This window comes from Vreelandella stevensii S18214 (genome assembly GCF_000275725.1).
GTDB classification, from domain to species: Bacteria; Pseudomonadota; Gammaproteobacteria; order Pseudomonadales; family Halomonadaceae; genus Vreelandella; species Vreelandella stevensii.
On the sequence record NZ_AJTS01000038.1, the window covers coordinates 1 to 57,671 of the forward strand.

Annotated in this window: 52 protein-coding genes (1 of these 52 running past the window's edge); 20 read left to right on the forward strand and 32 right to left on the reverse strand. The window is 62.8% G+C overall.

The annotated features are described in order from the left end of the window. Window positions 1-188: 188 nt before the first annotated feature. From HSS18214_RS0109150 to lptF, 4 genes are all read right to left on the reverse strand, one after another. Window positions 189-395, reverse strand: a complete 207-nt coding sequence (locus HSS18214_RS0109150) for a (2Fe-2S)-binding protein (RefSeq protein ID WP_016914996.1) — start codon at window positions 393-395, stop codon at window positions 189-191. Window positions 396-572: 177 nt separating this feature from the next. Further along, complete coding sequence (locus HSS18214_RS0109155) at window positions 573-1,058, reverse strand: RDD family protein (RefSeq protein ID WP_016914997.1); 486 nt, start codon at window positions 1,056-1,058, stop codon at window positions 573-575. 25 nt (window positions 1,059-1,083) lie between these two features. After that, the gene (gene lptG / locus HSS18214_RS0109160; protein ID WP_016914998.1) at window positions 1,084-2,163 is read right to left on the reverse strand and encodes an LPS export ABC transporter permease LptG; all 1,080 of its coding nucleotides are present in this window, start codon (window positions 2,161-2,163) and stop codon (window positions 1,084-1,086) included. Further along, window positions 2,163-3,242, reverse strand: coding sequence for an LPS export ABC transporter permease LptF (lptF, locus tag HSS18214_RS0109165; RefSeq protein WP_026001840.1), 1,080 nt, complete (start codon window positions 3,240-3,242; stop codon window positions 2,163-2,165). Before lptF ends, lptG begins: the two co-directional genes overlap by 1 nt. A gap of 148 nt (window positions 3,243-3,390) precedes the next feature. Here lptF and HSS18214_RS0109170 point away from each other — a divergent pair, with 148 nt between their 5' ends. The 16 genes from HSS18214_RS0109170 (at window position 3,391) to HSS18214_RS0109245 (ending at window position 25,011) form a co-directional block, all read left to right on the forward strand. After that, window positions 3,391-4,911, forward strand: coding sequence for a leucyl aminopeptidase (locus tag HSS18214_RS0109170; protein ID WP_016915000.1), 1,521 nt, complete (start codon window positions 3,391-3,393; stop codon window positions 4,909-4,911). 151 nt (window positions 4,912-5,062) lie between these two features. Next, window positions 5,063-6,184, forward strand: coding sequence for a branched-chain amino acid aminotransferase (locus tag HSS18214_RS0109175; protein ID WP_016915001.1), 1,122 nt, complete (start codon window positions 5,063-5,065; stop codon window positions 6,182-6,184). A gap of 70 nt (window positions 6,185-6,254) precedes the next feature. Further along, window positions 6,255-6,686 carry a DNA polymerase III subunit chi gene (locus HSS18214_RS0109180; RefSeq protein WP_016915002.1) on the forward strand — a complete coding sequence of 144 codons (432 nt, stop codon included), beginning with the start codon at window positions 6,255-6,257 and terminating at the stop codon, window positions 6,684-6,686. 81 nt (window positions 6,687-6,767) lie between these two features. Continuing rightward, a complete protein-coding gene (locus HSS18214_RS0109185) occupies window positions 6,768-7,943 on the forward strand; it encodes an MFS transporter (RefSeq protein ID WP_016915003.1) in 1,176 nt (391 codons plus the stop codon). A 53-nt stretch (window positions 7,944-7,996) separates the two neighbouring features. Continuing rightward, window positions 7,997-8,788, forward strand: a complete 792-nt coding sequence (locus HSS18214_RS0109190) for a SapC family protein (protein ID WP_016915004.1) — start codon at window positions 7,997-7,999, stop codon at window positions 8,786-8,788. Window positions 8,789-8,819: 31 nt separating this feature from the next. Further along, complete coding sequence (locus HSS18214_RS0109195) at window positions 8,820-10,271, forward strand: TolC family protein (protein WP_016915005.1); 1,452 nt, start codon at window positions 8,820-8,822, stop codon at window positions 10,269-10,271. Next, window positions 10,258-12,396: a type I secretion system permease/ATPase gene (locus HSS18214_RS0109200; RefSeq protein ID WP_016915006.1), complete on the forward strand. Its 2,139-nt coding sequence runs from the start codon at window positions 10,258-10,260 to the stop codon at window positions 12,394-12,396. Before HSS18214_RS0109195 ends, HSS18214_RS0109200 begins: the two co-directional genes overlap by 14 nt. Next, window positions 12,393-13,709: an HlyD family type I secretion periplasmic adaptor subunit gene (locus HSS18214_RS0109205; RefSeq protein WP_016915007.1), complete on the forward strand. Its 1,317-nt coding sequence runs from the start codon at window positions 12,393-12,395 to the stop codon at window positions 13,707-13,709. The genes HSS18214_RS0109200 and HSS18214_RS0109205 overlap by 4 nt, the downstream gene beginning before the upstream one ends. A gap of 129 nt (window positions 13,710-13,838) precedes the next feature. Continuing rightward, window positions 13,839-16,733, forward strand: a complete 2,895-nt coding sequence (locus HSS18214_RS0109210; protein WP_016915008.1) for a valine--tRNA ligase — start codon at window positions 13,839-13,841, stop codon at window positions 16,731-16,733. A 128-nt stretch (window positions 16,734-16,861) separates the two neighbouring features. Then, a complete protein-coding gene (locus HSS18214_RS0109215) occupies window positions 16,862-17,914 on the forward strand; it encodes a phosphotransferase (RefSeq protein ID WP_016915009.1) in 1,053 nt (350 codons plus the stop codon). 24 nt (window positions 17,915-17,938) lie between these two features. Beyond that, on the forward strand, window positions 17,939-19,156 hold the full coding sequence (locus tag HSS18214_RS0109220; protein ID WP_016915010.1) for an ABC transporter substrate-binding protein: 1,218 nt from the start codon (window positions 17,939-17,941) through the stop codon (window positions 19,154-19,156). A gap of 16 nt (window positions 19,157-19,172) precedes the next feature. Then, window positions 19,173-20,861, forward strand: coding sequence for an ABC transporter permease (locus tag HSS18214_RS0109225; protein WP_016915011.1), 1,689 nt, complete (start codon window positions 19,173-19,175; stop codon window positions 20,859-20,861). Further along, window positions 20,861-21,496 (forward strand): ATP-binding cassette domain-containing protein, encoded by a 636-nt coding sequence (locus HSS18214_RS0109230; RefSeq protein WP_016915012.1) that lies wholly within the window; start codon window positions 20,861-20,863, stop codon window positions 21,494-21,496. Before HSS18214_RS0109225 ends, HSS18214_RS0109230 begins: the two co-directional genes overlap by 1 nt. Beyond that, the gene (locus HSS18214_RS0109235; protein WP_272942912.1) at window positions 21,483-22,202 is read left to right on the forward strand and encodes a TIGR04283 family arsenosugar biosynthesis glycosyltransferase; all 720 of its coding nucleotides are present in this window, start codon (window positions 21,483-21,485) and stop codon (window positions 22,200-22,202) included. The genes HSS18214_RS0109230 and HSS18214_RS0109235 overlap by 14 nt, the downstream gene beginning before the upstream one ends. Then, window positions 22,192-22,818, forward strand: a complete 627-nt coding sequence (locus tag HSS18214_RS0109240) for a TIGR04282 family arsenosugar biosynthesis glycosyltransferase (protein ID WP_016915014.1) — start codon at window positions 22,192-22,194, stop codon at window positions 22,816-22,818. Before HSS18214_RS0109235 ends, HSS18214_RS0109240 begins: the two co-directional genes overlap by 11 nt. A 54-nt stretch (window positions 22,819-22,872) precedes the next feature. After that, window positions 22,873-25,011 carry a dihydrolipoyl dehydrogenase family protein gene (locus HSS18214_RS0109245; protein ID WP_016915015.1) on the forward strand — a complete coding sequence of 713 codons (2,139 nt, stop codon included), beginning with the start codon at window positions 22,873-22,875 and terminating at the stop codon, window positions 25,009-25,011. Window positions 25,012-25,044: 33 nt separating this feature from the next. Here the strand turns inward: HSS18214_RS0109245 and HSS18214_RS0109250 are convergent, their stop codons facing one another. Beyond that, on the reverse strand, window positions 25,045-25,425 hold the full coding sequence (locus HSS18214_RS0109250; protein WP_016915016.1) for a hypothetical protein: 381 nt from the start codon (window positions 25,423-25,425) through the stop codon (window positions 25,045-25,047). A 150-nt stretch (window positions 25,426-25,575) separates the two neighbouring features. Here HSS18214_RS0109250 and HSS18214_RS0109255 point away from each other — a divergent pair, with 150 nt between their 5' ends. Continuing rightward, window positions 25,576-26,967: a GGDEF domain-containing protein gene (locus HSS18214_RS0109255; protein WP_016915017.1), complete on the forward strand. Its 1,392-nt coding sequence runs from the start codon at window positions 25,576-25,578 to the stop codon at window positions 26,965-26,967. 36 nt (window positions 26,968-27,003) lie between these two features. Beyond that, a complete protein-coding gene (locus HSS18214_RS0109260) occupies window positions 27,004-28,164 on the forward strand; it encodes an FAD-dependent oxidoreductase (RefSeq protein ID WP_016915018.1) in 1,161 nt (386 codons plus the stop codon). Window positions 28,165-28,181: 17 nt separating this feature from the next. Here the strand turns inward: HSS18214_RS0109260 and HSS18214_RS0109265 are convergent, their stop codons facing one another. The 3 genes from HSS18214_RS0109265 to HSS18214_RS0109275 are packed head-to-tail and all read right to left on the reverse strand — an operon-like array spanning window position 28,182 to window position 29,610. Beyond that, window positions 28,182-28,610 carry an META domain-containing protein gene (locus HSS18214_RS0109265; protein ID WP_040460968.1) on the reverse strand — a complete coding sequence of 143 codons (429 nt, stop codon included), beginning with the start codon at window positions 28,608-28,610 and terminating at the stop codon, window positions 28,182-28,184. 48 nt (window positions 28,611-28,658) lie between these two features. Then, complete coding sequence (gloA, locus tag HSS18214_RS0109270) at window positions 28,659-29,099, reverse strand: lactoylglutathione lyase (protein WP_016915020.1); 441 nt, start codon at window positions 29,097-29,099, stop codon at window positions 28,659-28,661. A 55-nt stretch (window positions 29,100-29,154) separates the two neighbouring features. Then, entirely contained in the window at window positions 29,155-29,610 is a 456-nt protein-coding gene (locus HSS18214_RS0109275) for a DUF411 domain-containing protein (protein WP_026001843.1), read from the reverse strand. A gap of 75 nt (window positions 29,611-29,685) precedes the next feature. On the opposite strand from HSS18214_RS0109275, the gene HSS18214_RS0109280 reads away from it, so the two are divergent. Beyond that, window positions 29,686-30,765: a metal-dependent hydrolase gene (locus HSS18214_RS0109280; RefSeq protein ID WP_016915022.1), complete on the forward strand. Its 1,080-nt coding sequence runs from the start codon at window positions 29,686-29,688 to the stop codon at window positions 30,763-30,765. A gap of 30 nt (window positions 30,766-30,795) precedes the next feature. On the opposite strand, the gene HSS18214_RS0109285 is transcribed toward HSS18214_RS0109280, so the two are convergent. The 8 genes from HSS18214_RS0109285 to rho all read right to left on the reverse strand — a co-directional run bounded on the left by HSS18214_RS0109285 (window position 30,796) and on the right by rho (window position 37,644). After that, window positions 30,796-31,524, reverse strand: coding sequence for an MliC family protein (locus tag HSS18214_RS0109285; protein WP_016915023.1), 729 nt, complete (start codon window positions 31,522-31,524; stop codon window positions 30,796-30,798). A 14-nt stretch (window positions 31,525-31,538) separates the two neighbouring features. Next, complete coding sequence (locus HSS18214_RS0109290; protein WP_016915024.1) at window positions 31,539-32,051, reverse strand: DUF3087 family protein; 513 nt, start codon at window positions 32,049-32,051, stop codon at window positions 31,539-31,541. 63 nt (window positions 32,052-32,114) lie between these two features. After that, the gene (locus tag HSS18214_RS0109295) at window positions 32,115-33,179 is read right to left on the reverse strand and encodes a 3-deoxy-7-phosphoheptulonate synthase (RefSeq protein ID WP_016915025.1); all 1,065 of its coding nucleotides are present in this window, start codon (window positions 33,177-33,179) and stop codon (window positions 32,115-32,117) included. A 339-nt stretch (window positions 33,180-33,518) separates the two neighbouring features. After that, window positions 33,519-33,671, reverse strand: coding sequence for a hypothetical protein (locus tag HSS18214_RS19060; protein WP_016915026.1), 153 nt, complete (start codon window positions 33,669-33,671; stop codon window positions 33,519-33,521). A gap of 142 nt (window positions 33,672-33,813) precedes the next feature. Continuing rightward, window positions 33,814-33,942 carry a hypothetical protein gene (locus HSS18214_RS19665; RefSeq protein WP_016915027.1) on the reverse strand — a complete coding sequence of 43 codons (129 nt, stop codon included), beginning with the start codon at window positions 33,940-33,942 and terminating at the stop codon, window positions 33,814-33,816. A gap of 66 nt (window positions 33,943-34,008) precedes the next feature. After that, on the reverse strand, window positions 34,009-34,788 hold the full coding sequence (locus tag HSS18214_RS0109310; protein ID WP_016915028.1) for an FAD-binding oxidoreductase: 780 nt from the start codon (window positions 34,786-34,788) through the stop codon (window positions 34,009-34,011). A 41-nt stretch (window positions 34,789-34,829) separates the two neighbouring features. Next, complete coding sequence (gene ubiD, locus HSS18214_RS0109315) at window positions 34,830-36,323, reverse strand: 4-hydroxy-3-polyprenylbenzoate decarboxylase (RefSeq protein WP_016915029.1); 1,494 nt, start codon at window positions 36,321-36,323, stop codon at window positions 34,830-34,832. Window positions 36,324-36,384: 61 nt separating this feature from the next. After that, window positions 36,385-37,644, reverse strand: a complete 1,260-nt coding sequence (gene rho, locus HSS18214_RS0109320) for a transcription termination factor Rho (RefSeq protein WP_016915030.1) — start codon at window positions 37,642-37,644, stop codon at window positions 36,385-36,387. Window positions 37,645-38,059: 415 nt separating this feature from the next. Here rho and ppx point away from each other — a divergent pair, with 415 nt between their 5' ends. Continuing rightward, entirely contained in the window at window positions 38,060-39,604 is a 1,545-nt protein-coding gene (ppx, locus tag HSS18214_RS0109325) for an exopolyphosphatase (protein WP_016915031.1), read from the forward strand. Here ppx and tilS read toward each other — a convergent pair. The 16 genes from tilS to pyrH all read right to left on the reverse strand — a co-directional run. Then, the gene (gene tilS / locus HSS18214_RS0109330; protein WP_016915032.1) at window positions 39,601-40,896 is read right to left on the reverse strand and encodes a tRNA lysidine(34) synthetase TilS; all 1,296 of its coding nucleotides are present in this window, start codon (window positions 40,894-40,896) and stop codon (window positions 39,601-39,603) included. The genes ppx and tilS overlap by 4 nt on opposite strands. Further along, window positions 40,877-41,833, reverse strand: coding sequence for an acetyl-CoA carboxylase carboxyl transferase subunit alpha (gene accA, locus HSS18214_RS0109335; protein WP_016915033.1), 957 nt, complete (start codon window positions 41,831-41,833; stop codon window positions 40,877-40,879). The genes tilS and accA overlap by 20 nt, the downstream gene beginning before the upstream one ends. A 95-nt stretch (window positions 41,834-41,928) precedes the next feature. Then, complete coding sequence (dnaE, locus tag HSS18214_RS0109340; RefSeq protein WP_016915034.1) at window positions 41,929-45,432, reverse strand: DNA polymerase III subunit alpha; 3,504 nt, start codon at window positions 45,430-45,432, stop codon at window positions 41,929-41,931. A 40-nt stretch (window positions 45,433-45,472) separates the two neighbouring features. Continuing rightward, complete coding sequence (rnhB, locus tag HSS18214_RS0109345) at window positions 45,473-46,090, reverse strand: ribonuclease HII (protein ID WP_016915035.1); 618 nt, start codon at window positions 46,088-46,090, stop codon at window positions 45,473-45,475. Further along, complete coding sequence (gene lpxB, locus HSS18214_RS0109350) at window positions 46,080-47,255, reverse strand: lipid-A-disaccharide synthase (RefSeq protein ID WP_040460953.1); 1,176 nt, start codon at window positions 47,253-47,255, stop codon at window positions 46,080-46,082. The genes rnhB and lpxB overlap by 11 nt, the downstream gene beginning before the upstream one ends. Before the next feature lie 27 nt (window positions 47,256-47,282). Further along, window positions 47,283-48,050: an acyl-ACP--UDP-N-acetylglucosamine O-acyltransferase gene (lpxA, locus tag HSS18214_RS0109355; RefSeq protein ID WP_016915037.1), complete on the reverse strand. Its 768-nt coding sequence runs from the start codon at window positions 48,048-48,050 to the stop codon at window positions 47,283-47,285. Continuing rightward, a complete protein-coding gene (gene fabZ, locus HSS18214_RS0109360; RefSeq protein ID WP_026001844.1) occupies window positions 48,047-48,490 on the reverse strand; it encodes a 3-hydroxyacyl-ACP dehydratase FabZ in 444 nt (147 codons plus the stop codon). Before fabZ ends, lpxA begins: the two co-directional genes overlap by 4 nt. A gap of 142 nt (window positions 48,491-48,632) precedes the next feature. After that, on the reverse strand, window positions 48,633-49,664 hold the full coding sequence (lpxD, locus tag HSS18214_RS0109365) for a UDP-3-O-(3-hydroxymyristoyl)glucosamine N-acyltransferase (RefSeq protein ID WP_026001845.1): 1,032 nt from the start codon (window positions 49,662-49,664) through the stop codon (window positions 48,633-48,635). Between the two features lie 55 nt (window positions 49,665-49,719). Further along, complete coding sequence (locus HSS18214_RS0109370) at window positions 49,720-50,220, reverse strand: OmpH/Skp family outer membrane protein (RefSeq protein ID WP_016915040.1); 501 nt, start codon at window positions 50,218-50,220, stop codon at window positions 49,720-49,722. Window positions 50,221-50,239: 19 nt separating this feature from the next. Further along, window positions 50,240-52,591, reverse strand: coding sequence for an outer membrane protein assembly factor BamA (bamA, locus tag HSS18214_RS0109375; protein ID WP_371827794.1), 2,352 nt, complete (start codon window positions 52,589-52,591; stop codon window positions 50,240-50,242). A gap of 98 nt (window positions 52,592-52,689) precedes the next feature. Continuing rightward, complete coding sequence (gene rseP, locus HSS18214_RS0109380; RefSeq protein WP_016915042.1) at window positions 52,690-54,048, reverse strand: RIP metalloprotease RseP; 1,359 nt, start codon at window positions 54,046-54,048, stop codon at window positions 52,690-52,692. A 26-nt stretch (window positions 54,049-54,074) separates the two neighbouring features. Next, entirely contained in the window at window positions 54,075-55,286 is a 1,212-nt protein-coding gene (ispC, locus tag HSS18214_RS0109385) for a 1-deoxy-D-xylulose-5-phosphate reductoisomerase (RefSeq protein ID WP_016915043.1), read from the reverse strand. After that, window positions 55,283-56,104, reverse strand: coding sequence for a phosphatidate cytidylyltransferase (locus HSS18214_RS0109390; protein WP_016915044.1), 822 nt, complete (start codon window positions 56,102-56,104; stop codon window positions 55,283-55,285). The genes ispC and HSS18214_RS0109390 overlap by 4 nt, the downstream gene beginning before the upstream one ends. Further along, window positions 56,097-56,882, reverse strand: a complete 786-nt coding sequence (gene uppS / locus HSS18214_RS0109395) for a polyprenyl diphosphate synthase (RefSeq protein WP_016915045.1) — start codon at window positions 56,880-56,882, stop codon at window positions 56,097-56,099. Before uppS ends, HSS18214_RS0109390 begins: the two co-directional genes overlap by 8 nt. Before the next feature lie 105 nt (window positions 56,883-56,987). Next, window positions 56,988-57,545 (reverse strand): ribosome recycling factor, encoded by a 558-nt coding sequence (gene frr, locus HSS18214_RS0109400; protein ID WP_016915046.1) that lies wholly within the window; start codon window positions 57,543-57,545, stop codon window positions 56,988-56,990. Window positions 57,546-57,549: 4 nt separating this feature from the next. Further along, window positions 57,550-57,671 carry the end of a UMP kinase gene (gene pyrH, locus HSS18214_RS0109405; RefSeq protein ID WP_016915047.1) on the reverse strand. Its footprint extends 646 nt past the window's final position, so 122 of the gene's 768 nt are visible here — the last part of the coding sequence; the start codon falls outside the window, past its right edge — the gene reads right to left on this strand; its stop codon occupies window positions 57,550-57,552.

Genomic DNA, 57,671 nt, shown 5'->3' on the forward strand with positions numbered 1-57,671 from the left:
CAATCGAGGCCGGGCTAGGGGCGCTCTCGCGCCCCTCGCTATCCATCCTCGCACTAGAAGTACGAGGTTTTTCGCGATGTTCGATAAAAAGGCTTACTCCCAACGTTGTCGGGAGTATAGACGGGAAAACAAAAATTTCAAATAAATCAATTATTTGCTAACGATAAGCCTAACAAGAGTGATTCGCGTCATACGGCGTAAGCGAGACTCATGTCGGCTTCGGCCCGCGCCACCTGAACCGCTTCACGGGTCAGCGACTTGGCATAGCAGGCGCATTTGCCGCACTGCGTGCCACAGCCGGTAGCTTCACGCACTTCTCGCCAGCTGCGCGCTCCGTCGCTCACTTGCTGACGAATCTGATGGTCGGTTACTCCTTTGCACACGCATACGTACATAGCGCCACCTCATACAAGACATGAGATGAATGTAAATGATTCGCATACATCTTTTCAAGTAGAAAACACTACTCTTTAGTAGCGATTCTTCTTGAGGCTCTGCTAATGGATAGCTAACCGATTGACGAAAAGCTATTTTTCATCCTTTTCGTCGCTCGAATTTTTTCATTATTTTTATCACTTCTTGGGCAACACCACGGTTTCCGTGCGCGATACGATGTCGGGCCAGCTTCTGCGCTGCCGGTCGAACAGCACCCACCAATAGCCCAGCCCCAGGGCGGCCAGCGACACCCAGGCCACCGCACAGCGAATCAGGCTCTGCTGCAAGGAGATGGCGTGCCCGTCCAGCGTTTGCACGCGAAGCCGCCAGGCCTGCATCCCCAGCGTCATGCCGCCACGTCGCCAGGCATAGACGAAAAACAGCGTCACGAAGAACACCAGTATCAGCCGTAAGCTCCAGATGTCCAGCGCCGTCGTGCCGATTTCATCCGCCGTCTGGCCCAGCACGAAACGAAAGAACGCCAGATGGGCAACGGTGGCCGCAATCCAGATGGCCAGCACCAGAAAACCGTCGTAAATCATGGCGCCCAGACGGCGTCCCAGCCCCGCAGGCCACACGCTGTCTAACTGGGTGAAGCGTCTTGTATGGGTCACTCTTTCCATCCTCTTTTCAATGCGTATACCCCGCTCAACCGTTGCGGCGCAGGAAGTAGATGCCCACCGCCGCACAGGCCAGGGTGGGCACTAGAACAGCCCAGACCGGCGAAAACCCGAACAGCGTGGAGGCCGGGGCCAGCAGGTCCTGTACGTACTTGAACAGCAGGCCGGTGACCACGCCATAGAAGACCCGCGTCCCTGCCGCCACGGTACGCAGCGGGCCAAACACGAAGGACGCCGCAATCAGTACCAGCGAGCCCATGGTGAGCGGCAGCAGCACCTTCTGCCAGAAGTAGAGCAGCGGCTGGTCGGCCTGAAGCCCCTGGCTCTTGAGGAATTGGGCATAGGCCCAGAGTTCGCTGGGTGCCTGGCTCTGGATATCGCGCAGCAAGCGTTCCAGCTGCGTCGGCGTCAGGTTCGTGTCCCAGGCAGTCGTTGGCTGGTAGTCCGATTCGGTCCGAGCATCGTATATCCGGGTCGTGGTGACCTCTTCCAGCACCCAGGCACCCTCTTCCCAGTGCGCGCGCTGCGCATGGGTCGCCTCCACCAGCCGCCGCTCGTCGAAGCGGTAACGGGTCAAATCCAGCACCACGTTGTCGGCACGGATGGCGCCAAAACGGTAGACGCTGTCACCTTCGAACTGCCAGCCGCTGCGACTGGTCAGCATCGCGCCTTCGCCCTGGCGCTGCTCCAGCCGCCAGGCTTCGGCGTACTGTTCGGTGCGCGGGGTCACGAACTCGGCCACCAGCAGCACGACGACGACGACCAGCAGCACCGGCTTCATGACGCCCCATACGATACGCACCAGCGAGCGGCCCGCCGCCCGCATTACGGTCAGCTCGTTACTGGAGGCCATACTCCCCAGGCCAATCAGCGCGCCAATCAGCACCGCTACCGGCGCATACTGATAGAACCGCCAGGGCAGGCGCATGATCAGGTATAACAGCACATCCAGAGCAGTGTAGTCGCCCTGGGTGTCGCTCAAGTCACCGATGTAGGCAATCGTGATATCCAGCCCCAGCAAGACACACTGCACGACGATAATGGCCGCCAGCACGTTGCGGGCAATATAGCGATCCAGTCGGTCAGCCCCCATCAACCCATTCAGCATTAGCGCATTCCTTTCCGTTGCGAGTGCCATAGCAGCAAACAGCCCAAGGCCAGGAACAGGCCATGCACCGGCCACACGCCGATAGCCGCAGGCAGCGAGCCGCCGCCAATGGCATCCACCGCTGCCAGCAACAGGCTAAGATACGCGACATACAGAAACACTGCAGGCAGCAGCTTGGCAAATCGCCCCTGGCGCGGGTTCACCCGAGAAAGCGGCTGTGCCAGCAGGGCCAGCACGAAGACCATCAGCGGCAGGCCTACCCGCCACTGAAACTGCGCCTGGGCGCGGGGGCTTGCGTCGTTCCACAGCTCAAGGGTACTGGCATACTCAAGAGAATCCAGCTCCTGACGGTCTCGGCTCAAACCCAGCCGCAGGGTATAGCGCTCGAAGGTCAGACGTTCGGCATTCAGAAGGCCTGGGGTGACGCCGTAGCGTTCACCGTTTTCCAGCACCAGGAAGCGACTGCCGGTCTCGACGCTGGTTTCCTGGTAGCCCGACCCGGCCCGGGTCACGTAGCTGTGCGGCTGTTCGGCCCCCTGCCGCGCCTGTTCGTGCACCAGCACTTCCTGCATCTGTCGGCCATCGCTGCTGAAATCGGTGATGTACGCGGTACGCCCGCCGCCAAAATCCTGAAAACGTCCGGGGGCCAGTACCGAGACGTCCAGGCGGCTGCGCTGCTCTTCCAGCGTGGTTGCGGTTTGCAAGGCCCCGGTAGGCGTCAGCCACAGGCTACACAGCCCCACCAGCACGGCCACCACGGAGGCGGGCAGCAGCGTCACCCGCAGCAGCCGGGTCGGGCTCATGCCACAGGCCACCATGACGGTGATTTCACTGTTCATGTAGAGCTGGCCATACGCCAGCAGAATGCCGAGGAAAAACGACAGCGGCAGAATCAGCTCCATAAACCCGGGCAAATGGAACACCATCAGGCTGCCCAGAATCGTCACGGGAAAATCGCCCTCGGCCGCATCCGAGAAATAGCGGATGAACCGGCTACCCATGATCACCAGCAGCAGAATGCCTGCCACCGCAGACATGGTCAGTAATACTTCACGAGTTAAGTACCGAAATAATATCAACGTACTCTCCGGCTAGCGGTACAGGTTGCCATGCAATGCGCCCGTGGCTTGGGTACACTATTCATCGAATTGGATACACTGATCACACTGGTCGTAAATGACGGGGCATTATCCCGAATCACTCGTTGCTTGTCTTGTTGGAGACGTCATGGAATTTTCCGTTCAGACCGCAAACCCAGCCAAAGCCGAAACGGCTTGTCTCGTTCTGCCTGTCTACAAGGATAGCGACTTACTCCCCGCTGTCGCCAAACTCGACGATGCCAGCGAGCGGCTGATCGGCCAACTGCTGAGCCGCGGTGACTTCGACGCCGCCCTGGGCAATGTGCAGATGATTCCCTTTGCACCAGGGCTGGGCGCCGAGCGCCTGCTGCTGGTTGGGCTGGGAGAGCGCGGCAAATGCCAGGAAGCCGCTTTCCTCAAGGCACTGGACGCGGCCATGACAGCGCTGGTCAAGCTCCCCATCGATGAAGCCAGCGCTACCTTCACCGACGTGCCGCTGGAAGGCCGCGATGCCAGCTGGAAAGCGCGCAAGACCCTCGAAGCTGCCGAGCGTGCCCTCTACCGCTTCGATCACTTCAAGTTCGCGCCCGCCAAACCACCTACCCTGGCCAAGCTTCACCTGATCGTGACGGACGCCGCCGAAGGCCTGCTGGCCAAACAAGGCGCCGCGTTGGGCTGCGCGATTGGGCAAGGCATCAACGTCACTCGCACCTTGGGCAACCTGCCCGGCAACGTCTGCACGCCCCGCTACCTGGCCGAACAGGCCGAAGCGCTGGGGCGCGATTCACAAGGTGCGCTGGCCGTCGACATCCTGGACGAGGAAGCGCTGGAAGCGCTGGGCGCTCACTCGCTACTTTCCGTGGGTCGCGGCAGCCGCGAACCCTCGCGCCTGATCGTGATGAAGTATCAAGGCGCCGAGGATGCCGACGAAGCGCCCCACGTGCTGATCGGCAAAGGCATTACCTTCGATACCGGCGGCATCTCGCTCAAGCCCGGCGAAGGCATGGACGAGATGAAATTCGACATGGGCGGCGCCGCCAGCGTGTTCGGCACCGTCAAGGCCGTGCTGGCCATCAGGCCCAAACTCAATGTGGTGTTCATCGTCGCTGCGGCCGAGAACATGCCCGACGGCGCTGCCACCAAGCCGGGCGATATCATCAAGACCCTGAAGGGCTTGAGCGTCGAAGTGCTCAACACCGATGCCGAGGGCCGTCTGGTGCTGTGCGATGCACTCACCTACGCCGAGCGCTTCACGCCGGCCAGCGTCGTGGATATCGCCACGCTGACCGGTGCCTGCATCGTTGCCTTGGGCCATCACGCCACCGGCCTGCTGGCCAATGACGACGACCTGGCCCTCGACCTGCTGGACGCCGGGGAAACCGCCTGGGACCGCGCCTGGCACCTGCCGCTGTGGGACGAGTACCAGGAGCAGCTGGACTCCAACTTTGCCGACCTGGCCAACATTGGTGGCCGCCCAGCAGGCACCATCACGGCGGCCTGCTTCCTGTCGCGCTTCGCCGACCACTTCCCCTGGGCGCACCTGGACATCGCCGGCACAGCCTGGCACTCCGGCAAGCAGAAAGGCGCCACGGGTCGCCCGGTGGGTCTGCTGACCCAGTACCTGCTGGACCGTGAAGCCGACGCCCAAGTGGAAAACAGCGGCGAGTGACGCCAAAACAGGCCAACAATGGTTGCCTTTCCGTAGCGCAACCGTTAAACCTGACAGCATAAGCGTGTGCCGGGGCTACCTCGGCACACGCGATACCCCATACAACGCTTTTACGCCCTTCGGGGCCTGGCTCTAGCGGAGAGAACACGCCGTGCCCACAGCTTCAGATGCTCAGTTCGACTCACGTTTTGAAACGCTGCCCTCCAACCAGCCGGTAGCCGATGCGATTCGTAACAATATTCTGCAAAACCCAGGATTCGGTAAGCACTTCACCGACCACATGGCCCACGTGCGCTGGACCATCGATGCCGACTGGCACGGCCATCAGGTGCGCCCCTACGGCCCGCTGACCCTGGACCCTGCCGCCTCTGTGCTGCACTACGGCCAGGAGATCTTCGAAGGCATCAAGGCGTACCGTCACGCCGATGGCTCGGTGTGGACCTTCCGTCCCGAGAAGAACGCCGAGCGTTTCCGCCGCAGTGCTCGCCGCCTGGCCCTGCCGGAACTCTCCGATGAAGACTTCCTCGGCTCGCTGAAAGCGCTGCTGGCCCAGGATCACGTCTGGGTACCCACCCCCGCCAACGACGCCGACGAGTGCAGCCTCTACCTGCGTCCGTTCATGATCGCTTCGGAAGCGTTTCTGGGCGTGCGTCCGGCCCACGAAGTCGATTACTACGTGATTGCGTCGCCCGCGGCGGCCTACTTCAAAGGCGGCATCGAGCCGGTCTCCATCTGGCTCTCTTCCCACTACAAGCGCGCGGCCCCCGGCGGCACCGGCTTTGCCAAGTGTGGCGGCAACTACGCGGCCTCCCTGGCAGCTCAAAAAGAAGCGGCTGCCAATGGCTGTAGCCAGGTGGCGTTTCTGGATGCGGCCGAGAACAAGTGGATCGAAGAGCTGGGCGGCATGAACCTGTTCTTCGTTTACAAGGATGGCCGCATCGTCACACCGCGCCTGACCGACACCATTCTCGAAGGCGTGACCCGCAACTCTATCCTGACCCTGGCCAAGGATGCGGGCCTGACGCCCGAAGAGCGCGCCATCAGCATCGACGAATGGCGCGAAGGCGCGGCCTCCGGCGAGATCACCGAAGTCTTTGCCTGTGGCACCGCCGCCGTGATCACGCCAGTGGGGGAACTGGTGACCGAAAACGAGCGTATCCGCCTGCAGGGTGACGGCAACAACGAAGTAGCCAAGCGCATCCGCAAGACGCTGCTCGACCTTCAGTATGGCCGCAGCGAAGACAAGTACGGCTGGCTGACCCGCCTGGTCTAATCACACCGGGCTTTGCCCCCCGGCCGCTGCTCGGCCGGGGGGAGCACCGCCAGACTTCTGGAGCCATCCGATGGCGCGTATCGATTTCTATATTCTTCCCGACACCACCCTCGACGCCCGCCTGCAGTTCGCCTGTAAACTGGCAGAGACCATCCATCGCAAAGGCTACCGCCTGCACCTGCACTGCGAAGACAAAGCGCTGGCCGAGCAGGCCGACGACGCCCTGTGGCGCTTTCGCGACGATGCCTACCTGCCCCATGCGCTGGAAGACAGCGAGCTGGCGGCCAGCGTGCCCATCACTCTGGGCTGGCAGCGGTTGCCGGTGCCCACGGAAGCGACCGCGCTACTTAATCTGCACCCTGAGATCCCCGAGGGTTTCGAGCACTACGCCCGAGTCGCGGAAATCATCAACCAGCACCAGCAGGTGCTGCTGGCCAAGCGCGCCTGCTGGCAGCGCTACAAGGCGCTGGGGCACGAGGTGGTGCCACACAAATTAGGCTGAGGGCCAAGCGCTCCGAGCAACTCACCCCCTGCCGTCCTCCAACCATCATTCAATAACAACAACTCCAAGGATAGGCCCCCCATGCCGTCAACTGTCCTGGCCCGCTGGCCGCTTGCCGTCATTGTCATTGCTCAGCTCTTTGGCACCTCGCTGTGGTTCAGCATCAACGGCGTTGGCCTAGCGCTGCAGGAAGCGGCGGGACTCAGCGAGCGCGACCTGGGGCTGCTGACCATGGCCGTTCAAGCGGGCTTCATTACCGGCACGCTGGCCATCGCCACCACGGGCCTGGCGGACCGCGTACGGGCCAGCCAGCTGTTTGCCGTCTCGGCCGTGCTGGGCGCCGTGCTCAATGCCGCCTTCATTGGCGTGGTGGAGAGCCTCTCGCTGGCAGCCATGGCACGTTTCATGGTGGGGCTTTGCCTGGCAGGCATCTACCCACTGGGCATGAAGCTGGTGGTCAGTTGGACACCCCGCCATGCAGGCTCGGCACTGGGGTGGCTGGTCGGCATGCTGACCCTCGGCATTGCCTCGCCGCACCTGCTGCGGGGCGTCACGCTGCATTTGCCCTGGCAGTGGCCGCTGCTGCTCTCCTCGGTGCTGGCGCTGCTGGCCGCCCTGCTGATTCTGCGGCTGGGCACTGGGCCCCACCTGCCTGCCAAGGCCTCGGCAGGCCGCCCCTGGGCAGGGCTTGCCGCCTTCAAACAGAAAGCTTTCCGCGCCGCGTCGCTGGGCTATTTTGGCCACTGCTGGGAACTCTACGCCCTGTGGGCGCTGGTCCCCTTGCTGGTGGCCAGAGAACTGGAACGGCTCAGCGCCGCCGCCAGCCTTCAGCCGTGGCTCAGCTTTGCCGTGATCGCGCTGGGCCTGCCCGGGTGTGTGCTGGCAGGCCGCTGGAGCCGTCGCATAGGCAGCGCAAAGGTGGCCTTCGTAGCGCTGGCGGTATCCGGCACCCTATGCCTTCTATACCCCCTGCTGGCGGGCCTTTCCCCAGGGTTCCTGCTGGTCCTGCTGGCGCTCTGGGGCATCAGCGTGATTGCCGACTCGGCGCAGTTTTCGGCCCTGGCGTCGGCCAGCGCGCCCCCCGAGCGGCTGGGTGCCGCCCTAGCCATGATGAATGCCATCGGCTTTGCGCTGACCATCCCATCCATCGCGCTGGTAACGTCGCTATGGGAAAGCCAGGGGCCCTGGGTGATCTGGTGGCTACTGCCCGGCCCCGTGATTGGCCTGTTGACCATGCGCAGGCTGATCTTGCGCTGACGCACCGAGCTGGATTTGGTAAGGTGCGCGCTTGACGATATAAGGTGTGCCCCATGACCCTTGCAGCCCACTGGGAACCGCTGGACCCAAAACGCCACGGCGCATTGATGTGGCGACGTTTTACCCGTTACCACTTTGCCCGCCACACCCTTATGACGCCCCTGGCCGATGCGGAGCTGCGGCATGCGGCTGCCTGTTTTCCAATGGCCTTCGTGAACGGTGATCAAGGGTGGCAAGCGGTGGCGCTGCTGAGCCTCGATGACACTCATAACCTGATGGTCGATGCCGACGGCCGCTGGCAAGCCGCTTACGTTCCTTCGGCCCTGCGCAGCCACCCCTTTGGCTTGCATCCCGACGCGCCGGGGCAACTCTGCATCGACACCCACTCCCCCTGTGTGGTCGAGGCCCTCGATGGCGAGCCGCTGTTTCAGCAACAGGGTGGCCTGGCACGCTTTCCGCAGCAAGTGCTGCGCTTTTTAACCCAGCGAGCGCAAGGCTGCCAGCGTGTTGCAAAGGCGCTTTCTGCCCTCGACCAGGCCAGGCTGCTCACCCCTTGGACGCCAAAGGCCTACCAGGGGAGCGTGACGCTGCATCAAGTGAACGAAAGCGCCTGGCAATCACTTACCGACACACAATTGGGGCTTTTCTGGCAATTGGGGGCCGTGCCTTTGGTGTACGCTCAGTTGCAATCGCAGCACCAGATGGGGCGATTGCTGGCCTATCGACAGCGCCGCACTCCCCCCGCGCCGGCCGCCTCGCCTGCCGACACGTCTTCCACCCTGGCACAGTGGCAGGAAGCGCTGAACGATGAAGAGCAATACCACTGGCAAGACCCTCGTAAGTGAGTGCTCGGCACCACCTGGATCAGGAAAGTGTATGAACGTAAATGTGATGGCGCTGCCTCGCCGAGTACGCCTGGGTTGTTGCCTGGGGGCCATGTTGTTGCTGACCTGCCCGCCGCTGGTGGCACAGCCTGTATCCGACGCTCAGGAGGAACCGCTTCCCCTGCCCGCCTCGTCACTGGAAGGCCCGGTGTTTACGCCCGAGTTGCGCCAGCAGCTGGACGCGTTCCGCTGGCAGGAAGGTCGCTCTGCTCAACGGCACCAGGGCCTCGATGACTTACGCTACCGCCTCCAGAGCGCGCTGGAACAGCAGCCGAGAATTCTTGCTCAGCGCTCCCGGGAGCGCGAGTCGGTGCTGCAGATCGATGAAGTACGCGCCGTACGTCGCCCGCAAGTCAACGCAGGCCTCGAGTATCGCAATGATCTCCAGCGCACCGAGGCGCTGCCCGACCGCGGCTCGCGGATGGACGCCGTGGTCACCCTCAGCCAACTGCTGCTGGACTTTGGCGCCAGCGGTGAGCGCTTGCGCGCCGCCGACCTCAGCGCGGAAGCGGCATTCTGGCAATCCCAGGTCAGCATCGAAGAGGAAGTCCTCTACGCCATCAATGCCTACCTGGATGTCGCGCGCTTGACCACGCAGCGCCAGTTGGCAGAGCACAATCTCCAGCAGCACCAGCGCATTTTCACGGATGTCAGCCTGCGGCGGGATGCGGGGGCAGGCTCGCGAGCGGACGTTTTGCGCGCACAGAGTCGCTTGAGCGATGCCGAGTCTCGACTGATCTCCCTGGAAGGCGAGCTGGCCCGTGCCATCAATGTCTATCAGGAAGCCTTCTTCACGACACCGGACACCTTGGCGCTGCCTGAAAGCGCCGCCATGCTGCGCGATGTCAACGCCGACCAGCTGCTGGACAGCGCCCTCAGCCGCAATGCCGCGTTACGCAGCCGCACCCTGGCCAGCGAAGCCAGCGGCGCCGAAGCGCAGGCCACCCGCAATGCGCGTCTACCCAGCGTCAGTGTCGCCGTCGAGGGTCGCCAGTTCGATGTCAACGACTTCAATGAGTCCGATAACGACGTGGCCCTGCTGTTCAATGTGGATTACACCCCCTACAGCGGCGGCGCCACTTCCGCACGCGTGGCCCAGGCCGTCGAGCGCCAGCAGCAAAGCCAGTACGAGCAGCAGGCGCTGCGCCGCGAGTTGGAGCGCGAAGTCCGCTCTGCGCTGACCGATACCGATACCCGGCGTGCCGAACTGGCAGCCCAGACCGCCACCCTGGCCGCCGAAGAGGAGGCCTTGCTGGCATACCGTGATCAATTTGCCGTCGGCCGCAGCAGCATCAACGACCTGCTGGATGCCCAACGAGACCTGTTCCAAGCCGCCGTCGAGCTGGTCAATCGCCGAGTACGCTGGGAACAGGCCAGCTTTCAACAGCTGGCGGTGACCGGCGAACTGCTGGACGCCCTGGAGATACATATTGAACGCCGCTGATTCGCGCTCCGACGCCCTTGAACAATGCCTGACGTTTGTCGCTTCACATCTGGAGCTGCCGGTGTCGGCAGCAGCCGTACGGGCGCATCGCGTTGGCAACGAGACCGCCATGACCCCCGATGGCTTCATCGACGCCGCAGAGCGCCATGGCATGGTGGCGGCGCTGGGCGAGCACGGCCTGGAAACGCTGGGTAACTCGCTGCTGCCAGCCGTTGCCCTGCTCCAGCATGGCCGCGCCGTGGTGATCATCGGGCGTATCGATCAGCAGCGGTTTGCGCTTTACGACCCGGCCCTGGGTGACCAGCCGGTGGAGACCACCCTGGCAGCGCTGCAGACCGAATATATCGGCCATGTGATCGCCGTGCGCGCCCGCTATCGTCCCGTCGCGCTCAATCAGGCCCCCGAGATACAGGGCGGCCACTGGTTCTGGAGCGCCCTCACGAACAACCGCTGGGTGTACACCCAAGTGGTGATCGCCGCCGCCTTGACCAACTTTCTCGGCCTGGCGACCTCGCTGTTCATCATGGTGGTGTACGACCGCGTGCTGCCCAATGAGGCCATCGAATCGCTTGTCGCGCTCACCATAGGGGTGAGTATTGCGCTGGTCTTCGACTTTGCCGTCAAGACCTTGCGCCAGCTGTTCATCGAGCGGGCAGGCCAGGAAGCGGACCTGCGCATGGGGCGACGTATCTTCGATCACGTCCTCAACCTGCAGATGAGCGCCAAGCGGGGCTCCACCGGCGGCTTTGCCAATACCCTGCGGGAGTTCGAAACGCTGCGCGATTTCTTCGCCTCTGCCTCCCTCGTGGCCGTGGTGGACCTGCCGTTCATACTGCTCTTCGTCGGCGTCATCTATTTGATTGGTGGCCCCTTGGCCATCGTGCCACTGGTGGCGGTCCCGCTGGTGCTGCTGATTGGCGTGGCCGTGCAGCCCTTCCTCAAGCGGCTGTCCGGGCAGGCCTTCGAAGAGAGCCGCTCCAAGCAGGGGGTATTGATCGAAGCCGTGGCGGGTCTTGAAACCATCAAGGCCAGCGGTGCGGCCCCGATGATTCGCCAGCGCTGGGAAGAGAGCGTTCAGCAGCAGTCGAAGGTGGGTCGTCAGGGTCGCGCCATTCAGCAGTTTGCGCTCAACGCCACGGCCCTGGCGCAGCAGGCCGCTCAGGTAAGCATCGTCGTCTATGGCGTGTTCCTGGTCGGGGATGGGGTGATTTCCATGGGTGCCATGATTGCCTGTGTCATTCTCACTGGCCGTGCCCTCGCGCCGCTGGCCCAACTGGCCCAGACCATGACGCGCATCAATCAGGCTCGCACCTCGTACCGAGCCCTCGACCAGCTCATGAGCATGCCATCCGAGCGCCCCGCCGGGCGCCACTATTTGAGCCGCCCCTCGCTTGACGGCAAGCTGTGCCTGCAGGATGTCAGCTTTCGCTACCCCGAGCAGACCACCGCCGCGCTGGTCAATATCAACCTGACCATCCATCCCGGCGAAAAGGTCGCCTTGCTGGGTCGTGTCGGTTCTGGAAAAAGCACCCTGGCGCGACTGCTGCTGGGGATTTATCCGCCTGAGCAGGGCGCCGTTCTGGTGGACGACACGGACCTGCGGCAAATCGACCCTGCGGATCTGCGCCACAACATCGGCAGTGTCCTGCAGGAAGCCTGGCTCTTTTCCGGCACGGTACGTCAGAACATCGCCATCGGTGCACACCACCCGACCGACGAACAGATCCTGAACGCTGCCAGGCTGGCGGGGGCCCACGACTTCATTGCCCGTCACCCGAAGGGCTATGACATGCCCATTGGCGAACGCGGCGAGGGATTATCCGGCGGCCAGCGGCAGCTGATCTGCCTGGCGCGCGCGCTGCTGGGCGCGCCGCCTATCCTGCTGATGGACGAGCCTACCAGCGCCATGGATATCCAGACCGAAAAAGAGGTCATCGCACGGCTCAAGGCCGCCAGCACGCATCAGACGCTGGTGGTGGTGACCCACCGGACAAGCTTGCTGGAGCTGGTCGACCGCGTGGTGATTCTCGACCAGGGCCGCATCATCGCCGACGGCCCCAAAGCCAGCGTGATGCGCCCGGTAGAAGCCTCCCCCACTCGTACGCGTGAAGGAACAGCCCCGTGAGCCAGTCGCACTCTCCGTTGGATTTCGAGCATTTCGTGCGTCACGGCCGCGCCAGGCGGTCCATGGGTAGCAGCCTGTTGCTGATGACCATCATCGGCTTTTTGGTGGTGGGCTTCATCTGGGCCTACCTCACGGAGGTCGACGAGGTCACGCGTGGCCAAGGCAAGGTCGTGCCCTCGCGCAGCCTGCAGGTCGTCGAAAGCCTGGAAGGCGGCGTCGTCACGGAAATCAACGTGCGCCGTGGCGATGTGGTGGCCCAAGGAGATACGCTCATGACCCTGAGCGGCGGCACGCTGGAAGGGGACTACGAAGAGAGCCTGCAGCGCCTGCGGTCACTGCAACTGCGCCTACAGCGGCTCGAAGCCGAAATCAATCAGGTGCCGCTGGCACTGGATGAGGCATTGAGCCAGGGCGCGCCCAGCGTCGCGGCCAGCGAAACGCGCCTGTTCCATGGTCGCCAGCTCGAGCTGGGGGCCGAGTTGCAGGTGCTGGAACAACAAGGCTATCAGCGCCGCCAGGAAAAAGCCGAGCTGGAAGCGGCGCTGAGCACGGCCCGAGCCGGTGTCCAGCTCGCCGAGCAGGAGCTGGCGATCATTCAGCCACTGGCCCAGCGCGGCATCGAGCCTGAGACCTCCCTGTTGCGGGTAAGACAAACCCTCAACGAGCTGCGCGGTGACGTGGCTCGCCAGCAGAGCGCCGTGGCCAGGGCCGAAGCCTCCATTGCCGAAATCGAGGACCGCAAGGTAGCGGCGCGCAACGCGTTCGAAGCCGATGCGCTGGCGCAACTGGCCGAAGCCACCTCGCAGGTCGCCGAGCTGGAAAAAACGCTGCCCGGCCGTGCCGACCAGGTGGCACGCACCACGATACGCTCGCCGGTGGCCGGTGTGGTCAATCAGGTGCACATCAGCACGGTTGGCGGCGTGGCCCGCCCCGGCGAGCCGCTCATCGAAGTCGTCCCAGCCGACGATGCGCTGTTGGTGGAGGCCCACATCAGGCCTTCCGATATCGCATTTCTATACCCCGGGCAGCCGGTCAAGGTAAAGCTCACTGCCTATGACTTCGCCCGCTACGGCGGTCTCGACGGCGAGCTGGTGACCATTGCTGCCGATGCCGTGCAAATGCCGGAAACGGGGGAGCTGATGTACCCGGTCGAAGTGCGCACCGAAGGCTATCTGTACGATGCCGACAACCAGCCGCTGTCGATCATTCCGGGCATGGTGGCCGAAATCGACATTCTCAGCGGCAAGCGCAGCGTGCTGGACTACCTGATGGAGCCCGTCGTCAAGGTCCGCGACCGTGCGCTGAGGGATTAAACCAGGGGAGGATACCGCCCTCCCCCTGACGCCCCCAGGCGAGTCGCGCTATACTTGTCGCCATTTTGCATCCTTGACCTATGAATTCGATACCTCGCCAAGCGGGGCGTCTCTGCTGTGAGTGACTCCATGGATAAGACCTACCAACCCGAACAGATCGAAACCCGCTGGTACGAGCGCTGGGAAGCCGACAATCGCTTCGCGCCATCGGGCCATGGCCAACCCTTCTCGATCATGATTCCGCCGCCCAACGTCACCGGCAGCCTGCACATGGGCCACGCGTTCCAGGACACCATCATGGATACCCTGACGCGCTGGAAACGAATGCAGGGCAACAACACTCTGTGGCAGGTAGGCACCGACCACGCGGGTATCGCCACGCAGATGCTGGTGGAGCGCAAGATCGCCGTAGAAGAAGGCAAGACCCGCCATGACCTTGGCCGGGATGCCTTCATCGACAAGGTGTGGGAGTGGAAGGAGGAGTCTGGCGGCCACATTACCCGCCAGCTGCGCCGCATGGGCGCCAGCGTTGACTGGAGCCGTGAGCGCTTCACCATGGACGATGGATTCTACAAGGCGGTTCAGGAAGTGTTCGTGCGCCTGCATGAAGAGGGCCTGATCTATCGCGGCAAGCGGCTGGTGAACTGGGACCCCACCCTGCACACCGCCATTTCCGACCTGGAAGTCGAAAACAAGGAGCAGCAGGGCAGCTTCTGGCACTTCCGCTACCCGCTGGCCGATGGCGTCAAAACCGACGACGGCAAGGATTACGTGGTGGTCGCCACTACTCGCCCGGAAACCCTGCTGGGCGACACCGGCGTGGCCGTGAACCCGGAAGACCCGCGCTATGCATCGCTGGTCGGCAAGTTCATCGAACTGCCGCTGGTGGGCCGCCGCATTCCCATCGTGGCCGACGAGCACGCCGACATGGAGAAGGGCTCTGGCTGCGTGAAGATCACCCCGGCCCACGACTTCAACGACTACGAAGTCGGCAAGCGCCAGAACCACCTACTGATCAACGTCTTCACCAAGGATGCCACCCTCCTGGAGCAGGCGGAAATCTTCGACCTGAAAGGTCAACCGCAGCCCGATGAAGACGCCAGCCTGCCGGCCAAGTACGCGGGCCTGGACCGTTTCGAGGCACGCAAGCAGATCGTTGCGGACATGGACGCGCTCGGCCTACTGGAGCAAGTGGAAAGCGTCAATAACACGCTGCCCTACGGCGACCGCTCCGGCGATGTCATCGAGCCGCTGCTCACCGACCAGTGGTTCGTGGCGGTGGAAAGCCTGGCCAAGCCCGCCATCGCGGCGGTAGAGAATGGCGACATCCAATTCGTGCCCAAAAACTACGAAAACATGTATTTCGCCTGGATGCGCGACCTGCAGGACTGGTGTATCTCCCGCCAGCTGTGGTGGGGCCACCGCATTCCTGCCTGGTACGACGCCGACGGCAATGTGTACGTGGCTCGAACTGAAGAGGAAGCCCGCGAGAAGCATGGCCTCGGCGCTGACGTCGTACTGACCCAGGACGAAGACGTGCTGGACACCTGGTTCAGCTCGGGCCTGTGGACTTTCGCCACCCTGGGCTGGCCGGAAAAAACCCCGGAGCTGGACACCTTCCACCCCTCCAGCGTGCTGGTCACCGGTTTCGACATCATCTTCTTCTGGGTCGCCCGGATGATCATGATGACGCTGAAATTCACCGGCGAAGTCCCCTTCAAGACCGTCTACGTTCATGGCCTGGTGCGCGACGGCCAAGGCCAGAAGATGTCCAAGTCCAAGGGCAACGTGCTCGACCCCATCGACCTGATCGACGGCATCACCCTGGAGGCGCTGCTGGAAAAACGCACCGGCAACATGATGCAGCCTCAGAAAGCCAAGGCGATTGCCAAAGCCACCAAAGAGGAATTTAAAGACGGCATCGAGCCCCACGGCACCGATGCGCTGCGCTTTACCTTCCTTTCACAGGCCACTACCGGGCGCGATATCAAGTTCGACATGAACCGCCTGGATGGCTACCGCAACTTCTGCAACAAGCTGTGGAACGCCTCGCGCTACGTGCTGATGAACGCCGAAGGCGAAGACTGCGGCAACCAGGGTGAGGAAGTGGAGCTCTCGCTGGCTGACCGCTGGATCATTTCCCAGCTGCAGAAAACCGAAGCGCAGGTCACCAAGGCGATGGACGAGTACCGCTTCGACCACGCCTCCCAGGCGCTTTACGAGTTCGTCTGGAACGAGTACTGCGATTGGTACCTCGAGCTTTCCAAGCCGGTGCTATGGGAAGATGACGTACAGGAAAGTACCAATGCCGCGGGAGACAGGACGTCGGAAGCGGCAGCGCTAGTGAAGCGTAAGCGTGGCACGCGCCGCACCCTGGTGCGGGTGCTCGAAACCATCCTGCGCCTGGCCCACCCGATGATGCCTTACATCTCGGAAGAGATCTGGCAGCGGGTCGCCCCTCTGGCGGGCACCTATGTGGGCGAGGGCGCGTCCATCATGCACCAGGCCTGGCCAGAAGCCGACGAGAGCAAGATTGACGAGCAGGCCACTCGGGATATCGAGTGGCTGAAGGGCGTGATCATCGCGGTGCGCAACATCCGCGCCGAAATGAACATTGCCCCCGGCAAGCCGCTGGACGTGCTGCTGACCAAGGGCCAGCCGGAAGACGCCGAACGCCTGGACCAGAACCGTCGTTTCCTGGCCAAGCTGGCCAAACTGGAAAGCGTCACGTGGCTGGCCAACCCGGATGAAGCGCCGCTCTCGGCTACCCAGCTCGTCGGTGATATGGAAGTGCTGGTGCCCATGGCCGACCTGATCGACAAGGACGCCGAGCTTGCCCGCCTTGCCAAGGAGATCGACAAGCAGGACAAGCTGATTGGCGGCATCGAGAAGAAGCTGGGCAACGATGGCTTCATTGCCAAGGCCCCCGTGGCGGTGGTGGAAAAGGAGCGGGCAAAGCTCGCCGAATTCCAGGCCACCCGGCAGCTGCTGGAAGAGCAGCAGGCCAAGATTGCGGCCATGTAAGGCGACAGCGACGCAGCGGCACCCTCCGGGGTGCCGTTTTTGTTACAGTATCTGGCAACCACTTGGCACCCTGGTGAGCCCCTCTCCCATCAGCGCCACCACGGCTTTCATTGCGCGGAACAATCACGATGTCCACTCTTTCAGCGGCACGCCTGCAGGCGCTGGCAGCCACCTTGCAGCGCGAGGGGATCGACTATCGGTCGCTCTCCCCCATGGCTGACACCGGCCTGGCCCACGACCATGTCTGGATTCACCGCCAGCGGGAAGACTGGGTCGCCAGGCTGCCCAAGCAGAGCCAGATGAACCTGCCACCGCAGGCCAACCTGGACTACCAGGCCGCCTGCTATGCGCGTGCTAGCCAGGGCGGACATACGCCGTGCTTACACCATGTGCTCCCCGCCACCCCAGAGCTACCGCGGGGGGCGCTGCTGGTCGATGCGATTCACGGGCGTTTGGCAGAACTGCCCGGAGATTTATCGTCCATCGCCGATGCCCTTGCCAGCCTGCACTGCCAACCCCTGCCATGCACGACCGCTCGGGCACCGCTACTGGCCCCTGCCGACCCCTGGCAGGCCATGGTAGCGGAAGTGCATCAACAGGCGAGCTGGTTGGCGAAAGCACAGCTACCCGCCGGGATTGGCCAGCGCATTCAGCAGGAGCTGGATTTACTGCCCCGCACGCTGCCCAATGCCTCACCGACCCTGATCAGTTTTGATACCCATCCCGGCAACTTCCTGGTCACGGATACCGGGCGCGCGATCCTGGTCGATCTGGAAAAATGCCGCTATGGCCTGCCGGGCATCGACCTGGCGCACACGTCGCTCTACACCTCGACGACCTGGGACCTGAATAGCCAAGCAGTACTCAGCCTGGACGAGGTGGTCGCTTTCTACCGCCGCTGGCAGACGCAGATGTCAACGCAGGGGCAAACCCTGCCGAATGTTGAGACGCTGATGGCCTGTCGACGCGCCACCTGGCTCTGGTCGCTCACCTGGTGTGCCAAGTGGCGCGCTCAGCATCTGCACCGCCAGGATGAACAGCGCCAGGGCGAAGACTGGTCGGCAGAGCTGACCAACGACGCCGTCATCACCCATGTACGTGACAGGGTAGAGCACTATTTGTCGCCCGCGATCATTGACCACGTGCATGGTGAGCTTCAATGTTTACAAACCGCGCTATAACCGACTGACGTTACGAGGCATTCGATGAAATCACGCTCTGCTTTAGCCACCGCCGTGGCGCTTGCTTTAGCGACCCTGACAACGCCGGTGGTCGCCCAGCCCGACCAACAGGAGTGGGAAAGCGTTCTGGCCGATGCCGAAGGCCAGACCGTATATTGGAACGCCTGGGGTGGCGATGACCGCACCAATCGCTACATCGACTGGGTCGCCGGGCAGATGCGTACCACCTACGGCGTGCGCGTCGAGCACGTCAAGCTCGATGACACCAGCAGCGCCGTGGCTCGGGTACTGGGGGAAAAGCAGGCGGGTAATCACGACGATGGCAGTATCGACCTGATCTGGATCAACGGTGAGAACTTTGCCGCCATGCGCGCCCAGGACCTGCTGTTCGGCCCTTTTGCCGACTCTCTGCCCCATTTCGCCCTCACCCACCCCGACGACAACCCCGAGGTAGTGACGGACTTCACGCTGCCCACCGAAGGCTATGAGTCCCCCTGGGGCAAGGCGCAAATCACCTTCTTCTACGACAGCGCCCACATCGACACGCCTCCCCAGAGCATCGAAGCTTTACTGGATTGGGCGCAGCAGAACCCCGGCCAGTTCAGCTATCCGCGCATCCCCGACTTCACCGGCAGTACCTTCCTGAAGCAGGCGCTGATCGAACTGACGGAACAAGACGAGGCGCTCTATCAGCCTGTCGAAGACGCGGATTTCGAGGCCATCACGGCTCCGCTGTGGGCCTACCTGGATGCGCTGCACCCCCACCTGTGGCGCAGCGGCCGCAGCTTCCCTGCATCCGGCCCCAATCTGCGCACGCTGATGAGCGATGGCGAGATCAGCCTGGCCTTCTCCTTCTACCCCACCGATGCCGCCGTGGCCGTGATGGAGTACGAGTTGCCGGACAGCGTGCGCAGCTATGTGCTGGAAGGGGGCACCCTGGGCAACGTTCACTTTGTGGCGATTCCCTATAACTCGCCCCACAAGGCGGGCGCCATGGCGTTGGCCAACTTCCTGCTCTCTCCGGAGGCGCAAGCGCAGAAGCAGTCGCTGAGCATGTGGGGCGACCGCAGCGTGCTGGCCATCGACCAGCTCAGCGACGCACAGCAGGCGCTGTTCGAGGAGGGCGACCACCATCCTTCGGCCCTGCCTGCCGACGCTCTCTCCAATACCCTCGCCGAGCCCCACCCCAGCTGGATGACCGCCCTGCAAGCCGCCTGGCTCGAGCGCTACGGCGTCAACTAAGCATGGCCCTTCGTTCATGATGCTGCGGCTGGCGCCCATTACCCTCGTGGCGCTGCTAGTCCTGCCGGTGACGGCAGGGCTGGCCATGGTGCTGCTGCCCGCCTTTGGCTACCTGCCGGTCATTGGTCGCGAGCAGCTGAGCCTCGCCCCCTGGCAACAGCTGCTGGCCCAGCCGGGGCTGGGCCGCTCGGTGCTGGTCAGCCTGTTCAGCGGCCTGGCCAGCACTGCCCTGGCGCTGCTGGTGGTGGTGCTGTTTCTGGCCGCCAGCCAGGGCACCTGGCTTGACCGCAGCCTGCGGCGATGGGTGTCGCCGCTGCTGTCGATTCCCCATGCGGCGGTGGCCTTTGGCTTTGCCTTCCTGATCGCCCCGTCCGGCCTGACGGCGCGGCTCTTTTCGCCCTGGCTGACCGGCTGGGAGAGCCCGCCTGACGCGCTGGTGGTCAATGACCCCTGGGGGGTGGCCTTGACCCTTGGCCTGGTGCTCAAGGAAGCGCCCTTCCTACTACTGATGAGCCTGGCAGCGCTGCCCCAGCTGCAGCCCGAAAAGCGGCTTCGGCTTGCCCGGTCGCTGGGCTATACCCCGGTAATCGGCTGGCTGAAGGTGGTGCTGCCCTCGCTCTACCCGCTGATTCGGCTGCCGGTCTACGCGGTGATCGCCTACGCTACCTCGGTAGTGGATATGGCGCTGATTCTGGGCCCGCGCCTGCCGCCGACCCTCAGCGTGTCGATTCTGGGCTGGCTCAACGACCCGGACATCACCCGCCGCCTGATGGCCTCTGCCGCGGCCGTGCTGCAACTGGGGGTCACGGTGCTGGCCCTGCTGCTTTGGTGGCTCATGGAGCAGGGTGTGCGCTGGTCAAGCCGGGGCTGGCTCGTCAACGGCAGCCGCCAGCGCGGCGCCACGGCAGTGAAGATTGCGGGCCGAGGCGGCCTGACCCTGGTAACCGTCGCCGCCCTGGCGGCCCTGGCGGGGCTGGCGCTGTTTTCGGTGGCCGGTTTCTGGCGCTTTCCTGAGCTGTTTCCGCAAGTGTTGACCCTGGACCACTGGCAGCGCAGCGCCCCTCAGCTCGCAGGTCCCCTGCGGACGACCCTGGCCATTGCGGTGGTCTCCACGGGGGTGGCGGCGCTATTGGTGGTGGCGGCGCTGGAGCATGAGCAGCGCCAGCAGATTCGTCCTTCCCGTGCCCTGTGGCTGCTGTACTTGCCGTTACTGGTGCCGCAGATTGCGTTTCTGTTTGGCTTGATCGTAGCGGCGGAAAGCCTCGGGATTCGCCCGCAGCTGGCATTGGTGATGGCGGGCCATTTGCTGTTCGTGCTGCCCTATCTTTACCTGTCGTTGGCGGAAGCCTATCGCCAGCTCGACCCGCGCTGGATTCACATGGCACAGTCGCTGGGCGTCACGCCCAACCTCGCGTTTTGGCGGGTGCGGTTGCCGCTGCTGCTCGCCCCGCTGCTGACGTCGCTGGCCGTCGGGTTGGCCGTGAGCATCAGCCAGTACCTGCCCACGCAGCTGCTGGGGGCGGGCAGGGTTTCCACCGTGACCACTGAGGCGGTCGCCCTCGCATCCGGCGGCAATCGCCGTTTGATTGGCGTCTGGGCGCTGGTGCAGGCCGTTCTGCCGCTGGCGGGTTTCATGCTGGCGCTGGCGATCCCCCGCTGGCTGGGAGCGCCCCGCAGCGTCTCATCCAACGAAGGAGCCCGGTAATGAACACAGCTCGACATGCCCTGACCCTGGAGCAGGTGCGCATTTTCCTGGCTGAGCGCGAACTGCTCCACATCGAAGCCACCATCGCCCCCGGCGACGTGCTGACCGTCATGGGGCCTTCCGGCTCGGGCAAATCGACCCTGCTGGCCTTGCTGGCCGGTTTTCTCGCCGCCCCCTTTCGTGCCGAAGGCCGTCTATGGCTGGGCGAGCGCGAGCTCTCCCCCCTGCCAGCAGAGCGGCGTGGCATCGGCCTGCTGTTTCAGGACCCGCTGCTGTTCCCCCACCTTAGCGTGGCGGGCAACCTGCGCTTTGGCCTGCCCAAGCGCAGCCCGCAACCCCAGGCACAGGTGGCCCATGCGCTGGCTCAGGTCGGGCTGGCCGGTTACGAAGCGCGTGACCCGACCACCCTTTCCGGCGGGCAGCAAGCCCGGGTCGCGCTGATGCGCTTGCTGCTCTCCCAGCCCCGGGCCGTATTGCTGGACGAGCCGTTTTCCAAACTGGACACGGCGCTGCGCCAGGAAATGCGTGCGCTGGTGTTCGGGCAGCTCCGCGACGCCGGGCTACCAACCCTGCTGGTCACCCACGACGAGGCCGACGCCTCGGCAGCGGGAGGCGACGTGCTTGTCCTCGACTGACCACGGCCCCGGGCTTCCCAGGGTGACGCTCATCATCCCGATGCTTAATGAAGCGGTGAGCATTCACGCCACGCTGATGCGCCTGCAACCGCTACGCTCGCAAGGCGTCGAAGTGCTGGTGGTGGATGGCGGCAGTCGCGACGCCAGCGTGGCACTCGCCACCCCGCTGGCCGACGCGGTGCTCGAAAGCCCGCCGGGCAGAGCGCGGCAGATGAACCTGGGCGCCCGGCAGGCGCGAGCGCCCCTGCTACTGTTCCTGCACGCCGATACCCACCTGCCCTGGGGCCATGAAACCCGGGCCATCGATGCGCTTTGCCAGGCGCTGCTGCACCGCCACTGGGGGCGCTTTGACATTCGTCTGGCAGGGCAAAGCCGCTGGCTGCCGCTCGTCGCCGCGCTGATGAACCGACGCTCTCGGCTCAGCGGCATCGCCACCGGCGACCAGGGGCTGTTCGTGCGTCGTGAGACGTTTTTTGCGCTGGGCGGCTTTCCCGACCAGCCGCTGATGGAAGATATCGAACTCAGCAAGCGCCTGAAGGCGTACTCACCGCCCGCCTGTCTGCCCCATAAAGTGGTAAGCTCGGGCAGGCGCTGGGACCAGCAGGGCGCCTGGACAACCATCTGCCTGATGTGGCGGCTGCGCTACCGCTACTGGCGTGGCGTCAGTGCCACGCAACTGGCCAAGGAGTACCGTGATGCCCGTTGACTCACTGTCTGCCCACTTGCATCTGTTGGCCAAGGCCCCACTGCCCGGCCATGCCAAGACCCGGCTAATCCCTGCTCTGGGCCCTCAGGGGGCCGCCGATGCTCATGCCACCATGGTGCGCCACTGTGTGGCCACGGCCTGCGAGGCCCTGGGGGCGAGCCAGGTCACGCTCTGGACCTCGCTGGAGCATAATCACCCGCTGTTTCTGGAGCTGCAGGCGCAGCATGGCATTGCCCTGGCGGCCCAGCAGCCTGGCGACGTGGGCATGCGCGTTCGCCGGGCACTGAATCACACGTCAGGCTACCCGGCCATGGTCATGGGCACCGACTGTCCCAGCATCAGCGTGGCCATGCTGCGACGCTGCCGAGCAGCCCTGGCCACCTTTGATGTGGTCATTTTGCCCGCCGAAGATGGCGGCTACGGGCTGATTGGCAGCCACCAGGACTACCCCGAGCTGTTCACGGCGATTCCCTGGGGCTCCGAGCAGGTGCTGAGCGTAACCCGCGAACGCCTTGCCGCGTTGGGCCTGGAGGCCGCCTACCCCGACACCATGTGGGACATCGACCGCCCCGAAGACTGGTTTCGCTGGCAACAACTTCATCAAGCGAGTGTGTAAGGCATTCTCGCGTATCGTCACTGACCATCACCTCTTCCTCTCCCGGAGCCTGCCATGAATCGTCAGCGCCTGCTGCTCATCACCCTGCTGCTGTTGGCCATACTGGGCTTTTACGTCAGTGGCGCCCACACCTTCTTTACCCTAGAGACCTTGCAGGCCTACCGCAGCCAGTTTCAGGCCGCGTTCCAGCAGTCTCCCTGGCAAGTGGCGGGTCTGTTCTTCGCGGTGTATGTGGTGATGACGGCGCTCTCCTTGCCCGGTGCGGCCTTGTTGACGCTACTGGGCGGGGCACTGTTTGGCCTGGGCTGGGGGCTGCTGATCATCTCCTTTGCCAGCACCCTGGGGGCCACCCTGGCGTTCCTGCTCTCGCGCTTCTTGTTTCGTGGGCCGATTGAAAAGCGCTTTCCCCGCCAGTTCGAGACGGTCAACCGGGGCGTGGAGAAGGACGGCGCGTTCTATCTGTTCACGCTGCGCCTGGTGCCGATCTTCCCGTTTTTCATGATCAATCTGGTCATGGGACTCACGCGGATCAAGCTCACCACGTTTTACTGGGTGAGCCAGCTGGGCATGCTGCCGGGCACGGCCGTCTACGTCAACGCGGGCGGCCAGCTGGGTGAGCTGGAGAGCCTGGGGGGGATCGTCTCGCCGGGGCTGCTGGCTTCGTTTGCACTGCTGGCGGTGTTTCCTTGGCTGGCCCGGCGTATTGCCGCCGCCGTGCAAACACGCAAGGTTTACCAGGACTTTACCCGGCCTGCACGCTTCGATTACGACATCGTGGTGATCGGCGGTGGCTCGGCGGGGCTGGTCACCAGCTACATCGCCAGCGCCGTCAACGCCAAGGTAGCCCTCGTTGAAAAGCACAAGATGGGCGGCGACTGCCTGAATACCGGCTGCGTGCCTTCCAAAGCGTTGATACGGGCGGCACGGGCGGCCCACGAGATTCGCACCGCCCATCGGTTTGGCGTCAGCGCCAGTGCCCCCGAGGTGGACTTTGCCAAAGTGATGGGCCATGTCCATCAAGCCATTGCCGACATCGAGCCCCACGACAGCGTCGAGCGCTATACCGGGCTGGGGGTCACGGTGTATCAGGACCACGCCCAGCTCGTCACGCCCTGGCAAGTTCGCGTGGGGAATACCACGCTCACCGCGCGCCATATCGTGCTGGCCACGGGGGCTCGCCCACGGGTGCCGCCGCTGCCCGGCATCGAGCACGCGCCACTGCTCACCTCGGAAAACCTGTGGTCGCTCACCGAGCTGCCCAAGCGCCTGGTGGTGCTGGGCGGCGGCGCCATTGGCTGCGAACTCAGCCAAAGCTTTGCTCGGCTGGGCAGTCAGGTCACCCTGGTTGAAGGTGCGCCCCAGCTGTTGGGCCGTGAAGATAGCGAGGTAGGCGAGCATGTGGCAGGCACGCTCTCCGGGGAAGGCGTGACGGTGATGACGGGCGCCACTGCGCTGGAAGTCAGCCAGGCAGACGGTGCACACCAGCTCGTCATCGAGCACCAGGGGGAACGCTTGACGCTGGCGTTCGATTATTTGCTGGTCAGCGCGGGGCGTCAGGCCAACGTGGAAGGCCTGGGGCTGGAAACACTGGGCATCAGTACGACCCAGGTCGGCACCCTGGCCCTCAATGAGCGGCTGCAAACCCGGGTGCCCAACATCTGGGCCTGCGGTGATCTGGCAGGCCCCTATCAGCTGACCCATGCGGCGGCGCATCAGGCCTGGCACGCCGCCGTCAACGCCCTGTTTGGCGAGCTGAAAAGCTTCGCCGTGGATTACCGTTTCATGCCCGCCGTTACCTACGTACAGCCGGAGGTGGCGCGGGTGGGGCTGAATGAAAAAGAGGCCACCGCCAAAGGCATTGCCTACGAAGTGACCCGCTACGCCATGCGCGACAGCGACCGCGCCATTGCCGAAGGTGCCACCGACGGCTTCATCAAGGTGCTGACCGTGCCCGGCAAGGACAAGATTCTGGGCGCCACCATCGTGGCGGAAAACGCTGGCGAGTGGCTGGGCGAATTCACCCTGGCCATGAAACACGGGTTGGGGCTGAACAAGCTGCTCGGCACCATTCACCCCTACCCCACCCTGGGCGAAGCGGCCAAGGCCACCGCAGGCGTATGGAAGAACGCGCACAAACCCGAGCGTGTGCTGGCCTGGTTGAACCGCTACTTTCACTGGCGCCGTGGCGAATGACCACCGCGGGCAGGGGCGCTTGGGTGCGATGGATCAGGGGGGTTGTGGGTCGTTTACGAAGTTTTCCATGATGTCGCGCACCAGTTTCCGCTGTGCCTGGGGTAACTGGCGATACAGGGCCAACAGCCTCAGTTCATCGGCATCGGGGGATACCTGCCAGGCGGCGGCAGGCTCCTTGACACCCACCACCTCAGCCGCGCCGTAACGCAAATAGTGCGGAGAGACGGACAACCACTGGGCCAGAACCAGCAGCTTTTCCTGGCTTGGAAACGAGTCTCCCCGCAACCAGCGCCTGACCGCCTGGAAGGTGATGGGTTTTCCCCAATAGCGCAGATTGAATTCACGCTCCAGAACGGAGGGTCGGGCTTCGTACCCTGCCGCTTGCATGGCGGCTATCAAACGCTCGGCAAACATGCTTTTTTCATTCATGCCGCCAATGTGAAGTGATTCTTCAATAAGAGTTGAATAACGGTTAACCTTCTGATTGAATCATTACTTCAATTCCGAATTAAACTAAACCGTGCACACGCAAGACGGCCGCTAGCGCGCCAGGAGTCTGCCAGGATGAGCCAGACGCCTTATCTTCCCGAACCGAGTTATCTGCACCGGGCGTTATCGACCCTTGGTTCGGCACCCGACCCGGATACGCTGCTGAAGGGGCTGGCCAGCACGCTGTACCATATCAACCGTCAGCAGCCCATCGCCCTGTACCGTCTTCACGACGCCAAAGCCCTGCACCTGACCTACTATCTTTCGCCTGCTGGCCAACAGGCAGCCCCCCATGCGCTGCGGCTCATCACCTCGCTCGCCTCTTTGTCCACGCTCGGGCTGGACTATCGCGACATCCAAGGCGAGTTCGGCATTTGGGGCTATGTGGCTTATCCAACGCCGGATACTCATGAGCAAACCCAGTGGCTGACGCTCTTCATCGACCTTGCCAGCCAGCGCCTGCGTCTTTTGAAGGCCGCCAATGCAACGGAGAGGCGTATACGCCTGAGGCGGCGAAGACGCTCGATTCTCAAAGACATGCAGCACACATGCAGTATCGAGCATCTCGTTCAACGTCACGGACAAAGCTGGTGTCGCATCTTTCAAGCGGTCGGCATAGCGCTCTATTATCAGGAAGAGCTGGCCTGCTTTGGCCAGTGCCCCCCTGAGCGCCAGCTTCTAGCGGCCATCACGTCCCTGGCAGCACCGCTGGACGACACGGAGGCCATCAAGCTTGATGGCGAGTGCGCGGGCGGGATTGCCGTCAGTGTTCATGTTGCTGACGCACAGCCAGCGTGGCTGATGCTGTTTCGTCGTCGTCACGCCGTGCCACTGCTGCCCGAACTGAGCTGCCCGCATACTCCTGTCGGCTACTGGCTCGCATCCGAGATCAACAGCCTTGCCGAGCTGGCCGATGACTTGACCTCGGTCATCACGGCCATCGAAATCGCCAATCTCAACCAGCAGCTCGTCGCCACGAATCAATGGCTGGAAACCCTGGCGCACAAGGACGCCCTTACCCAGTGCTGGAACCGTTACTATACCGAACTGGTGCTCGACAGTATCGACCCGACCCACACCACCATGGCGCTCATTCTGTTCGACATCGACGATTTCAAGCGCATCAATGACACTCATGGGCATGCGGTAGGCGATGATGTGTTGCGCGATCTGGTCGGCGTGGTAGAGAGAGTCTTGCGCCAAGGAGACCACCTTGGCCGCTGGGGCGGCGAAGAGTTCATGATTCTGGCCAGGGAGCTCGACCATGAGGGCACCTTGCAGTTTGCCAACCGCGTACGGCTAGCCGTCGCAAACGTCCGCTTCGCCGTGGCGGCGCCGGTCTCGATCAGTATGGGAGCCACGCTGCTACACGCCCATGAATCGCCTCGGCAATGGCTTGAACGCGCCGACCAGGGCCTCTATCTTGCCAAGCAGGCTGGCAAGAACCGGTGCGTTCTTTGCCCTTGACGCTGCCCTGCAGCCTTCGACACAAGAGTATCCCCGATGCCCCCACCCAAGCGGCTATTGCTGGTCGGCGCAGGCCACGCCCACGCCTTCGTGCTGGAAGCGTTTGCCCAGCGCCCGGACCCGACGATATCGCTCACGGTGGTCAGCGATAGTCCACTGGCCGCCTATTCCGGTGGCGTGCCTGCCTGGCTTGCGGGGGAGTGCACGCTGCGCGACACCCAGCTGGACATCGCCGCGCTCTGCCAGCGGGCGGGGGCTCGTCTCATCACCTCACCGGCCGTGGCCCTGTGCCCCACGAAACGCCAGGTCACTCTGCAGGACGGCCATGTGGTGGCCTTCGACGTGGCCTCGCTCAACGTGGGCGCAACTCTCCAGCCGCCTCAGCACGCCGAAAACGCTGAGCGCACGCAGCCCGCCCTGCTGGCCATGCGGCCACTCGGTTCTCTGCACCATCGCTGGCAGGCGCTGTTGGAGGATATCGACCAGTTGCCTCCCGGCACACGGCAGAACGTGGTGAGCGTGGGGGGCGGTGCGGCGGGCTGTGAAACCCTGATGAGCGTACTGGCACAGCTGCGCCAACGGCGTCCCGACGTGGCATGGAAAGGCGCCATCATCAGCGCGTCCCCCTCGCTGCTGCCTGGCGCTGGCTGGCTACCGCGCAGGCTGGTACTGCGCGCACTTCAACGGGCCGATATTGCCGTACACGCGGGATTACGGGGCAGTGCATTAGTGGCGGGCGGCGTGCATACGCAAGCAGGCCAGCGTATCGACGCCGACATCGTGCTCTGGGCCACCGGCGCCGTGGGCCAGCCTTGGCTCGAGAAAACCGCGCTGCCACGCAACGAACGGGGGTTCATCAGCGTGAACACGACCCTCGAAGTCACAGGCCACTCGGGGATATTTGCGGCGGGAGACTGTGCAGCTTTCGGCCAGCACACGCCGCCACTGCCCAAGGCCGGCGTGTACGCAGTGCGTATGGGGCCCGTGTTGGCCGACAACCTGCGAGCCGCCTGCTACGGCGCCCCGCTGGCCACCTGGGAGCCCCCCAGGCGAGTGCTGGCACTGATTGGCACAGGGGACGGTCGCGCCATTGCCAGTCGAGGCGCCATCGGTTTTTCAGGCCGCTGGGTATGGGAATGGAAAAAGCGGATCGATGCGCGCTTCGTTGCCCGCTTCAATCCGCCTTTCACACATTAAAACCGCCCCTACCGCTGCTAGCCGTTGGCTTTGCGCCAGCCGCCCAGCACCCGGCTATCCGGGCCGAAGAACACCAGCCGATCATGGTCGATCAGGTAGCGGTAGGCGGTATCCAGCATGTCCGTGACCCGCTTGGCACCTTCCATGTTCGGGCAGGCCATGCGGGTGGACGCCAACTCGCTGAACTCGATGCGCTGACTCTCTCCCAGGCTGACCGTACCGGTAAACTGGTTGCAGCCATCCGAACCACTCACCTTGCCGTCACGCCCAATGCGGAAAAATGGCGTACTGGGCATCGACAAACGCTCATCGGTCCCCACCAACAGCAGGTTCCAGCGCTGCTCGACGACCGGCCCCGACAGATCACCACGGGGGGGCGCATCCACTCGCTCCTGCTGCGGTGAGCTACCACAGGCCGCCACCAGTAGCGCCAGACTCAACCCCATCAACGTATTACGATAGTGTGCTTTCACCTTGCGTGTGCTCCTGCTCATTCACCAGCTGCCGCTGTTTTCCATGGATGCCCAAGGCTCTTGAGGCGCCAGGGCATCGCCTTTTTGCAATAACTCGATGGAGATGCCATCCGGCGACTTCACGAACGCCATATGGCCATCCCGAGGCGGACGATTGATGGTGACGCCATTGTCCTGGAGCTTCTGGCACAGGTCGTAGATGTTCTCGACACGGTAAGCCAGGTGACCGAAATTGCGCCCGCCGGTGTACTCCTCAGGGTCCCAGTTGTAGGTCAGTTCCAGCTCGGGCGCCGTCAGGCGCGCTGAGCGCTCTTCATCGTCCGGCGCAGCCAGGAATATCAGCGTAAAACGCCCTTTCTCGTTCTCTTTACGGCGTACTTCCTTGAGACCTAGCAGGTCGCAATAGAAGTGAAGCGAAGCGTCCAGGTCATGGACGCGAACCATGGTATGTAGAAATTGCATTGAGTCGTCTCTCTCTGGTCAAGTGCAGCGCCAGTAGGTCAGCGCTAACCCTTTGCTATGGTTGAAGATACTCGCTAAAGATAGCAGGCGGACGCGCATCGCGGGTGAATCCGAGCACCGCGTAGTCGTCTACCCTGCCGGTTTCCATGCCCGGTGAACCATGCGGCATACCGGGTACGGCCAGGCCAGCAATAGCCGGGCGCTCCTCCAGCAAGCGCTGAATGTCACCCGCTGGCACGTGGCCCTCGATGACATAGCCCTCTACCAGCGCCGTATGACAGGACGCCAGCTCAGGGGTAACGCCATGCTCTATCTTGATGGCGCGCACCCCATCATGGCGGTGGTGGTCGACCTCGAAGCCAGCCTCTTCCAGATGGCTGACCCAGTCGCTGCAACAGCCGCAGTGTGGGTCACTGTGTACCTCGATCACGGGAGCGGCCTGTGCAGACGACAACGATACGGCCAGCCCTGCTATCATCAACAGCGGCATTATTAGACGTTTTTTTGACATTTCATCACCATCACTAAAGATCTGTATAATACTAACACCATCACGCGATAGACGGGACGACCCCGGGAGGCATCAGTGGATTCGATTACACAGGCGGCATTGGGCGCCGCTGTGGGCGGCGCGATATTGGGGCGCCGCTGGGGCCGCAAGGCCATCGTGGTGGGCGCGCTTTTGGGCACACTGCCCGACCTGGACGTGGTGCTGGACTACGGCGATGCGGTGGCCAATGTCACCGAGCACCGTGGCTTCAGCCATTCGCTGTTCGTGCTGACGGGGCTGGGTACGCTGCTGGCCCTCCTGACCGCCTACCGCTGGCCCGCCACGCGGCAGCGCCCCGTTCACCTGCGCCACTGGTGGTGGTTCTACGTCCTCTGCCTGACCACCCACCCACTGCTGGACGCCCTGACCACCTACGGCACCCAGCTGTTCTGGCCGCTGGACGTGCCCCCGGCTGCGTGGCCGATCGTGTTCATCATCGACCCGCTTTATACGCTGCCGCTATTGCTGGCCCTGCTGATTGGCGCCTCGACCCACAAGGTGCAAAAAGCGTGTCGCGTGGGCCTGGCGGTGTCCAGCGCCTACCTGCTGCTGGCCGCGGGCGCCAAGTGGCACGTCGAGCAGCGCCTGGCCCCCACCCTGGCTGAGGCCAACCTGCAGCAGGCGCCAGTAATGGTGCAGCCCACCCCCTTCAATATTGCCCTATGGCGCGCCACAATCATTGACGACGATCACTACTACGAAAGCTTGATCAGCGTGTTCGACCGCCAGCGCACACCTACGCTTGAGCCATTGCGGCGTAACGTGGCACTGGAAAGCGCGGCCCTTGGCAACCCCAAAGGGGAGCGCCTGGCCTGGTTCACGGGGCCATTCCTGCGCTACGAGATCCGCCAGATCGATGGCGTCGATACACTAATCGCCACCGACATTCGTCTCGGGTTCCCCGGCTTTCACCCCTTCAACTTCACCCTGGCCACCCGGGAAGATGAGCGCTGGGTACCGCTGGAGGTCAGCGAGCAGGTCAGCACCCCACGCGGGCTGGAGCTGGAAACCCTGGCGCGCCTGGCGTCACGGGCAGGCGGCGATATTTCGGCACTCTGCGCCACTGACTTCGTCGACCCTCAATGGCGCACCGAGCCGTTTCTTTATCGCTGCTGACCCCTCATGAAGGGAAATTCAGAGTTGTGATCAGGGCGCAATGCCCTGGCCACACCCCTTGTACTGTTCGCCGCCGATACTGACCGTGACACGGGCAGGGTACGGCTGGCCTTTCATGTCGTCAAAACAGGCCCCTGACTCGATCCTCACCCGGAAAAACGACTCGGCATCGGCGTTTTCGATCACCACACGACCCGCGGCGTTATCCATGACGCTGACCATATAAGGTAGCGTGGTCGTTTCACTGCCGTACTGCGTGGTCCAGGTCATGACCGGTGCGTCATGGGCCAGCTCGATACTCCAGCCGGGCTCGTTGCCTCGTGCCAGGAACATGACGCCCGGATGTGCCGAACGGGTGGCCGCAGCGCGTGCCAACCCCTGCTGGCACTGCAACTGACCCCGCGGCGTCTCTACCTGGGCCTGCTCGCCACGGTTCCAGAAACTGATCTCGCCATCCTGATAACGCGCGCCACTGGCCACCACAGCCTGCGGCAAACGCCAGGCACCGTGCAGTGACCACAAGCGCAATTCGTCGCCATTCAAGGCGGTGACCAGATCCTGATGAGCCGGCTGGCAATGCCAGGCCTGGAACTGCTCCGCACTGCCGGGAAACAGCGCAGAAGGCAACAAGGGCGCTGTGCTATGCACCGTGGTGCGGGTGGGGGTTTCCGCCGCAGGTGGGGTGCTGGCACAGCCTGCCAGCAGGGCCACCGAGGCCATGGCCAACAGCGGACGAAAGGTAATGGGCTTGGCGATCATGAGGCAGGTTCCCGTTATGACGGTTTGAAGGCGCTGAGATCATGCGGATCGAAAGACGTTACCTCTGCGGGCAAGCCAAGCGCTTCGCGCCGGACCTTGACCTGCATTTTTTCGGCCAGCCGCTCGGCATCGTCATCGGTGGTGCGGCCGTTCAGCTCGGCCAGTTGCGACATGCCCTGGTGATAAAAGGTCAGGATATCCAGCGCCAGACGATTATCCTCTTCTACCCCACGACGCAGCGGCTGCAGATAGCTGCTGATGCGCGACAGGTGATGCTTGAGCTGCCAGACATAGCGCATCTCCACCATCCAGGGCCGCTCACGCAGGGCCGCAAACATGGCGCTGGTCGCCAGCAGACCCAGCAGCACCCCGAGGGCATTCAGCCAGAAGCTGCTGCCGAAAGTCGCGGTCAGCAGCATGGAGAACAGAAGGCCGAATACCACCAACTGCCCTGCCATGATGATGCTGATGATGCGCGCCTTGCGCCGATAGGTATCTGGATCGTGGTGCTCAAGGGTAAAGGCCATGGCCAACCTCGTTATCGAAAGGAACCTCTTATGATACGGGGCTGACCAGGTCAGTCAACGCGCTCAGGCCAGCTGTTCGGCGGCACTCTTCAGCAGCCGCTCGGTGGTCTCCCAACCCACGCAGGCATCGGTGACCGAGACGCCATAGCGCAGTTGGCCAAGGCTCAGCGGCTGCTTGCCTTCGACCAGATGGCTCTCCAGCATCAGCGCGACCAGGCGGGCCTCGCCTGCCTGGCGCTGTGCCAGCACCTCCCGCATGACCTCGCTTTGCCGACGATGATCCTTGCGAGCGTTGGCATGGCTGCAGTCCACCATCAGGCGCGGGTTCTGCCCCGCACGTTGCAGCGTGTCGATGGCCGCCTGCACGTGGTGGGCCTGGTAATTGGGCTCGCCGTGCCCGCCGCGCAACACCACATGGGTGTGCGGGTTACCGGCGGTTTCCTGCATGATGGGGCGGCCCTGGCGGTCCATGGCAAACCGCTGATGGGCGTGCGCCGCAGCCTGCATGGCGTCGATGGCCACCTGCACATCGCCACTGGTGGCGTTCTTGAAACCCACCGCGGCGGTCAGGTCACTGGCCAGCTCCCGGTGCAGCTGGGACTCCGTGGTCCGCGCGCCAATCGCCACCCAGCTCAGCAGGTCATCCAGGTAAGGCGCCAGCATGGGCTGCAGCAGCTCGGTCGCTACCGGCAAGCCGCGCGAGGCCACCGCATGCATCAACTCCCGCGACAGGGCAATTCCATGAGGCATGTCGCCGCTGCCATCCAGGTGCGGGTCGTAGGCCAGTCCCTTCCAGCCCACCGTGGTACGCGGCTTCTCCACGTAGACACGCATGACCGGCAGGATATGCTGGCCAATGTCGTCGCTGAGCGCCGCCAGGCGGTCGGCATACTCCAGTGCAGCGTCCGGGTCGTGAATGGAGCAAGGCCCGACCACCACCAGCAGGCGGTCATCCTGGCCATTCAAAATACGTTGTACCGCACGCTGCTGCTCGGCAATCTGTACGGCCAAGGGGGCATTGATGGCAATGCGCTGGCGCAGCTCAGCGGGCAACGGCAAGGGCGTGGAGGACAAGGAGACGTGGTCGTCTGCCAGGGGCGTGCATTGGGGGGCAATAGGGGCATTCATGGGTCAACTCTCCGAGATCGTGGGACACAGCGCTAAACATCGCAATCCTTCCTTGCCACCCAGGCAAGCACGATCGGAGGTGGCAGCTTGCACCGACCGCGCGTCACTAAATCGCCAGCCATAGCCATAGCCGATATAACGGAAGGCCTGGGGGCTAACGATTGCGCGGTTGCGGTAAGACATGGTGCAGCTCCTGTGTTGCATTGAATGAAAACCCGTGGCCCGTTCAGGCCAGCCTGGCTGACCGCAGCGTAAAACGAAAAAAGCCTCGGTGGGGTAACCCACCGAGGCTTTTTGCATGCGGCAGGTCACCTGTGCGGTGTGCCTGCCGACCCGACATCAGGCGTCGGCCAGCGGCACACCCTGGCTAAACCAATACGCTGCATAATAAACGGGCTGGAAAGACGCGACGCTCAGCGACGTATACGCCCACGCGCCCACCACCGTTTCCGGTTGGCGCTGGCGGCGGTCTGAACACGCAGCATGATGCATGGCGGCTTCCTCATAAAAGTCATAACGACGATACTGCTTAATCCTGCCTGCCAAAACGCCAAATGGCAACCCGCCATTCGAGGTTCTTCATGCAAGATTTTCCATTCAAGGGGCTGGCCTGTCCGTCAGGCCAGCGGCAGCCTCAGTTACTGAAGGCCTGAATCCAGCCGATGGTGGCGGGCAGCGCACTCATGCTGACCAGCACGACGATGCCCAGCACGATAGGCAACAGTCCGGATTCATCTTTGAAGTCTTCATCATGATGGGCCATATAGCCTCCTCGTCAAGGGTCTACAGGCGGCTCTTGCCGCTCTATTGCTTACGTCGGTAGATCATTCTAGTGAGGGCGTGGAGCGTAGGCAAACACATCCGAGAACATACGCTCACTGCTCGCGCCCAGCCGCTCCAGCACATCGACGCAGGCGTACACCATGCCCGGCGAACCAGAGAGGTAAATATCGCAGCCTTCCGGCGTGCCCAGCGTTTTTTCCAGCGCCTTCACCAACTGGCTCTCCAGCACCAGGTCGACCCGCCCCTGATGGTGGTGAATACGCTCGCCAGCAGCAAGAGATTCGGTCAGCGGAAACTCGGTCACCGCATGGAACGACAGCTGCTCGGCCTGTTGAGCCCACTGGCATGCCAGATCTTCGGCATACAGGTCGCGGTGCTCGCGGTTCGCCCACCACAGCGATATCGGCCGCTGTGGCTGGTCACGCTGGGCCGCCTCGACGATGGCTTTCATCTGCGCGAACCCGGTTCCTGCGGCGATCAGCAGCAGGGGGCGCTCACTCTGCCCATCCAGCACACAGACACCGCTGGGCAGGCGTACGGTCAGCTGGTTGGCCACCTGTAGCAACTGGCGTAAGCGGCGGGAGTTCTCGCGCTCGGGCCAGTGCTGGATCTGCAGCTCCAGGGTGCCATCGCCGCGGTCGGCGCTGGCGATCGAGAAAGGCACCCAGGTATCGTCGTCCAGCTTGAGTTCCAGGTACTGGCCGGGGGCGTGCTGCATTGCCTCTGCGCGTCCGGCAATCACCACCCTGAAGACATCGGGATTGAGATCTTCAACGGCGGTCACCTGGCAGGTCAGCGTTTTACACGTTGACGTATTAACGCTCATGAAAGCCTCTTTTTGGCAAATCGTTCAGTCCCACGGCAGCACTAGCCGTGTCGCGGTGCGGGCAGGGGAATATCGATACCCAGCTCTTCCCAACGCTGGTCGACGCGGGTCTTGATGGCATCGTCCATCACGATGGGCGTTCCCCACTCTCGGTCGGTTTCCCCGGGCCACTTGTTGGTGGCGTCCAGGCCCATCTTGGAGCCCAGCCCGGAAACCGGCGAGGCAAAGTCCAGGTAATCGATGGGGGTGTTCTCGACCATCACCGTGTCCCGGGCCGGGTCCATGCGGGTAGTGATTGCCCACATGACGTCTTCCCAGTTACGGGCATCGACATCGTCGTCCAGCACGATCACGAATTTGGTGTACATGAACTGACGCAAAAAGCTCCACACCCCCATCATCACCCGCTTGGCATGGCCCGGATACTGCTTCTTCATGGTGACCACCGCCATGCGGTAGGAGCAGCCTTCCGGCGGCAGGTAGAAATCGACGATTTCGGGGAACTGCTTGCACAGGATCGGCACGAACACCTCGTTGAGCGCCACGCCAAGAATGGCGGGCTCATCGGGCGGACGCCCCGTGTACGTGGAGTGGTAGATCGCGTCGCGGCGCATGGTCATGCGCGTCACGGTAAACACCGGGAACCGGTCTACTTCGTTGTAGTAGCCAGTGTGGTCGCCGAAGGGGCCTTCCGGGGCCATGTCGTCGGGGTAGATGAACCCTTCCAGCATGATTTCGGCGGAGGCAGGCACGTCCAGCTCGGCATGGCCGCACTTGACCAGCTCGGTGCGCGATCCGCGCAGCAGTCCGGCAAACGCGTACTCCGAGAGCGAATCGGGCACCGGGGTGACCGCCCCCAAAATCGTGGCGGGGTCTGCCCCCAGGGCCACGGCCACGGGGAAGGGCTCGCCAGGATGCGCCTTCTGGAATTCCAGAAAGTCCAGCGCGCCCCCACGATGGGACAGCCAACGCATGATCAGCCGGTTCTTGCCGATCTTTTGCTGGCGGTAGATCCCCAGGTTCTGACGTTTCTTGTGCGGCCCTTTGGTGATCACCAGCGGCCAGGTCACCAGCGGCGCTGCATCACCCGGCCAGCAGTGCTGAATGGGCAGGCGGTCCAGGTCTACGTCGTCACCTTCGTAGACCACTTCCTGGACCGGGGCGCGTTTGACGTTCTTCGGCCCCATGCTGAGCACCTGTTTGAAGATCGGCAGCTTCTCCCAGGCATCCTTCAGCCCTTTGGGCGGGTCAGGCTCCTTCAGAAACGCCAGCAGTTTGCCGACTTCCCGCAGGGCTTCTACCGACTCCTGCCCCATGCCCAGCGCAACGCGCTTGGGCGTACCAAACAGGTTGCCCAACAGGGGCATGTCGTGACCTTTGACATTTTCGAACAGCAGTGCCGGGCCACCGGCACGCAGCGTACGGTCACAGATTTCGGTAATTTCAAGGTAGGGGTCAACTTCGGCGGTAATGCGCTTGAGCTCACCTTGAGCTTCCAGCGCTGCTATGAAATCGCGCAAGTCGTTGTACTTCAAGGTCCTCTCCTCAACCCGGATATCAGTCGCCGCGTAGCAGGTGGCGCCACCATGCAGCGCCTTAACGGCGCTTCATTGCCTCGAAGAATTCCAGATTCGTCTTGGTATCTTTAAGACGGTCAATCAGGAACTCGGTCGCGGCCGTATCTTCCATCGGGTTGAGCAGCTTGCGCAGAATCCACATGCGCTGCATTTCGTCTTCCGACGCCAGCAGGTCTTCGCGACGCGTGCCGCTGCGACGAATGTTGATGGCCGGGAAGACGCGCTTTTCGGCCAGTTTGCGGTCCAGATGGGCTTCCATGTTGCCGGTACCCTTGAACTCTTCGAAGATGACCTCGTCCATCTTGGAGCCGGTGTCGACCAGCGCCGTGGCGATGATCGTCAGGCTGCCGCCCTCTTCGATGTTACGCGCCGCACCAAAGAACCGCTTGGGCTTCTCCAGCGCGTGGGCATCGACACCACCGGTCAGTACCTTGCCAGAGCTGGGCACCACGGTGTTGTAGGCCCGCGCCAGACGGGTGATGGAGTCGAGCAGAATCACCACGTCTTTCTTGTGCTCGACCAAGCGCTTGGCCTTCTCGATGACCATTTCGGCGACCTGAACGTGACGCGCCGGCGGCTCATCGAACGTCGAGGCCACGACTTCGCCACGCACGGTGCGCGACATCTCGGTGACTTCCTCCGGGCGCTCATCGATCAGCAGTACGATCAGATGACACTCGGGGTTGTTACGCGTGATGGACGTGGCGATGTTCTGCAGCATCAGTGTCTTACCCGCCTTGGGGGGCGACACCAGCAAACCACGCTGCCCTTTGCCGATGGGCGCGGTCAGGTCGATGATACGTGCGGTGAGGTCTTCGGTGGAGCCGTTGCCGATCTCCATGCGCAGACGCTCGGTGGGAAACAGCGGCGTCAGGTTCTCGAAGAGAATCTTGTGCTTGGCGTTTTCCGGGCGGTCAAAGTTGATCTGACTCACCTTCAGCAGGGCAAAGTAACGCTCACCCTCTTTCGGCGGACGGATCTTGCCAGAAATGGAGTCGCCCTTGCGCAGATTGAAACGACGAATCTGTGAAGGCGAGACGTAGATGTCGTCTGGCCCGGCAAGGTAAGAGCTATCCGCGCTACGCAGGAAGCCAAAGCCGTCCTGAAGAATTTCCAGCACACCGTCGCCATAGATATCCTCGCCACTTTTGGCATGTTTCTTGAGGATGGCGAAAATGATGTCCTGCTTGCGCGAACGGGCGAGGTTGTCGATACCCATTTCGCGGGCGATATCGAGCAGCTCGGGAACGGTTTTTTGCTTGAGTTCAGTGAGATTCATCGGTGTGTTAGAAAATTGCTCATGAAAGCTGGGCGACGAGCGCCGGGAATAAGACAGGAGGCGAGGCCCAGGTCATTAGGGCAAAGCGCCGAGTGATGCGTTCAGACTCCATCCAGGCACACGCTCGATTGATAAGTATGGGCAGTCGCGTCGGCCATGATGTAGCCATTAGCCGTAATTGGTGACCGCTGGGCGTGAGGGTAGGTTATCTGACGACTTGGACATCTGGCTGATGCCATCGGAATACGCATTGCTCGGGGTGCCGAGTCAACACGCTTGTCTGGACGTACAAGCCAACTCGGATCAGGCCAGTTACCCGATGGTAGTCAAGCCCCGCGACAAACGCAAGCCTTTGACAATTGACAATAGTCAGAGGGCGCCGCAACCTTGGCATAGCCAACTTGAAGGATAGCTCATGCCCATGGACATTTCGCTCCCCACCGATGCGCCCAATAGCGAAGTCGACAGCGCTGCTCCCCAGCGCCTGGCCGCCATTGACCTGGGCTCCAACAGCTTTCATTTACTGGTCGCCAACTACCAGAATGAAAGGCTACAAGTCGTTGCCCGACAAGGCGAGAAGGTGCAGCTTGCCGCTGGCCTGGATGGCAATGGCTACCTTAGCGAAGCCGCCATGCAGCGCGCGCTGGATTGCCTGAGCCGTTTTGCACCCTTCCTGACCGACATAGAGGGTGCCAACCTGCGGGTGGTGGGCACCAACGCGCTGCGTGACGCCCACAACAGCCAGGACTTCATCGAACGCGCCGAAGCCCAGCTGGGCCACGCCATTGAAATCATTGCGGGACGTGAAGAGGCCCGGCTGATCTATCTGGGTGCCGCCCACGCCTTGGCCGAGAACGGTCGCCGTTTGATCGTCGACATTGGCGGGGGCTCCACGGAGTTCATCATTGGTGAAGCCTTCGAGCCCAGGGCGCTGGAGAGCCTGCGCATGGGCTGCGTAACGTTCAGCCAGCGCTTTTTTGCCGATGGCGAGATTACCGAAAAACGCATGCGCCGCGCCGAGCTGGCGGCACTCTCGGAACTGGCCAATATCCAGCGGCCTTACCAGCGCCTGGGCTGGGATGATCCGGTGGGCTCCAGCGGCACGATCAAGGCTGCCGCCAGCGTTCTGTTCGCCTACGGCGATGCGCCCCAGGAAGGGGTGATTACCCGCAGCGGCCTGCAAAAGCTCAGAGAGCGGCTGGTAAAGTGCAAGCACCTGGACAAGGTCGAGCTGGATGGCCTGAAAGCAGACCGCGCCCGGGTATTCCCGGCGGGCATCGCCATTCTCAATGCCGTGTTCGAAGCCTTCGACCTGCACCAGATGCGTTTTGCCGATGGCGCGCTGCGGGAAGGTGTGCTGTACGACATGGCCGGGCGCAACAGTGCCGAAGACACCCGCTCACGCACCCTGGAGCTGCTCAAGCGCACCTACGACGTGGATACCCGGCAAGCCGAGAACGTGGCCGACACCGCCAGGCGACTGTTCGAACGTCTCCAATCGCCCTGGGGGTTGAGCAACGAACAGGGACATTTTCTGAACTGGGCCAGCCATGTCCACGAGATCGGGCTCGCCATTTCCCATAGCCAGTTCCATCGTCACGGCGCTTACTTACTGGAGCATTCGGATCTGGCCGGGTTTTCACGCCCGGAACAGCGCCTGCTGGCCTTTCTGGTGCGCGCCCATCGACGCAAGTTTCCGCTCAAGGAGTGGCAGGCACTGCCCGCATCCCAACAGCCCACGGCGGGCAAGCTGGCTCGCCTGCTGCGTCTGGCGGTGCTGCTCAATCACTCTCGGCCCGAAAGCCCCCCGGCGCTGCCACACATCGTGGTCGACGACAGCGGCGAAGGTTTGGTGATCACGCTCCCCCAGAGCGATGAGCCTACCCTGCTGAGCACCGACCTGGAGCAGGAGCAGGGGCATATTGCAGGGGCGGGTTTCCTGCTGACGCTCGTCAGCTAGTCAGGACACCGCACCGCCACCCCCGCCGCCTGCCAGAGCACTCTGGCAGGCGGCTGCAAGATGGCCAGGCAGCGCTCCCCTTCCATCACTAGCAGCAGCCGCTGACGCTCCCAGGGGGGGATCGACTGCTCCTGCAGCCAGCGTTTCAGGTCACGTCGGCCACGCCCCGGCAGCACCAGCGTTTCTCCGCCCTGACGCCCACGCAGCACGAATGAGGCGCTAGCCGCATCTTGTGCTCCCGTTTTCACCTCGAGCGCCAGCGTGCCCAGCGGCGTCGCCAGACCTGCCCGGCCATCCCACTCCGCCTGCCAGCCATCCAGCGGTGCCTGCGGGGCCATCACGTAAAGCCCGCCCCGCCATACCCGCGCTTCTGCCCCGGGCCATATGATGTGCACACGCGCCTGAGCGGCAGCACTCAATTGCTCCAGCAGGCTGGCCAACCGCGCCAGTGGCGGCGTCGGTAACCCGTGTTGCTGGCACAGCGTCCGCACCAGCAGCCGTTGACGAGGAAGTGGCAGCGCGGCCAGGGCATGGGCGTCAATACAGCCGGGCGACAGCGCCAAACCGGCCAGCTCCTCGGCGGCGTAGCTGGACAGTAGCCCATCGGCCTCTCCCGCCCAGGCGGCACTGCGGGCCAACGCCTGGGCGGCCCCGGGCCAACGCTGGCCGAGCACGGGCAGCACGGCGTGGCGCAGGTAGTTGCGATCGTAATAGGTATCTTGATTGGTGGGGTCTTCGCACCACGCCAGCCCCTCGTGCCGGGCAGCCTCGCGCAGTTGGTCTCGCCGAACGCTCAGCCACGGACGCAGCAGTACACGCCCCTGCCACTCACGGCGCCAAGGCATGCCAGCCAACCCACGAATACCGCTTCCGCGCAGCGCTGCCAACAGCCAGGTCTCTGCCTGATCATCCTGATGCTGGCCCAGCCACAGCGTGTCGCCGGGGGCGAGGTGCTCGAGAAAAGCCTGATAGCGCGCACGCCGGGCAGCGCCTTCGATACCCTCCCCCTGCGGTTCGACGCTGACCCTCGCCACGCTGAGCGGGACGCCGAGCCGCTGGCAAAGCGCTGCACAGTGGGCTTCGAAGTCGGCGGCGGCAGGCTGCAAACCATGGTGAACGTGCAGCGCACGCAGGCTGCGGCCACGCAGCTGGCAGGCCCTTGCGGCCAGAGTCAGCAGCAGCGAGGAGTCCAGCCCGCCCGAGAGCGCCACCCAAACGCAACGCCCCGGCGGGGTCTCCGCCAGGGCGTCGTCGAGCAGCGCAAGCAGTGCGTCAGGCGGCAGGGGCGCCATAGCTCATCAGGCGTGCGTAGCGGCGCTCCAGCAGCGCCTCATGGTCCAGCGCCTGGAGCCTTTCGAGGCTTGCGCTCAGCGCTTCCTTGACCCGCTCTGCGGTGGTCACGGGATGACGGTGGGCGCCGCCCAGCGGCTCCTTGATCAGCGAGTCCACGAACCCCAGCTCCTTGAGGCGCTCGGCCGTGATGCCCATGGCCTGAGCCGCGTCGGAGGCTTTCTCGGCACTCTTCCACAAAATGGAGGCGCAGCCTTCCGGGGAAATGACCGAGTAGGTGGAGTACTGCAGCATGTGCAGCTCGTCACACACGCCTATCGCCAGGGCACCACCGGAGCCACCCTCCCCGACCACCGTGGAGATGATCGGCGTTTTCAGCCGCGACATGACGGCCAGGTTATAGGCGATGGCTTCCGACTGGCCACGCTCTTCGGCATCGATGCCGGGGTAGGCGCCGGGAGTGTCGATGAAGGTGAGAATGGGCATCTTGAAGCGCTCGGCCATCTCCATCAAACGGCACGCCTTGCGGTAGCCTTCCGGACGCGGCATGCCGAAGTTGCGGCGCACTTTCTCTTTGACGTCGCGGCCCTTCTGATGGCCAATGACCATGACCGGCGCATCGTTCAGACGAGCAACGCCACCGACCAACGCCGCGTCGTCGGCGAAGTTGCGATCACCGTGCAGCTCGTCGAAGTCGGTAAAGATGTACTCCAGGTAATCCAGCGTATAGGGGCGCTGTGGGTGCCGCGATAGCTGGGAAACCTGCCAGGGGGTCAAGTCCTTGAAGATCGACTCCGTCAGCTTGCGGCTTTTCTCTTCCAGCCGGGCAATCTCGTCAGAGAGGTTCACCTGGCTGTCGGAGCTGACCAGACGCAGCTCTTCGATCTTTGCCTGGAGCTCGGCGACGGGCTGTTCAAAATCAAGATAATTTGGATTCATCGGCTCTGCCTGTAAGCTGCCTGTCATAAAAAGGCATTATCAAAACGCATCTCGGTTGGGGCCATTATCGCACCCTGACCCCGCCACGCAAGGGCTCAGCGATAGCGCAGCTGGACGCCCACCTGGCCCTGAACGTCACGCAGGGCCAATAGCAGGTCGTCGCTGGGGGCCACTTTCCACTCATCGGCCAGCTCCAGCCACCCTACGGCCTCGGGATGGCGGTACTGCAGCCTCACCGGCAGGCCTTCGCTATCCCGGTAAGGCGAGAGGCTGTCACGCAGGCTATCCACCAGGCGGCCATTGATCTGCCCGGCATCCAGCGCCAGCTCCACGGCCTGGCCATAGCGCACCCGGGCAGTGACCATCGGGGTGACGTCCTTGCCACGCAGGCGCAAACCGCCCGAGAAGTCATCGCTGGAGACTTCCCCTTCGACGATGATGACCTGATCCGACTCGATCTGACCGCGCAGCTGATCGAACAGCTCACCGAACAGCGACGCTTCGATACGCCCGGTGCGGTCGTCCAGCGTGATGAAGGCCATGGTGTCGCCACGCTTGGACTTCATGGTGCGCATGGCCACCACCAGCCCTGCCACCCGCTGGGGCTCGCGGGACGGCTTGAGGTCGCTGATGCGCGTAGAGACGAAGCGCTTGAGCTCGCGCTCGTACTCATCGATGGGGTGGCCAGTAAGGTAAAGCCCCAGGGTGTCTTTTTCCCCCGAGAGACGCTCGCGGTCGGTCCACTCCCGGGCATGGCGGTACTCGGCGTACACATCCCCGGCCTCTTCTTCAGCAGCAAACGCATCACCGAACATGTCCAGCATGCCCAGGTTCTGGTTGGCATGGTTCTGGGCAGCGGCCTTGAGGGCGTCTTCCATGGCGGCAGCCAGCACGGCACGGTTGGGGCCCAGGGTATCCAGCGCCCCGGAGCGAATCAGCGCTTCGAGGGTGCGCTTGTTCATGCGCTTGGGGTCGATACGGCGGCAGAAATCGAACAGGTCCTTGAAAGGCCCTTCGGCATTACGCGCCTCGACGATGGCGCCAATCGGGCCTTCGCCCACGCCCCGGATGGCCCCCAGGCCGTACACTACGCGGCCTTCGGTATCCACGGTGAACTTGTAGCCACCCACGTTGACATCCGGGGGTGTCACGGTGAGCTTCAGATGGCGGCACTCTTCGATCAGCGGTACCACCTTGTCCAGGTTGTCCATCTCGGTGGACATGACCGCCGCCATGAACGGGCCTGGGTAGTGGGCCTTCAGCCATGCGGTTTGGTAAGAAACCAGCGCGTAGGCCGCCGAGTGCGACTTGTTGAAGCCATAACCGGCGAATTTCTCCACCAGGTCGAAGATGTTGCCCGCCAGGTCCTTGTCGATGCCGTTGGCGGCACAGCCCTCCATGAAACCGGAGCGCTGCTTGGCCATCTCTTCGGGCTTTTTCTTGCCCATGGCCCGGCGCAGCATGTCTGCCTGGCCCAGGGTGTAGCCCGCCATCACCTGGGCAATCTGCATGACCTGTTCCTGGTACAGGATGATGCCGTAGGTCGGCGTCAGTACCGGTTTCAACAGCTCATGCTGGTAATCCGGGTGTGGATAAGAGACTTCCGCCCGGCCATGCTTACGGTTGATGAAGTCATCCACCATACCCGACTGCAGCGGGCCCGGACGGAACAGCGCCACCAGGGCGATCATGTCGTCCAGGGAGTCGGGCAGCAGCCGCTTGATCAGCTCCTTCATGCCGCGGGATTCGAGCTGGAACACCGCCGTGGTCTCTGCCCGCTTGAGCATTTCGAAGGTCTTGCTGTCGTCCAGCGGGATGGCATCGATATTGAGCGGGCCTTGGCCTGCGGCATCGCGTACCTTGTCCACCATCTCCAGCGCCCAGTCGATGATGGTGAGGGTCCGCAGCCCCAGAAAGTCGAACTTCACCAGCCCGGCGTCTTCGATGTCGTTCTTGTCGAACTGCACCACCAGCCCGGCGCCATCCTCGTCACACAGCAGCGGCGAAAAATCGGTCAGCTTGGTGGGTGCGATGACCACGCCCCCCGCGTGCTTGCCGGTGCCCCGGGTGGTGCCCTCCAGCTTCAGGGCCATTTCCCAGATCTCTTCCGCCTCTTCGTCGTTGTCGATGAACTCCTTGAGGGCGGGCTCCTGCTCGATGGCCTTGGCCAGCGTCATGCCCACTTCGAACGGGATCAGCTTGGAGAGCTTGTCCCCCAGCGAGTAGGGCTTGCCCTGGGCACGGGCCACGTCACGCACCACGGCCTTGGCGGCCATGGTGCCGAAGGTGACGATCTGGGAGACCGCGTTGCGGCCATAGCGGTCGGCAACGTACTCGATGACCCGGTCGCGCTTCTCCATGCAGAAGTCGACATCGAAGTCGGGCATCGAAACACGCTCGGGGTTGAGGAAGCGTTCGAACAGCAGGTCGTAGCCAATCGGGTCCAGGTCGGTGATCTTCTGGGCGTAGGCCACCAGCGAGCCCGCACCGGAGCCCCGCCCAGGGCCAACGGGCACACCGTTGTCCTTGGCCCACTGGATGAAGTCCATGACGATCAGGAAGTAGCCCGGAAACCCCATCTGGATGATGACGTTGAGCTCGAACTCCAGGCGGTCACGGTAGCGCTGCTCGATCTCACGGAAGGCGTCGCCGTCGCGGGGGTACTCCTCGGCGGGAAACAGAAAGTCGAGCCGCTCGGTCAGGCCGTCATGGGAGACCTTGCGGAAGAACTCATCCTGGGTCATGCCTTCGGGGATGCCGAATTCCGGCAGGAATATCTCGCCCAGGCGCACATCCACGCTGCAGCGCTCGGCAATCATCACGCTGTTTTCCAGCGCTTCCGGAATGTCGGCAAACAGGGCCGCCATCTCTTCCGGGCTTTTCAGGTACTGCTCTTCGGTATAGCGGCGCTCGCGGCGCGGATCGTCCAGCGCCTTGCCTTCCCCGATGGCGACACGGGTTTCATGGGCCCAGTAATCGTCGCGGGCCAGAAAGCGTACGTCGTTGGTGGCCACCACCGGCGTGTTGGTCTCGATGGCCAGCTTGACGCTGGCGTGCACGCAGGCTTCTTCCAGCGGCCGCCCGGTGCGCACCAGCTCCAGGTAGAAACGGTCGGGAAAGGCCTGCTGCCACTCCTCCAGCAGTTGGCGCGCTTCACGCTCGTGTTCCGACAGCAAATGACGGCCAATATCGCCATCGCGGCCGCCGGACAGCGCAATCAGTCCGTCGCTTTGGGCCAGTACCCACTGCTTGTCGAGAATCGCCCGCCCCTGGCGCTGCCCGTGGGTCCACCCCTTGGAGATCAGCTCGGTGAGGTTGCGATAGCCGTCCTGATTCATGGCCAGCAGCGTAATGCGATACGGGTGCGCTTCATCGTGGGGATTGGCCAGCCACAAGTCGCTGCCGATGATGGGCTTGAGCCCCGCGCCTTGGGCTGCCTTGTAGAACTTCACCAGGCCAAACAGGTTGGTCTCGTCCGTCAGCGCCAGCGCGGGCATCCCCCGTTCAGCGGTGGTACTGACCAGCGGCTTGAGCTTGACCAGACCATCGACCAGGGAGTATTCACTGTGCAAACGAAGATGAACGAACGGAACCGTCATGAGACTCTCAGCATAAAGCGCAAATGAAAAAAAGACCGCGCTACAGCAGCGCTAGCTGACGCTGTACCGGCGCAAAGCTTTTGCGGTGTTCGGCCAGCGGACCATGGGCTTCCAGAGCCGCCAGGTGCTCTTTGGTTGGATAGCCCTTGTGGCGCGCAAAACCATACTCAGGATAGCGCAAATCCAGCTCGGCCATCTGGGCGTCCCTGGCCACCTTGGCCAGAATCGAGGCAGCGGCAATGGCAGGGTGGCGCGCATCGCCTTTGACGACGGCCTGGCCCGGCAAGGCGTGCCCCGGCAGCCGGTTGCCATCCACCAGCAGGTATTCGGCGGCGGGCATCAGGGCATCGATGGCGCGCCGCATGGCCAGGTGCGTGGCATGATAGATGTTGAGCGTGTCGATTTCGGCGGCGCTGGCCTCGGCCAACGCAAAGGCCAATGCCCGCTCCCGTATCTGCACGTCCAGCTGCTCCCGCTTGCGGGCCGTCAGCTTTTTCGAATCGGTCAAGCCTTCGATGGGCGCCTGGGGGTCGAGTATCACCGCTGCCGCCACCACGCTGCCGATCAGCGGGCCACGCCCTACTTCATCCACACCGGCCAGGTAGGGGCCGGTATAGGCCACTACCAGCGGAGGGTAATCACGGGAATCATTGGCCATCCGTCGCGGCCTCCAAGGGCTGACCCGCCGCCAGCGCCGCCACGGCCTGGGCAGCACGCTGGCTGGCATTGCGCTGTAGCGCGGCGTGCATCGCCGCAAAGCGCTCTTCCAGCGCCTGACGGGTGGAAGCTTCCTCCAGCAGCTCGCCCACCTGCTGGGCAATGGCCTCCGGCGAGGCGGCGTGCTGAATCAGCTCGGGAACCACACTCTCCTGGGCAATCAAGTTGGGCAACGAGATCCAGGCCGTCTTGACCAGCCGCTGGGCCAGCCAGTGGGTTGCGGGCGCCATCTTGTAGGCCACCACCATGGCCCGGTGGCACAGCATCGCTTCCAGAGCGGCCGTACCAGAGGTGAGCAGTACGGCGTCGCTGGCCACCATGGCTTCTCTTGCCTGGCCATCCAGCAGCGTTACCGATGGGTGCAGCACAGGGTAACCGGACAGCAGCTCGGTAAGCTCCCGATGCCGCTGGGCAGTCGCCGCAGGGATCACGACCTGCAGATCAGGGTGGCGCTGGCAGAGCAGCGTGACCGCCGCCAGGAAGGTCGCCCCCATGAAGCGGACTTCATTGCCACGGGAGCCCGGCAGCAGCGCCAATACCGGCCCGTCGAGCCTTAACCCCAACACTTCACGGGCCGCCTGACGGTCGTTGACCAGGGGCAGCTCGTCCGCCAGGGGGTGGCCCACGAACGCCACCGGCACGCGATGCTGACGGTAGAAGTCGGCCTCGAAGGGCAGCAGCGTCAGCATGCCATCCACCGCCTTGGCGATTTTCTTGACCCGCCCCTGGCGCCAGGCCCATACCGAAGGGCTGACGTAATGGGCCGTGGTCACGCCCGCTTCACGCAGCTGTTTCTCCAGCCCCGTGTTGAAATCGGGCGCATCGATGCCAATCATGATGTCCGGCTGCCAGGCCAGCGCGTCTTCCCGCAGGGTACGGCGTACGCGGATCAGCTCGGGAAGGTGCTTGAGCACCTCGACCAGCCCCATCACCGACAGCGTTTCCAGTGGAAAGCGGCTTTGCAGGCCCTGCGCTTCCATGCGGGGCCCACCCATCCCACGAAACTCCACGTCAGGATAGCGGGCGCGTAGCTCACGCATGAGCCCCGCGCCCAGAATATCGCCAGAGAGTTCGCCTGCCACAAGGTATACGCGTTGCAGTGTCATGGAGACAAGACAGCCAGTTGAGGTGTATTAGCGCACGATACCGCGCGTGGAGCGCTCGATGGAGTCGGCAAACTGCACGACTTCCGGCAGGTCGAAGCGGCTGCGCATATCGCTGATGGCCTGCTCGACGGTGAGCCCCTGACGGTAGACCAGTTTGTAGGCAGTGGTCAGGGCGGCAATCGCCTCGCGGCTGAAGCCTCGGCGCTTGAGGCCGACCAGGTTCAGGCCACGCGCTTCGGCAGGGTTGCCGTTGATCATGACGAACGCCGGGGTATCCTTGGTGATGATCGAGCCACCGCCCGCCATGGCATGGTCCCCAAAGTGGCAGAACTGATGCACCGCCGAGAGCCCGCCCAGAATGGCATGGTTGCCCAGCGTCACGTGCCCTGCCAGGGTGACCTGGTTGGCCAGGATGCAGTCGTTGCCGATCACGCAGTCATGGCCAACGTGCACGTATGCCATGAACAGGTTACGCGACCCGATGGTGGTTTCGCTGCGATCCTGCACCGTACCGCGGTGCAGCGTCACCCCTTCACGGATCACGTTATCGTCGCCCATGACCAGCCGCGTCGGCTCGCCGGCGTACTTCTTGTCCTGGCAATCTTCCCCCACCGAGGCAAACTGGAAAATACGCGTGCGCTCACCCAGCACGGTGGGCCCCTTGATCACCACATGGGGGCCAATGACGGAACCAGCACCGATGGTGACATCGGGCCCGATCACGCTAAAAGGGCCGACCTCGACGTCATCGGCCAGTCGTGCCGTCGGGTCGACCAGTGCAGTAGGATGTATCAAGCCACCTTCCTCTCGGCACAAATGATTTCAGCTTCACACGCCAGCTCGCCATCTACCGTGGCACGGCAGGCAAATTTCCAGATGCCGCGCTTGCCACGAATGACGTTGGCTTCCAGCGTCAGCTTGTCACCCGGCATGACCGGGCGCTTGAAACGTACGTTATCGCTGCCAACCAGATAGTAGACATAGCCATCTGCCGGAAGCTTGTTGACCGTCTTGAAGCCCAGAATGCCACACACTTGCGCCAGCGCTTCGACGACCAGCACGCCGGGCATAATGGGGTGATGTGGAAAATGGCCATTGAAGAATGGCTCATTGATGCTTACGTTCTTGTACGCCACGATGGCTTCGCCCACGGTCAGTTCCGTGACTCGATCCACCAGCAGGAAGGGATAGCGGTGGGGCAAGTACTCGCGAATTTCGTTGATATCCATAACCATCGTAACGACCTCTAAATAGACATAGCGCCTGAACAGTGTCAGGCAGGCACCAGCACTCCTGCTGGCCAAAAGGCAGAGGATTATAACGCGCTGCTATCGAGCCTCAAGCCACGCATCCTCAAAATCCTTGTTTGCTTCACGATCAACGCTGGCTTTTTTCCACTCGCGCCAATCGTTTGGCAATATCATCCAACTGCTTGAAGCGCACCGCGTTCTTGCGCCATTGAGTGTTGCTCATGGCGCCCGTGCCGGAGGAGTAGACACCTGGCTCATGAATCGAATTGGTCACCAGACTCATACCCGTCACCTGCACCCCATCGCACAAGGTCAAGTGGCCCGACAAGCCAACGCCGCCGCCCAGCATGCAGTGCTTGCCCACTTTGGTGGAACCCGCAATGCCCACACAGCCCGCCAGGGCGCTGTGGTCGCCAATCGTGACGTTATGGGCAATCTGCACCTGGCTGTCGATCTTGACGTCATTACCGATGACCGTATCGCCCAGTGCGCCACGGTCGATACTCGAACAGCTGCCGACTTCCACGTCATCGCCGAGGATGACACCGCCCAACTGGGCGATCTTGTGCCAGCCTGCGCCATCGTGGGCAAACCCGAAGCCATCGCCACCGATCACACAGCCACTTTGCAGAATGACCCGCTTACCGATGATGACGCCATGACACACCGTCACGTTGGCATGCAGCCGGGTCTCGTCACCCAGACGGCTGTCGGCCCCCACCACGCTGCCTGCCCCGACGATCACCCGATCCCCCAGCACGGCCCCCGATTCGATCACCGCATTGGCCTGAATCGAGACGCCCTCGCCCAGCGTGACGCCTTCCGCCACCACGGCGCTGGGATGAATGCCCGGCACATCGCGGGCCGCCAAAGGGTCAAACAGCTGCGATAGCTTGGCGTAGCCAAGGTAGGGGTTGCTCATTTCCAACCGTGGCACCGGGCAATTCTTGCCGTGCTCCGGGTGCAGTAGAACGGCGGCAGCACGCGTCGTGGCCAGATCCTTGAGATACGCGCGATTGGCAAGAAACGCTACCTGATCGGGCGTGGCTTCCTTGAGGGTGGCCAGGCCACGGATTGGCTGGTCGGCGTCGCCCTCAAAAGCAACGTCCAGATGACGAGCGATATCAGCCAGGGTGAGGTGTTGAGAAGCGTGCATCATGGGAGCCCAGGAAAGCAGCGGTGCGGCCAACGAGCGCCGCACCCACGGTCATGAATTAGTTCAGCGAATCAAAAATCTGTGTGACCTCGTTGGTCACATTGGGAAGGTCCGTCGAGGAGTGCAGCACTCCCTGAGGCTCTACCAATACGTCGATGTTATGACGCTCCAGCACCTGCTCCACGGCCCGCTCGAGCTTGGACTCGGCGCTTTCCAGGAACTGCTGTTCGGAGGTTTGCTGCGCCTGCATCACTTCACGACGAAGCTGCTCGAAACGGCTGCCCTTCTCCTGCAACTCGGCAATCAACCCGTCGCGCTCGGATTGCGACATGGTCTCGCCCTGCTGCTGCAAGCGAGTTTGCAGCTGCTGCAGCTCATTACCCAGCGACTGCGCTTCACGCTGCTGGCCACCAATCTGGCTTTCGAGCTGGCTCAGCGATGATTGTGCCGACTGGGTGTTCATCAGCGCTGCGCGCCAATCCAGCACGGCCACTTCAGCCGCGTAGGCGGGTAGCGTCATGGCTCCGAAAAGGCACACAGCGGCGGTCAGTTTACGCATTATCATGACACTCCTTGAATTAGAACGTTTGGCCAAGCGAGAACTGGAAGAACTGCGTGTCATCGCCACTCTCATCGTTTAACGGCTCTGCAATGCTGAAGGTCAAGGGACCCACGGGCGTCAGCCAGGAGAGACCAATACCCACACTGTAGCGTAAATCGCCCAGATCAACGCCAGAACTGCACTGCTGGCGGCCAGCATCCTCTTCCAGCACGTCGTAGCAGGAGCTCAGGAAGGTATTACCCGCATCCAGGAACAGCGAAGGCTGAACCGAGCGCTGGTTCTCGACGAACGGCATCGGGAAGAGGACTTCGGCACTGCCTTGCACCAGCACGTTCCCCCCAAGGGTACGATCCCGGCCACCCTCGCGGGCGGGCGTGGTCCGCTGCCCCAGGGTGTTGGACGTGAAACCACGCACCGAACCCAGGCCCCCTGCATAGAAGTTCTCATAGAAGGGGTAAGGATCGTTGCTGGCCAGGGTATCGGCATAGCCCAGGTTACCGCTGAACTTCAACGCCCAGGTCTGATCGTCGTTGATCGGGAAGAGCTGTTGGGCACGGGCCTGAACCTTGTAGTACTCCGCATCGCTGCCCGGCACCCCGGTTTCCAGCGAGAGACGCTGATAGTTACCCGCCGTCGGCATGATACCGCGGTTCAGGTTGTTGCGGGTCCAGCTGGCGGTCAGCTTCAGGCTCTGGGCATTGTCACCTTCGTCTTCCACGTAACGGCGAATTTCAGAAGCCGTGTCGAAGTAGGTCTTGACGGTGACGTCTTCGATGCTCGCCCCGAAGTTGAGCCGCGACAGCTCACTGACAGGGTAACCGAAGTTGATGCCCGCGCCGTAGGCGTCGGTGGAGAACGTAGAGATATCGGAGTCGGCAAAATCCGTCTCGCGATAGAAAACGTTATAACCTCGGGAGATACCGTCCAGGGTCCAGTAGGGGTCGGTAAAGGCAAAGTTCACGCTCGTGAAGGTGTCGCTGCGCTGTGCGCCGACGTTGACTCGGTTACCGGTGCCCAGGAAGTTGTTCTGGGCCAGGCCAACGCCGTAGATCACCCCGGCACTTTGCGAGAAACCGACACTGGCCGAGATGGAGCCGGAAGGCTGCTCTTCCACGTTGTAGGTGACATCCAGCAGGTCGGGCTGCCCCGGCACGGGCTGAGTGTCGACTTCCACTTGGCTGAAGAAGCCAAGCCGCTCCAGGCGCTGACGCGACTGGGTAATGGATTCCGTGGAGGCAGGTGCCCCCTCCAGCTGAATCATTTCACGGCGCAACACCTCGTCCTGAGTCGTGGTGTTACCAAAGAATTCGATACGACGCACGTATGTCCGCTGGCCCGGATCAACAGCGATCACCAGGTCGACGGTCTCACCGTCGTCGGCCATTTCAGGGATACCGCGCACTTCGGCAAACGCGAAGCCTTCGGCCCCCAGGCGCTGACGCAACGCTTCCGTGGACGCGTTCACGTCGCCACGGGAGAAAATCTCGCCACTGTTGATCTGCAGTAGGTTGCGCGCTTCGCTTTCGCTGATTTGCAGGTCGCCCGCGAAACGAATGTTACCAACCCGGTACTGGGTGCCTTCATCGATGTTCAACGTCACGAAGATCTCGGACTTTTCAGGCCCAATCGAGACTTGCGTGGAGGTCACATCGAAGTTGACATAGCCGCGATCCAGATAAAAAGAGCGCAGACGCTCGATGTCCCCAGAGAGCGCTTCCCGGGAGTACTCGTCCCGCGAGAACCAGCCAAAGAAACGTCCGGGACGGTCGTTCAGTTCGAAGACACCACGCAGCGTGTCGTCATCGAAATCACGGTTGCCCACGATATTGATCTGGCGAATCCTGGCCACTTCACCTTCGTTGATGTCGATGTTGACCTGAACCCGGCCTTCGTCGATTTCATCCACGCCGACATTGATGCTGGCGCTGTAGCGCCCCTGCGACTGATAAACCCCTTCCAGCTCACGCTCGATATCGTCGAGCGTGGAGAGCTGCAGCACTTGCCCTTCAGACAGGCCAGACTGACGCAGACCGTTACGCAGGTCGTCATCGGAAATCTGCCGATTGCCGGTAATGTTCAGACGCGCAATGGTGGGCCTTTCGACGACCTGAATGACCAGAACATCGCCTTCCCGGGCCAGCGAGACGTCTTCGAACAGGCCAGTGGCAAACAGGTCACGTGCGGCAGCGGCCAGCTGCTGCTCACTGACGCGGTCGTTGGCACTGACAGGAAACGCATTAAAGACCGAGGCGGCGGATACCCGCTGTAGTCCTTCCACACGAATGTCCGAAACATCAAAGGATTGTGCCTGGGCGCCGCTGGCGCCTGCCAGCAAGAGTGCCGCCATTCCAAGGGTCTTGATTTTCATGCAGTCAGTTCGCTCGCGTTGGTCTGCCTGTCGTTAAGACAGGCACCATATACATTTGTGCAGGCAGATGACAAGCCATCCGCGCGCTACACGCGTTATTACCACAGGCGCATCAAGTCGAAATAGAGCGCCATCAGCATCAGGGTGCCTACCATGGCCAGCCCAATGCGGAGGCCTATTGCCTGTGTCTGCTCAGATACTGGTCGCCCGCGCAGCACCTCGACGAAATAGTAAAGCAAATGACCACCGTCGAGCACGGGGATAGGCAGCAAATTTAGCACACCCAGGCTGATCGACAGATAGGCCAGAAAGCTAACGAAGGCTTCGGTACCTGCACGCGCTGAATCCCCGGAGATTTGCGCGATGGTAATGGGCCCCGACAGGTTGGAGGGCGAAATCAGCCCCACCAGCATTTTGCGAATGGCATCGACGGTGAGCAGCACCATATCACCGGTGCGTGACAGCGCCTGGCCCAGCGCCTCGATGGGCCCATAGCGAATATCGCGCAGCAGTTCGTCAGGCCAGTTGACCGGCTCGGCACCTGCTCCAATGTACCCAACCTCGACGCCACTCTCCAGCGTATTGCGCCCCGGCGTCATGGTCAGCGTACCGGCTTCGCCGTTGCGCTGGTAACCCACGCTGAGGGTCTGGCCTGCACTGTCACGAATGACTTCAACGAACTGCATCCAGTCGCGAACCGGCTCACCGTTCAGCGTGGTAATCCGGTCGCCTGCCTGAAGGCCAGCCTCGGCCGCTGCCTGGCCTTCCAACACCTGGCCCAGCACGGCAGGAACGTCGGGGCGCCAAGGCACAAAGCCCAGCGTTTCCAGCGGCTGCGGCGGGTCCTGGCGGACCATGTAGCGGCTGATCGGCAGCTGATATACCCGCGAAGCACTGCTGCCTTCCGGGCGCGCTTCGATGGCCAGCTCACCGTTGAAGCCGATCATCGATACCAGCTTCAAATTGATCTCTTCCCAGGAGCGCATGGCATCGCCTTGGATGGCGGTGATTTCACTGCCCTGGGGCAAGCCCGCTTCGGCCGCCGGGGAGTTGGGCGTGACCGGCCCGACAATCGGCGCCACCGTAGTGGTACCGGCCACGAACAGTGCCCAATAGGCCACGATGGCCAGCAGGAAGTTGGCGATGGGGCCCGCCGCCACGATGGCGATACGCTGCCAGACAGTCTTGCGATTGAACGCCTGGTCCAGCTGCTCTTCGGGGACTGGCGCCTCGCGCTCGTCGAGCATTTTCACGTAGCCACCCAAAGGAATGGCGGCCACCGCAAATTCGGTCCCGTGGCGGTCCACCGTCGACCACAGCGGCTTGCCGAAACCGACCGAGAACCTCAGCACTTTCACACCGCACCGGCGCGCCACCCAAAAGTGGCCAAACTCGTGAAACGTGACCAGCAGGCCCAACACCACGATAACCGCTAGAATATTCTGTATCAGGCCCACGCCGTGCTCCTTTACATGACTCGCCGTTAGAGCGGAGAGGGCTCAGCCCTGCGCTGGCGTACGATGACGTCTGCCTGCTCACGCGCCCAGCGATCCGCATTCAATACTTGCTCAAGGGTCGCGGCAGCGCCTTGATAAGGCTGTGCCATGACCGCCGCCACCACCTCGGCAATCTCGCTAAAGCCGATGGTTTCCGACAGGAAGGCGTCCACCGCGACTTCATTGGCCGCATTGAGAATGGCCGGCGCCGCGCCACCCTTCTGGATCGCCTCCCGCGCTAATCTCAGGCAGGGAAACAGCGCCTCGTCCGGCGCCTCGAACTCCAGTCGCGCTACCTGAAACAGGTCCAGCGCTTCGACCCCAGCATCGATGCGCTCCGGCCAGGCCAGGCCGTAGGCAATCGGGGTGCGCATATCAGGGTTGCCCAGCTGCGCAATGACCGAGCCATCGTCGTAGGCTGCCATCGAATGAATGACGCTTTGGGGGTGCACGACCACCTGCACCTGCTCGGGCGTGGCATCGAACAGCCAGCAGGCCTCGATCAGCTCCAGGCCTTTGTTCATTAGCGTGGCGCTATCCACGGAGATTTTGCGCCCCATGGACCAGTTGGGGTGAGCACAGGCCTGCTCGGGGGTGACCCTGGCGATGTCGGCCGCCGCCCAGCCACGGAACGGACCGCCCGACGCGGTCAACAGCAGTTGACGCACGCCATGTCTGGCCAGCCCCCCACGATGCTCGCTGGGTAGACACTGGTAGATGGCATTATGTTCAGAATCGATCGGCAGCAGGATGGCACCAGAGCGCTCGACTGCCTCCATGAACAGCGCGCCGCTCATGACCAGCGCCTCTTTATTGGCCAACAGCACGCGCTTGCCTGCCTCTGCCGCCGCCAGCGCTGGTAGAAGGCCAGCGGCCCCGACGATGGCGGCCATGACGGTATCGACCTCTGCTGCGCTAGCCACGTCGCATAGCGACTCAGGGCCGGAGAGCACTCGGGTATCGATACCCGATTTTCCAAGCGCCTGCTGTAGCCACTGGGCATCGTTCGCGTCATCCAGCACCGCAAACCGAGGGCGGTGTACCTGACACTGCGCCAGCAAGGCTTCTTTTGAGGTATGGGCCGTCAGCGCATAAACACGGTAGCGGTCAGGGTGACGGGCGATCACATCCAGGGTACTGGTGCCAATCGAGCCCGTGGCCCCGAGCACCGTCACTTGCTGAACAGGCGCGGTGCTCATAGCGCGCTCACCTGAGCCTGCAGCACCAGCAGATAGCACAAGGCGAAAGTCGGAATGGCGGCCGTCAGACTATCGATACGATCCAGCACGCCCCCATGGCCGGGCAGCAGCTGGCTGGAGTCCTTGATATCACGGTAACGCTTGAGCATGCTTTCCAGCAGGTCGCCCAGCACCGAGATCAGCGTGACGACAGCCGTGATCAACAGCAGTGCGATGCCTCCAGCAACCCCCAGGGGCTGCCACAGCGCGAACAGCAGCGCCAGCAGGCACGTGGCGGCAAGACCGCCCAGCACGCCTTCCCAGGACTTACCGGGGCTGACCCGCGGGGCCAGCTTGCGCTTGCCCCAGCGGCGACCGGCAAAATACGCCCCGATGTCGGCACTCCACACCAGCAGCAGCACGAACAGCAGCCACACGGCGCCGCTATCACGCAGGACGTTGAACCCCACCCAGCAAGGCAGCAGCACCCAGACGCCCATCAACAGCCGCCGAGTGGTGCTCTGCCACTGCTGGCCCGCCGCCGGGTATTGGGTTACCCAGTACAGGTTCAGCAGCCAACCGGCAGCAGCCAGCCATAGCGGCCACACCGAATAGGCCGCCCCGCTAAACCACAGCAGCGCCATGAGCACCGCCATCCCGACGACGCCACCAAGCCGCTGGCTCGGTTGCGTCACGCCTGCGAGGTTGGTCCACTCCCAGGCACCCAGAAGCACTACGACGGCGGTAAACAGCGCAAACGCGCCGCCCTGTAATCCAAACAACCCGGCCAGCACCAGGGGTGCCAGCCAGGCAGCGGTGATGATTCGCTGTTTAAGCACCTTGCGCCTCTATTTGTTCGTCGGTCATGCCAAAGCGGCGGCGTCTCATACAGAAATCGTCCACCGCCTCGTCGAAAGCCGCGCCGTTGAAATCGGGCCACAGCAAGGGAGAGAAATGCAGCTCTGCGTAGGCCAGTTGCCACAGCATGAAATTGGACAAGCGCTGCTCGCCACTGGTACGGATGCACAGATCCACCGGCGGCACCTGCGCCACTCCCATGGCGGCGTCCATCTGCGCCTCGTCAATGGCCTCGGGACTCAGCTCGCCTGCGGCCACCTGTTCGGCCAACTGCCGTGCAGCCCGGGCGATGTCCCACTGGCCACCGTAGTTGGCGGCGATCACCAGGTGCATGCCCGTATTGTCGGCGGTCAGCGCCTGAGCACGCTGAATGTGTTTCTGAATGGCGTGGGAAAAACCACGCTGCTCACCAATGATGGAGAGCCGTATATTGCGCTCGTGAAGCTTCTTGACCTCACGCTTCAAGGCCATCAGGAAAAGCTCCATCAGCGCGTTGACCTCGGCCGCAGGGCGCTTCCAGTTCTCACTGGAAAACGCAAACAGGCTGAGGGTGTCGACGCCCCGCTCGGCGGCGCGCTCGATGACCGCACGCACGGCCTCGACGCCTGCACGGTGGCCTCGCGCACCTGACAGCCCACGCGCCCGAGCCCAGCGATTGTTACCATCCATGATGATCGCAACATGGGACGGCAGCCCCCCCTCGGATCGAGAAGGCTCCGTGCCGCCCGGCTGCAGTGAGGGAAGCTGGGGGGAGGTCATGGGGTCTCGCACCAAAGATCAATCATATTAAAGCCAAGCGATGGCCCACGGGCAGCCAGGCTGCCCGTGGTGAAGTGAACGCAGTCTGCGATGTCGACGACATCGTTATACCTGCATGAGATCCTGCTCTTTTGCTGCCAACGCCTTGTCGATCTCGGCGATGTACTTGTCGGTCAGCTTCTGGATCTCGTCTTCGCCCTGGCGCTGATCATCTTCGGTGATCGCTTTCTCTTTCAGCAGCGACTTGAAGTCACCGTTGGCGTCACGACGCACGTTACGCACCGCCACGCGGGCGGTTTCGGCCTCGCCACGCGCCTGCTTGATGTAGCCTTTGCGCGTTTCTTCGGTGAGCATCGGCATAGGCACGCGAATCACGTTACCGGCACTGGAGGGGTTGAGGCCCAAATCAGAGGTCATGATCGCCTTTTCGATCTTCGGCACCATGCCCTGCTCCCAGGGGGCAACGGCCAGGGTGCGCGCGTCTTCGACGCTGACCGAAGCCACCTGATTCAGCGGCACCTGGCCACCGTAGTACTCGACGGTCACGGCATCCAGGATGCTGGGATGCGCACGCCCGGTGCGAATCTTGTTAAAGTTGACGTGCAGCGCCTCGACGCTCTTCTTCATGCGAGATTCTGCATCTTTCTTGATGTCGTTGATCACGTTGTTACCCTCTGTCTATCAGCGTGCCTTCCTTGCCCCCTACTACCAGATTCAGCAGGGCACCAGGCTTGTTCATATCGAATACCCGCACCGGCATATCATGGTCACGTACCAGGCAGATAGCGG

Coding starts and splice junctions, on each gene's coding strand:
- HSS18214_RS0109150 (WP_016914996.1), bottom strand. CDS start 395: ATGTACGTATGCGTGTGCAAAGGAGTAACCGACCATCAGATTCGTCAG.
- HSS18214_RS0109155 (WP_016914997.1), bottom strand. CDS start 1,058: ATGGAAAGAGTGACCCATACAAGACGCTTCACCCAGTTAGACAGCGTG.
- lptG (WP_016914998.1), bottom strand. CDS start 2,163: ATGCTGAATGGGTTGATGGGGGCTGACCGACTGGATCGCTATATTGCC.
- HSS18214_RS0109170 (WP_016915000.1), top strand. CDS start 3,391: ATGGAATTTTCCGTTCAGACCGCAAACCCAGCCAAAGCCGAAACGGCT.
- HSS18214_RS0109180 (WP_016915002.1), top strand. CDS start 6,255: ATGGCGCGTATCGATTTCTATATTCTTCCCGACACCACCCTCGACGCC.
- HSS18214_RS0109185 (WP_016915003.1), top strand. CDS start 6,768: ATGCCGTCAACTGTCCTGGCCCGCTGGCCGCTTGCCGTCATTGTCATT.
- HSS18214_RS0109190 (WP_016915004.1), top strand. CDS start 7,997: ATGACCCTTGCAGCCCACTGGGAACCGCTGGACCCAAAACGCCACGGC.
- HSS18214_RS0109195 (WP_016915005.1), top strand. CDS start 8,820: ATGAACGTAAATGTGATGGCGCTGCCTCGCCGAGTACGCCTGGGTTGT.
- HSS18214_RS0109210 (WP_016915008.1), top strand. CDS start 13,839: ATGGATAAGACCTACCAACCCGAACAGATCGAAACCCGCTGGTACGAG.
- HSS18214_RS0109215 (WP_016915009.1), top strand. CDS start 16,862: ATGTCCACTCTTTCAGCGGCACGCCTGCAGGCGCTGGCAGCCACCTTG.
- HSS18214_RS0109220 (WP_016915010.1), top strand. CDS start 17,939: ATGAAATCACGCTCTGCTTTAGCCACCGCCGTGGCGCTTGCTTTAGCG.
- HSS18214_RS0109225 (WP_016915011.1), top strand. CDS start 19,173: ATGATGCTGCGGCTGGCGCCCATTACCCTCGTGGCGCTGCTAGTCCTG.
- HSS18214_RS0109230 (WP_016915012.1), top strand. CDS start 20,861: ATGAACACAGCTCGACATGCCCTGACCCTGGAGCAGGTGCGCATTTTC.
- HSS18214_RS0109240 (WP_016915014.1), top strand. CDS start 22,192: ATGCCCGTTGACTCACTGTCTGCCCACTTGCATCTGTTGGCCAAGGCC.
- HSS18214_RS0109245 (WP_016915015.1), top strand. CDS start 22,873: ATGAATCGTCAGCGCCTGCTGCTCATCACCCTGCTGCTGTTGGCCATA.
- HSS18214_RS0109250 (WP_016915016.1), bottom strand. CDS start 25,425: ATGTTTGCCGAGCGTTTGATAGCCGCCATGCAAGCGGCAGGGTACGAA.
- HSS18214_RS0109255 (WP_016915017.1), top strand. CDS start 25,576: ATGAGCCAGACGCCTTATCTTCCCGAACCGAGTTATCTGCACCGGGCG.
- HSS18214_RS0109260 (WP_016915018.1), top strand. CDS start 27,004: ATGCCCCCACCCAAGCGGCTATTGCTGGTCGGCGCAGGCCACGCCCAC.
- HSS18214_RS0109265 (WP_040460968.1), bottom strand. CDS start 28,610: ATGGGGTTGAGTCTGGCGCTACTGGTGGCGGCCTGTGGTAGCTCACCG.
- gloA (WP_016915020.1), bottom strand. CDS start 29,099: ATGCAATTTCTACATACCATGGTTCGCGTCCATGACCTGGACGCTTCG.
- HSS18214_RS0109275 (WP_026001843.1), bottom strand. CDS start 29,610: ATGTCAAAAAAACGTCTAATAATGCCGCTGTTGATGATAGCAGGGCTG.
- HSS18214_RS0109285 (WP_016915023.1), bottom strand. CDS start 31,524: ATGATCGCCAAGCCCATTACCTTTCGTCCGCTGTTGGCCATGGCCTCG.
- HSS18214_RS0109290 (WP_016915024.1), bottom strand. CDS start 32,051: ATGGCCTTTACCCTTGAGCACCACGATCCAGATACCTATCGGCGCAAG.
- HSS18214_RS0109295 (WP_016915025.1), bottom strand. CDS start 33,179: ATGAATGCCCCTATTGCCCCCCAATGCACGCCCCTGGCAGACGACCAC.
- HSS18214_RS19060 (WP_016915026.1), bottom strand. CDS start 33,671: ATGCATCATGCTGCGTGTTCAGACCGCCGCCAGCGCCAACCGGAAACG.
- HSS18214_RS19665 (WP_016915027.1), bottom strand. CDS start 33,942: ATGGCCCATCATGATGAAGACTTCAAAGATGAATCCGGACTGTTGCCT.
- HSS18214_RS0109310 (WP_016915028.1), bottom strand. CDS start 34,788: ATGAGCGTTAATACGTCAACGTGTAAAACGCTGACCTGCCAGGTGACC.
- rho (WP_016915030.1), bottom strand. CDS start 37,644: ATGAATCTCACTGAACTCAAGCAAAAAACCGTTCCCGAGCTGCTCGAT.
- ppx (WP_016915031.1), top strand. CDS start 38,060: ATGCCCATGGACATTTCGCTCCCCACCGATGCGCCCAATAGCGAAGTC.
- tilS (WP_016915032.1), bottom strand. CDS start 40,896: ATGGCGCCCCTGCCGCCTGACGCACTGCTTGCGCTGCTCGACGACGCC.
- accA (WP_016915033.1), bottom strand. CDS start 41,833: ATGAATCCAAATTATCTTGATTTTGAACAGCCCGTCGCCGAGCTCCAG.
- dnaE (WP_016915034.1), bottom strand. CDS start 45,432: ATGACGGTTCCGTTCGTTCATCTTCGTTTGCACAGTGAATACTCCCTG.
- rnhB (WP_016915035.1), bottom strand. CDS start 46,090: ATGGCCAATGATTCCCGTGATTACCCTCCGCTGGTAGTGGCCTATACC.
- lpxB (WP_040460953.1), bottom strand. CDS start 47,255: ATGACACTGCAACGCGTATACCTTGTGGCAGGCGAACTCTCTGGCGAT.
- fabZ (WP_026001844.1), bottom strand. CDS start 48,490: ATGGTTATGGATATCAACGAAATTCGCGAGTACTTGCCCCACCGCTAT.
- lpxD (WP_026001845.1), bottom strand. CDS start 49,664: ATGATGCACGCTTCTCAACACCTCACCCTGGCTGATATCGCTCGTCAT.
- HSS18214_RS0109370 (WP_016915040.1), bottom strand. CDS start 50,220: ATGCGTAAACTGACCGCCGCTGTGTGCCTTTTCGGAGCCATGACGCTA.
- bamA (WP_371827794.1), bottom strand. CDS start 52,591: ATGAAAATCAAGACCCTTGGAATGGCGGCACTCTTGCTGGCAGGCGCC.
- ispC (WP_016915043.1), bottom strand. CDS start 55,286: ATGAGCACCGCGCCTGTTCAGCAAGTGACGGTGCTCGGGGCCACGGGC.
- uppS (WP_016915045.1), bottom strand. CDS start 56,882: ATGACCTCCCCCCAGCTTCCCTCACTGCAGCCGGGCGGCACGGAGCCT.